The sequence below is a fragment of the Pseudomonas sp. 05N432 genome (assembly GCF_056396945.1).
In genome coordinates, this window is the sequence record NZ_JBFTMM010000018.1 from 113,898 (window position 1) to 171,568 (window position 57,671).

49 protein-coding genes and 1 pseudogene (2 of these 50 cut by a window edge) are annotated in these 57,671 nt (G+C 59.7%); 18 read left to right on the forward strand and 32 right to left on the reverse strand.

The window, feature by feature from the left end:
* Together AC1DHT_RS20420 and ureC are read left to right on the forward strand one after the other, a co-directional pair.
* A protein-coding gene (locus tag AC1DHT_RS20420) for an urease subunit beta (RefSeq protein ID WP_427538197.1) crosses the window boundary here: on the forward strand, positions 1-189 show its 3' portion. The gene continues 117 nt to the left of window position 1, outside the view; only the last 189 of its 306 coding nucleotides appear in the window; its start codon lies beyond the left edge, outside the window; its stop codon occupies positions 187-189.
* Positions 190-337: 148 nt separating this feature from the next.
* Complete coding sequence (gene ureC, locus AC1DHT_RS20425) at positions 338-2,038, forward strand: urease subunit alpha (RefSeq protein WP_103317037.1); 1,701 nt, start codon at positions 338-340, stop codon at positions 2,036-2,038.
* A gap of 72 nt (positions 2,039-2,110) precedes the next feature.
* Here the strand turns inward: ureC and AC1DHT_RS20430 are convergent, their stop codons facing one another.
* Positions 2,111-7,399 (reverse strand): NEL-type E3 ubiquitin ligase domain-containing protein, encoded by a 5,289-nt coding sequence (locus AC1DHT_RS20430; protein ID WP_427538299.1) that lies wholly within the window; start codon positions 7,397-7,399, stop codon positions 2,111-2,113.
* 252 nt (positions 7,400-7,651) lie between these two features.
* Between AC1DHT_RS20430 and AC1DHT_RS20435 the strand changes: the two genes are divergently transcribed.
* Positions 7,652-8,791, forward strand: a complete 1,140-nt coding sequence (locus tag AC1DHT_RS20435) for a sensor histidine kinase (protein WP_427538200.1) — start codon at positions 7,652-7,654, stop codon at positions 8,789-8,791.
* A 16-nt stretch (positions 8,792-8,807) separates the two neighbouring features.
* Here the strand turns inward: AC1DHT_RS20435 and AC1DHT_RS20440 are convergent, their stop codons facing one another.
* Both AC1DHT_RS20440 and AC1DHT_RS20445 read right to left on the reverse strand, forming a co-directional pair.
* Positions 8,808-9,113: a chaperone modulator CbpM gene (locus AC1DHT_RS20440; protein WP_427538203.1), complete on the reverse strand. Its 306-nt coding sequence runs from the start codon at positions 9,111-9,113 to the stop codon at positions 8,808-8,810.
* Positions 9,114-9,136: 23 nt separating this feature from the next.
* Entirely contained in the window at positions 9,137-10,084 is a 948-nt protein-coding gene (locus AC1DHT_RS20445; RefSeq protein ID WP_427538206.1) for a DnaJ C-terminal domain-containing protein, read from the reverse strand.
* A gap of 296 nt (positions 10,085-10,380) precedes the next feature.
* On the opposite strand from AC1DHT_RS20445, the gene AC1DHT_RS20450 reads away from it, so the two are divergent.
* On the forward strand, positions 10,381-11,655 hold the full coding sequence (locus AC1DHT_RS20450) for an Hsp70 family protein (RefSeq protein ID WP_427538209.1): 1,275 nt from the start codon (positions 10,381-10,383) through the stop codon (positions 11,653-11,655).
* A 144-nt stretch (positions 11,656-11,799) separates the two neighbouring features.
* On the opposite strand, the gene AC1DHT_RS20455 is transcribed toward AC1DHT_RS20450, so the two are convergent.
* The 3 genes from AC1DHT_RS20455 to AC1DHT_RS20465 form a co-directional block, all read right to left on the reverse strand.
* Positions 11,800-12,813: an AI-2E family transporter gene (locus AC1DHT_RS20455; protein WP_427529537.1), complete on the reverse strand. Its 1,014-nt coding sequence runs from the start codon at positions 12,811-12,813 to the stop codon at positions 11,800-11,802.
* Positions 12,814-13,020: 207 nt separating this feature from the next.
* Positions 13,021-13,326, reverse strand: a complete 306-nt coding sequence (locus AC1DHT_RS20460) for a PsiF family protein (RefSeq protein ID WP_019693799.1) — start codon at positions 13,324-13,326, stop codon at positions 13,021-13,023.
* Between the two features lie 72 nt (positions 13,327-13,398).
* Complete coding sequence (locus tag AC1DHT_RS20465; RefSeq protein ID WP_427538212.1) at positions 13,399-14,187, reverse strand: AraC family transcriptional regulator; 789 nt, start codon at positions 14,185-14,187, stop codon at positions 13,399-13,401.
* A 97-nt stretch (positions 14,188-14,284) separates the two neighbouring features.
* Between AC1DHT_RS20465 and AC1DHT_RS20470 the strand changes: the two genes are divergently transcribed.
* The gene (locus AC1DHT_RS20470) at positions 14,285-15,172 is read left to right on the forward strand and encodes a DMT family transporter (protein WP_427538215.1); all 888 of its coding nucleotides are present in this window, start codon (positions 14,285-14,287) and stop codon (positions 15,170-15,172) included.
* A 107-nt stretch (positions 15,173-15,279) separates the two neighbouring features.
* Here the strand turns inward: AC1DHT_RS20470 and AC1DHT_RS20475 are convergent, their stop codons facing one another.
* On the reverse strand, positions 15,280-16,170 hold the full coding sequence (locus AC1DHT_RS20475) for an esterase/lipase family protein (protein ID WP_427538218.1): 891 nt from the start codon (positions 16,168-16,170) through the stop codon (positions 15,280-15,282).
* Between the two features lie 164 nt (positions 16,171-16,334).
* Positions 16,335-16,973 carry an FMN-dependent NADH-azoreductase gene (locus AC1DHT_RS20480; RefSeq protein WP_427538221.1) on the reverse strand — a complete coding sequence of 213 codons (639 nt, stop codon included), beginning with the start codon at positions 16,971-16,973 and terminating at the stop codon, positions 16,335-16,337.
* Positions 16,974-17,114: 141 nt separating this feature from the next.
* Here AC1DHT_RS20480 and AC1DHT_RS20485 point away from each other — a divergent pair, with 141 nt between their 5' ends.
* Positions 17,115-18,041, forward strand: coding sequence for a LysR substrate-binding domain-containing protein (locus AC1DHT_RS20485; protein ID WP_427538224.1), 927 nt, complete (start codon positions 17,115-17,117; stop codon positions 18,039-18,041).
* A 58-nt stretch (positions 18,042-18,099) separates the two neighbouring features.
* Here the strand turns inward: AC1DHT_RS20485 and AC1DHT_RS20490 are convergent, their stop codons facing one another.
* Entirely contained in the window at positions 18,100-20,175 is a 2,076-nt protein-coding gene (locus tag AC1DHT_RS20490; protein WP_427538227.1) for an AsmA family protein, read from the reverse strand.
* A 385-nt stretch (positions 20,176-20,560) separates the two neighbouring features.
* Between AC1DHT_RS20490 and AC1DHT_RS20495 the strand changes: the two genes are divergently transcribed.
* The 7 genes from AC1DHT_RS20495 (at position 20,561) to AC1DHT_RS20525 (ending at position 25,880) form a co-directional block, all read left to right on the forward strand.
* A complete protein-coding gene (locus tag AC1DHT_RS20495; RefSeq protein WP_427538230.1) occupies positions 20,561-21,079 on the forward strand; it encodes a WD40 repeat domain-containing protein in 519 nt (172 codons plus the stop codon).
* A 157-nt stretch (positions 21,080-21,236) separates the two neighbouring features.
* On the forward strand, positions 21,237-21,869 hold the full coding sequence (locus tag AC1DHT_RS20500) for a TetR family transcriptional regulator (RefSeq protein WP_427538233.1): 633 nt from the start codon (positions 21,237-21,239) through the stop codon (positions 21,867-21,869).
* Positions 21,870-22,084: 215 nt separating this feature from the next.
* A complete protein-coding gene (ureE, locus tag AC1DHT_RS20505; RefSeq protein WP_427538236.1) occupies positions 22,085-22,585 on the forward strand; it encodes an urease accessory protein UreE in 501 nt (166 codons plus the stop codon).
* Complete coding sequence (locus AC1DHT_RS20510; protein ID WP_103316275.1) at positions 22,582-23,256, forward strand: urease accessory protein UreF; 675 nt, start codon at positions 22,582-22,584, stop codon at positions 23,254-23,256. Before ureE ends, AC1DHT_RS20510 begins: the two co-directional genes overlap by 4 nt.
* A gap of 23 nt (positions 23,257-23,279) precedes the next feature.
* On the forward strand, positions 23,280-23,894 hold the full coding sequence (gene ureG / locus AC1DHT_RS20515) for an urease accessory protein UreG (RefSeq protein ID WP_054595395.1): 615 nt from the start codon (positions 23,280-23,282) through the stop codon (positions 23,892-23,894).
* A 38-nt stretch (positions 23,895-23,932) separates the two neighbouring features.
* Complete coding sequence (locus tag AC1DHT_RS20520) at positions 23,933-24,505, forward strand: HupE/UreJ family protein (RefSeq protein WP_427538239.1); 573 nt, start codon at positions 23,933-23,935, stop codon at positions 24,503-24,505.
* A 241-nt stretch (positions 24,506-24,746) separates the two neighbouring features.
* Positions 24,747-25,880 carry an AGE family epimerase/isomerase gene (locus AC1DHT_RS20525; protein ID WP_427538242.1) on the forward strand — a complete coding sequence of 378 codons (1,134 nt, stop codon included), beginning with the start codon at positions 24,747-24,749 and terminating at the stop codon, positions 25,878-25,880.
* Between the two features lie 107 nt (positions 25,881-25,987).
* Here AC1DHT_RS20525 and AC1DHT_RS20530 read toward each other — a convergent pair whose 3' ends face one another.
* From AC1DHT_RS20530 to amaB, 12 genes are all read right to left on the reverse strand, one after another.
* On the reverse strand, positions 25,988-26,896 hold the full coding sequence (locus AC1DHT_RS20530) for a cation diffusion facilitator family transporter (protein WP_427538245.1): 909 nt from the start codon (positions 26,894-26,896) through the stop codon (positions 25,988-25,990).
* A gap of 173 nt (positions 26,897-27,069) precedes the next feature.
* Positions 27,070-27,837, reverse strand: a complete 768-nt coding sequence (locus AC1DHT_RS20535; protein ID WP_145016416.1) for an SDR family oxidoreductase — start codon at positions 27,835-27,837, stop codon at positions 27,070-27,072.
* Positions 27,838-27,941: 104 nt separating this feature from the next.
* The gene (locus AC1DHT_RS20540; RefSeq protein ID WP_427538248.1) at positions 27,942-29,165 is read right to left on the reverse strand and encodes a YjbE family putative metal transport protein; all 1,224 of its coding nucleotides are present in this window, start codon (positions 29,163-29,165) and stop codon (positions 27,942-27,944) included.
* A gap of 95 nt (positions 29,166-29,260) precedes the next feature.
* On the reverse strand, positions 29,261-30,142 hold the full coding sequence (hflC, locus tag AC1DHT_RS20545) for a protease modulator HflC (protein WP_427529564.1): 882 nt from the start codon (positions 30,140-30,142) through the stop codon (positions 29,261-29,263).
* A complete protein-coding gene (hflK, locus tag AC1DHT_RS20550) occupies positions 30,139-31,173 on the reverse strand; it encodes an FtsH protease activity modulator HflK (RefSeq protein WP_427538251.1) in 1,035 nt (344 codons plus the stop codon). The genes hflC and hflK overlap by 4 nt, the downstream gene beginning before the upstream one ends.
* Positions 31,174-32,020: 847 nt before the next feature.
* The gene (locus AC1DHT_RS20555; RefSeq protein ID WP_054595387.1) at positions 32,021-32,737 is read right to left on the reverse strand and encodes an ABC transporter ATP-binding protein; all 717 of its coding nucleotides are present in this window, start codon (positions 32,735-32,737) and stop codon (positions 32,021-32,023) included.
* A complete protein-coding gene (locus AC1DHT_RS20560; protein ID WP_054595386.1) occupies positions 32,734-33,609 on the reverse strand; it encodes an ABC transporter ATP-binding protein in 876 nt (291 codons plus the stop codon). The genes AC1DHT_RS20555 and AC1DHT_RS20560 overlap by 4 nt, the downstream gene beginning before the upstream one ends.
* The gene (gene livM / locus AC1DHT_RS20565) at positions 33,606-34,904 is read right to left on the reverse strand and encodes a high-affinity branched-chain amino acid ABC transporter permease LivM (protein WP_427538254.1); all 1,299 of its coding nucleotides are present in this window, start codon (positions 34,902-34,904) and stop codon (positions 33,606-33,608) included. Before livM ends, AC1DHT_RS20560 begins: the two co-directional genes overlap by 4 nt.
* Positions 34,905-34,906: 2 nt before the next feature.
* Positions 34,907-35,821, reverse strand: a complete 915-nt coding sequence (locus AC1DHT_RS20570) for an ABC transporter permease subunit (protein ID WP_054598222.1) — start codon at positions 35,819-35,821, stop codon at positions 34,907-34,909.
* Positions 35,822-36,006: 185 nt separating this feature from the next.
* A complete protein-coding gene (locus AC1DHT_RS20575) occupies positions 36,007-37,140 on the reverse strand; it encodes a branched-chain amino acid ABC transporter substrate-binding protein (RefSeq protein ID WP_103316283.1) in 1,134 nt (377 codons plus the stop codon).
* 364 nt (positions 37,141-37,504) lie between these two features.
* Positions 37,505-38,788 carry an L-pipecolate oxidase gene (gene amaA, locus AC1DHT_RS20580; protein ID WP_054595383.1) on the reverse strand — a complete coding sequence of 428 codons (1,284 nt, stop codon included), beginning with the start codon at positions 38,786-38,788 and terminating at the stop codon, positions 37,505-37,507.
* Positions 38,789-38,964: 176 nt separating this feature from the next.
* A complete protein-coding gene (amaB, locus tag AC1DHT_RS20585; RefSeq protein WP_427538257.1) occupies positions 38,965-40,455 on the reverse strand; it encodes an L-piperidine-6-carboxylate dehydrogenase in 1,491 nt (496 codons plus the stop codon).
* 430 nt (positions 40,456-40,885) lie between these two features.
* On the opposite strand from amaB, the gene AC1DHT_RS20590 reads away from it, so the two are divergent.
* From AC1DHT_RS20590 to nadE, 3 genes are all read left to right on the forward strand, one after another.
* Positions 40,886-41,797, forward strand: a complete 912-nt coding sequence (locus AC1DHT_RS20590) for a LysR family transcriptional regulator (RefSeq protein WP_477761444.1) — start codon at positions 40,886-40,888, stop codon at positions 41,795-41,797.
* A gap of 228 nt (positions 41,798-42,025) precedes the next feature.
* Positions 42,026-43,252: a nicotinate phosphoribosyltransferase gene (gene pncB, locus AC1DHT_RS20595; protein WP_427538263.1), complete on the forward strand. Its 1,227-nt coding sequence runs from the start codon at positions 42,026-42,028 to the stop codon at positions 43,250-43,252.
* A gap of 4 nt (positions 43,253-43,256) precedes the next feature.
* The gene (nadE, locus tag AC1DHT_RS20600; RefSeq protein ID WP_427538266.1) at positions 43,257-44,084 is read left to right on the forward strand and encodes an ammonia-dependent NAD(+) synthetase; all 828 of its coding nucleotides are present in this window, start codon (positions 43,257-43,259) and stop codon (positions 44,082-44,084) included.
* Between the two features lie 134 nt (positions 44,085-44,218).
* Here the strand turns inward: nadE and AC1DHT_RS20605 are convergent, their stop codons facing one another.
* From AC1DHT_RS20605 to azu, 3 genes are all read right to left on the reverse strand, one after another.
* Positions 44,219-44,398 (reverse strand): hypothetical protein, encoded by a 180-nt coding sequence (locus AC1DHT_RS20605; RefSeq protein ID WP_427538269.1) that lies wholly within the window; start codon positions 44,396-44,398, stop codon positions 44,219-44,221.
* Between the two features lie 26 nt (positions 44,399-44,424).
* Positions 44,425-46,344, reverse strand: a complete 1,920-nt coding sequence (locus AC1DHT_RS20610) for a hypothetical protein (RefSeq protein ID WP_427538272.1) — start codon at positions 46,342-46,344, stop codon at positions 44,425-44,427.
* A 224-nt stretch (positions 46,345-46,568) separates the two neighbouring features.
* Positions 46,569-47,015, reverse strand: a complete 447-nt coding sequence (gene azu / locus AC1DHT_RS20615) for an azurin (protein WP_427538274.1) — start codon at positions 47,013-47,015, stop codon at positions 46,569-46,571.
* 330 nt (positions 47,016-47,345) lie between these two features.
* On the opposite strand from azu, the gene AC1DHT_RS20620 reads away from it, so the two are divergent.
* Together AC1DHT_RS20620 and AC1DHT_RS20625 are read left to right on the forward strand one after the other, a co-directional pair.
* Positions 47,346-47,933, forward strand: a complete 588-nt coding sequence (locus tag AC1DHT_RS20620) for an LOG family protein (RefSeq protein ID WP_477761445.1) — start codon at positions 47,346-47,348, stop codon at positions 47,931-47,933.
* A 68-nt stretch (positions 47,934-48,001) separates the two neighbouring features.
* Positions 48,002-48,193, forward strand: a complete 192-nt coding sequence (locus AC1DHT_RS20625; RefSeq protein WP_019691520.1) for a hypothetical protein — start codon at positions 48,002-48,004, stop codon at positions 48,191-48,193.
* A gap of 203 nt (positions 48,194-48,396) precedes the next feature.
* On the opposite strand, the gene AC1DHT_RS20630 is transcribed toward AC1DHT_RS20625, so the two are convergent.
* From AC1DHT_RS20630 to AC1DHT_RS20665, 8 genes and pseudogenes are all read right to left on the reverse strand, one after another.
* Entirely contained in the window at positions 48,397-49,287 is an 891-nt protein-coding gene (locus AC1DHT_RS20630; RefSeq protein WP_427538277.1) for a transglutaminase family protein, read from the reverse strand.
* The gene (locus tag AC1DHT_RS20635) at positions 49,287-51,773 is read right to left on the reverse strand and encodes a circularly permuted type 2 ATP-grasp protein (RefSeq protein WP_477761446.1); all 2,487 of its coding nucleotides are present in this window, start codon (positions 51,771-51,773) and stop codon (positions 49,287-49,289) included. Before AC1DHT_RS20635 ends, AC1DHT_RS20630 begins: the two co-directional genes overlap by 1 nt.
* A 177-nt stretch (positions 51,774-51,950) precedes the next feature.
* Positions 51,951-55,241, reverse strand: a complete 3,291-nt coding sequence (locus AC1DHT_RS20640) for a transglutaminase family protein (protein WP_427538283.1) — start codon at positions 55,239-55,241, stop codon at positions 51,951-51,953.
* A 187-nt stretch (positions 55,242-55,428) separates the two neighbouring features.
* A complete protein-coding gene (locus AC1DHT_RS20645; RefSeq protein ID WP_427538286.1) occupies positions 55,429-55,878 on the reverse strand; it encodes a hypothetical protein in 450 nt (149 codons plus the stop codon).
* Entirely contained in the window at positions 55,875-56,216 is a 342-nt protein-coding gene (locus AC1DHT_RS20650; protein WP_427538302.1) for a hypothetical protein, read from the reverse strand. Before AC1DHT_RS20650 ends, AC1DHT_RS20645 begins: the two co-directional genes overlap by 4 nt.
* Positions 56,217-56,335: 119 nt before the next feature.
* Entirely contained in the window at positions 56,336-56,788 is a 453-nt protein-coding gene (locus AC1DHT_RS20655; protein WP_347928749.1) for a hypothetical protein, read from the reverse strand.
* A pseudogene (locus AC1DHT_RS20660) lies at positions 56,785-57,018 on the reverse strand (NAD synthetase); the annotation flags it as partial. The pseudogene AC1DHT_RS20660 and the gene AC1DHT_RS20655, both read right to left, overlap by 4 nt.
* A gap of 424 nt (positions 57,019-57,442) precedes the next feature.
* Positions 57,443-57,671, reverse strand: the 3' portion of a protein-coding gene (locus tag AC1DHT_RS20665) for a hypothetical protein (protein WP_427538289.1). The gene runs 221 nt beyond the window's last position; the window shows 229 of its 450 coding nt (coding positions 222-450); its start codon lies beyond the right edge, outside the window — the gene reads right to left on this strand; it ends in the stop codon at positions 57,443-57,445.

Consider the following 57,671-nt stretch of genomic DNA (forward strand, 5'->3'; position numbering starts at 1 on the left):
TACCACTTTTTCGAAACCAACGACGCCCTGACGTTCGACCGTGCCGCCAGCCGTGGCATGCGCCTGAACATCCCGGCCGGCACCGCCGTGCGCTTCGAGCCAGGGCAGAGCCGCGTGGTCGAGCTGGTGGACCTGGCCGGGCATCGCCGGGTGTTCGGGTTTGCCGGCAGGATCATGGGCGACCTTTAAATCATGCGGCGTCTCCACCGACCCAATCGCGAGCAGGCTCGCTCCCACAGTTGATCGCATTCCCCTGTAGGAGCTGTCGAGCAGCGCGAGGCTGCGATAGCGAGCTACGCGAGCGGTCTCAAAATCAATTGAATCCCAAGGCAAGCACATGAAGATTTCCCGTCAAGCCTACGCCGACATGTTCGGCCCCACCGTCGGTGACAAGGTCCGCCTGGCCGACACCGAGCTGTGGATCGAAGTCGAAAAAGACTTCACCACCTACGGTGAAGAGGTGAAATTCGGCGGCGGCAAAGTGATCCGCGATGGCCAGGGTCAAAGCCAGTTACTGGCTGCGGAAGTGGTCGACACGCTGATCACCAACGCGCTGATCATCGACCATTGGGGCATCGTCAAAGCCGACGTCGGCCTCAAGGATGGACGCATTGCGGCGATCGGCAAGGCCGGCAACCCGGACGTCCAGCCGAACGTGACCATCGCGGTCGGCGCCAGCACCGAAGTGATCGCCGGCGAAGGGATGATCCTCACGGCGGGCGGTGTCGACACGCACATCCACTTCATCTGCCCGCAGCAGATCGAAGAAGCATTGATGAGCGGCGTCACCACCATGATCGGCGGCGGCACGGGGCCGGCGACGGGCACCAACGCCACCACCTGCACCTCCGGGCCTTGGCACCTGGCGCGCATGCTGCAAGCGGCGGACGCGTTCCCGATGAACATCGGCCTCACCGGCAAGGGCAACGCCAGCCTGCCGGAGCCGCTGATCGAGCAGGTCAAGGCCGGGGCTATCGGCCTCAAGCTGCACGAAGACTGGGGCACCACGCCGGCGAGCATCGACAACTGCCTGAACGTCGCCGACCAGTTCGACGTACAGGTGGCGATCCACACCGACACCCTGAACGAATCCGGTTTCGTCGAAACCACCCTCGCCGCGTTCAAGGGGCGGACCATTCACACCTACCACACTGAAGGTGCTGGTGGCGGCCATGCGCCAGACATCATCAAGGCCTGTGGATTTGCCAACGTGCTGCCGAGTTCGACCAACCCGACCCGGCCATTCACTCGCAACACCATCGACGAACACCTCGACATGCTGATGGTCTGCCACCACCTGGACCCGAGTATTGCCGAAGACGTGGCTTTCGCCGAAAGCCGTATTCGCCGCGAGACGATTGCAGCCGAAGACATCCTTCACGACCTCGGCGCGTTCTCGATGATCAGCTCCGACAGCCAGGCCATGGGCCGCGTCGGTGAAGTCATCACCCGCACCTGGCAAACCGCCGACAAGATGAAAAAGCAGCGTGGCGCACTGGCAGGTGATGGCGAGGGCAACGACAACTTCCGCGTCAAACGCTACATCGCCAAATACACCATCAACCCGGCGATCACTCACGGCATCAGCCATGAAGTGGGCTCGATCGAAGTCGGTAAATGGGCCGACCTGGTGCTCTGGCGCCCGGCGTTTTTCGGGGTCAAACCGACGCTGATCCTCAAGGGCGGCGCCATCGCGGCCAGCCTGATGGGCGACGCCAACGCCTCGATCCCAACACCGCAACCGGTGCACTACCGCCCGATGTTCGCCAGCTATGGTGGCTCGCTGCACGCCACCAGCCTGACGTTCATCAGCCAGGCGGCGCAGGACGCGGGCCTTCCCGAAGCGCTGGGGCTGAAAAAGAAAATCGCCGTGGTCAAAGGTTGCCGCGAGGTACAGAAGACCGACCTGATCCACAACGACTATCTGCCGAACATCGATGTCGATCCGCAGACTTATCAGGTCAGGGCCGACGGTGTTTTGCTCTGGTGTGAGCCGGCGGATGTGCTGCCGATGGCGCAGCGCTACTTCTTGTTTTGAGGTTCGCTCACACATAAAAAACCGGCACGAAGATCGTCAGTCTTCGTGCCGGGATGACAGCCTGTGCCGTGATCAGTTTGGTGGTTCGACAGTGAAGGGAATTTCAACCCGTTGCAGTTTTGCCCGATCCATTGCCTGCTGAGTCAATGTCTTGAGCAACGCCTTCATCTCGGCGTCTATCAGACTCAGCTCGGCGGCATACTCCTCTTCAGTCATGATCCGCCCCGGAGCGAACTCGCTTTCCTGTTTGCCCAACTCTGCGGCGAGCACCCGAATGTCCTCCTTCAGCCGGGCTTTCTCCTCAAGTGACAGGGTGGGTTCAGTCGCCCTTCTCTCCAGCGCCGTGTAGAACTCTGTGGTCGCATCGATTCGTCGCCTGAAGGCTTTGAAAGCACTCCGATTGGAACCCTGGACATAAGACTCCCAGAATGGCTGCTCGATGATCGAATCGCGCAGTAGATCCCCCTCCTCCAGACTGAGCACACGCCGATAGGCACTTTCGATCATCTGGGGAGTGACACCGGAGTGCGTTCGAAACTGCAGGTCACGTGACTGCCAGGGTAGATCCAGTCGACCGGCCAGGTCCGTCATGTAGGCCAGATGGGTCTCGACCTCATCAATGGATCCCGTGTACTGGCCAGTTTCCGGATCGAAAACCCTGAATGTCTCATTGTTCTCCAGTCGCTCGGCAATGTGCTTATGGGCGATCCGGCTCAACTCATCGAGCCGCGATTTGCCCCTGGCCAGTTGCAGCAGTTCGGCCTCTACCAGACTCGGGTTGGCAAGCTCATAGGCCTCATGAATCAGCACTTCAACGCCCATCGCATTGAACAGCTGCGCGCCGGCATCGACGCAATGGGTGGTCTCTTTCGCCAGGACAAAAAGATTCTTGCGCAGTTCGCTGTCTTTGGACATGGCCTCCAGCATTCGCCAGAGCTTGCTCGTCATGTCCACCCTGAATGCCGGATCGTTCTGGAAGTGCGCGGACTCGGTGAGTTTCCTGATCTGGTTGAAAAACGGCACCGAGTCGAACTCGTCTTCGACAGCATTCCAGATGGGCTGCCGGGCGACCCATTCAGGTCGCGTCATGCCCTCTTCCCAGTCAAGACTGTCGCGCACGCCGCGAGGCGGATAGGGACGATCAGGGTCCATACCGACGGACCGGATGTAATGCCTGAGTGTCTGGAGATTGAATTCCGGCAACCACTGGGGCTCACGGCTCAAGAGCGTGCGAGCCATCAGCTCCGCCTGGACGGAGCCTGGCGCAACCGCAGGAATGTAGGTGATTTCGTTGTGCCGCATATCCAGGTAAAAATGCCGGAACCGCGGCTGGGAAAACAGGCCGTCGGGCCAGGTGCGAATGCCGGTATCCGCCAGGTACAACGAATGCAGATTGCGCATATGGCCGATATCAGGAACTCGCCCCAAAGGGTTCCCCTGCAAGTCCAGGGTCTGAAGCCGGGTAAGGTTTCCGAGGTCGGCCACCGATTGCCCATCCAGCACGATTCGATTCCCGCGCAGGGTCAACTCCATCAGCCCTCGCATACGCCCGATGACGTGAGGAAGCCGTGTCAGTGGGTTGTTATCGAGGTTCAACGACCGAAGCCGCGGGAAGTGGTCGAGAAAAGAAACCTGTGCATCGATCAACTCGGTTCGGTTCAAGTTGAGTCGGGTGACATGATTGAAGTTGCCTTCCAGGGTCGGCATTGTCCCCAGGTGCCGCCCCAGCGGGACATCTTCAAGGTTGAGTACCACACCATGCAGATTCCCGTATGGATCCACATCCCGCTGGCCGATTCGCTGCCAGGCTTCCCTGATCGCTTTGTACAAAGCGTTTCTGGACTGCCATTCGGCGATGCCGGCAGCGCTGAATCCGAAGGCCTCGGTAGGCGACTTCAACCAGCGTTGAAAATTGGCGTTCAGCCGGTTGAATTCTGCTTCAAGCGCGCTCGCCCGCTCTTCCACGCTACTTTCACTGCCGCCGCCCTCCAGATAGACCTGGGCCTCGGCCTCTGTCCAGCCGGGGCGAACGATCCGGACCCGTTCTTGCGGCGTCAGCCTTCCGGTTACCTGGCGGACACCTTGAGTGATGCCTTGCATGCCACCACGCAGTTTCATCGTGGCCGGGTCATAGACCGGTTTGCGGATCGGGTTATCCGCCAGAAGGGGGTTGAGGGTGTCGCGTGGCAACGGCGCTGTTTGAATGGCCTGTCTCAACTGCGCACCTTGATTGATCTCATACCCCAGCGCGTTTCGTTCAGCGTCAGGCAAGGCATGCAATACGGAAGCGTAAAGGTTGTCGGCCCCATGCAGATGATTATCTTCGGCATCGCGTGCCTGGTATTGGCCATCCTCGTTGACCAGGACTTTGCGTATGGCGGCATCTGCCGAGCCGACACTGTCGCGCAACGGCCCGTCGAATGAGTATTCACGGATTTCGATCCGAACGTTCTCGGGCCAATTCGGCAACGTCTGCAATGAATGCAGCGCCAGCCGTTCAGTATCCACAGTGTCTGCAAAATCGAGGAACAGCCCTTCATAGGCGCGTGCTGTTCGCAACGCCTGCAAGGTCATGCGCACGCGCTCCCTGAGTTGCAAGGGTATGCGCGATGGCTCCGTGATTTTGAGCAGCTCTTCGGCGTCGAGACTGGCCAGCAACTCCCCGGCCACCGAAGTGGGGAGTTCGTCAAAGGCGTCCTGAAGCACCAGCACTTGAGGGTTGCTTGTCTGTTGCTGCCGACGGATAAGCGTATCGAACAGAACTGCGCGCTGCTTGTCGGCGTGCACGGCAAGCCTGCTTTTCAACGCTTCGATGCGGATGAGCTCGTCAGTGGATATACCCTGCCCGAGCATCGCATGGATGTCGCTCTCATCAACGAACTTCACGGCGAGCTCCGGAAGTTTCCCGGCGCGGACCTCGGCGTGGGTTATCTTCAGCGTGGTGGCCGGCGACGCATCGACATTGCCATACTTGATCGAAGGCCCCCGACGCTCGGCCCCTTCAAAAACCTCGATGCCTTTCTGCTCGGGCCATCTTGGCAGCTCTGCCAGTAAACGAGGCACCTGCTCAACGAACGCTTGCGGGACTTCACTGGCCAGAATCTGCTCGGGCAGCTTGCGCACATCAGCCCACGCCTTGAAGCGTTCGATCGTGTCGGTCAGCAGCGCTGGTGGCGGTTCGCTCACGACATGCAGTCTGCGCAGGACGTCTTCCTCCACACCGCTGGCAATACGAATTTGCTCCAGCGTGGCATCAGAGAAACCCTCGACCGCCGGCCCCATGCGGCGCATGAGTGTGGTTTTGTCCCACTCAACGGGGCGGTCCAGCTCGGTTTTCCAGGCCCCGGCACCGTTGTGCGCAAGTTTTGGCTGATAAGCTCCCGGCCTGTTCGGGTGCCGCAGGCGTGGCTGGCCAGTGTGTGGATCCTCACTGACGACGAAATACCTGTTCTCGTGCTTCAGGATGTCTTTTTCGTTGTGCCGATACAGGCCCTGCTCGCTTGGCTTTGCCCCTTGTGGCAACGTCATGTCGTACTCGTAGGACTTCAGGTCCGCATTCCAGAGGCGGATCTTGCCGTCAGGGAGCTCAACCTGTTTCAGCTGGTTGATAAAAGACGATGGTTTGACTGGCGCAGGCGTACCGCCCGGCAACACATGCCCGGCAGCCATGATTGCCAACTGGGCGAAATTGATCATGACGCCGGTGAGATGGGCAGCGGCGTCTTCCTTGTCCCCTTTGCTCCACTCTTCAATCCCTTCCATGGTTTCGAACAGCATCTGCCCGACCATCGCAGCCAGAACCGCCTCCCCAAGGCCCGGGACCAACATGGCACCAAAGTTGAACACGTTCCAGCCGATATTCAGGTAGCTGGTCAGCCGATTCCAGCGGGTGGCACTGTCTTCATCGTCGGTCGGCACGGCGATCTGTCGCGCATCGGCAATCGCTTTGTCCACCCGCCACCGACTAAGCTGCGGCCAGAGATCGCCTGAAATGACATTGGTAATGGGCTCCGCGTCGGGGTTCTCGACCGCGTTCTCTCGCCACCACGGCCCCATGTCCAACGGCTCGCGCTGCGTCCAGGTAAAGGTCGTGAACCGCTCCCGGACTCGGCTGAAGAATCTGCCCTGGTCTTTGTGCGCCACGAACCGACTGAAAAACTGTTGATAGTCCGAGGTGCGCAATTGGCTCGTCAGCGTCTTCATGAAGTCGGTGAACGAGGCATATTCCTTGAGCGGATGATCGGGGTCGTCGGGAACATAAGCGATCAGCCTTCCCTCCAGACGACTTTGTTCATGGATATCGTCGCGGCGAAACACTTCCTCGACCATAGCGCTGGGACCGTTGGCAAAAAACGCCTTGAGCACCTTGAACTGCTCAAACTCCTGCCCCGGTAGAAGCATCAGCCTACGCGACCACTCCATCATCGTTCGCCGATGTTCTGGAACCAGGCTGTCAAAGGTTGTTTTGATGGTCGACGGATCAGCCACGGCACTGAACAGCACAATACCGGTCAGCTTGAACCCCATGAGTGACAGTCGATGACAGTGCAAGGGACGATTACCCAACCGTATGTCCGTCTTGTCATCGCGCACTTGTTGCAACTTCCCATAGACATCGGAAGTGATGTCCTTCTTCAAATAGGCTATGAGCGCCGATTCGTTGAAAGCTGCTTTTTCACTGGCAATGGACTGTAACTCAAGTATTGCCCTGGCCTCGACATCTACAGGCCTCAGCAAAGCCGTGATGTGTCGTTGATACTGCGCTCCGATGTCCAGTGTCCGACACAGGGCTGCAAACTTCTCGACGGTCAGTTCATGGCGCAAGGGAGCGCCTTCGGCGTCCGTCGTAAAGACGCCAGAACCCTCGCGAAATGCCCCCGCCAGGGTTTCAGGTTCTTCGAAGTTATGCAGGGCGGCTTCCAGCAGTGTGGAGTGTCTGAGTCGACTGGCATTCGTATCGACGGCACCAAACCCCAGTTTGGCGGGAACATAAAGCCGCAGTGACGTCGCCTTGACATCCAGTTCCAGATTCAACTGTTCCTTCAACGCCTGAACGAGCAACGGTTCAGCGAACCCTTTAATATCCTTTTGCAAATCCCCCAGTGTTTTGTCCAGCGTGTCCCGCAAACCCCAGTGTTCATTAATGAGCTCTTTCAGGTATTGGCGGTCGATACCACGTGCATTGCTGTACCACTCGGGAAAGGCGGGTTTCAGATCAGTGATCGATGCAAGCCTTGAAACCGGTGCATTTTTCAGCAGCGCTGGAATGTTCCCCACTAAATAATCGAGGTACTTGTTTTCGTTGTCGCCAACCGCCACCGGGGAAGCATCCGGGAGCGGCACTTTTGATAATTCATTCATTTTTCGCAACTGTCCCTGTGCGCGTATAAGAACCACCAGCTTATTCAATACACCCGATAACAAAAGATTAAATAACTGCTGTAAAACCAGAATAAACGCCCAACAACATTCAACTTCAGAACCTGAAAAACAATTAAATACCACCCTGACAACCACCGTGGCTGATCCTGCTCGTCAACGGTAGTTTTGACCCGATCTTAAAGGCGCTAGAATGCGAGACAGTCCAGCGCTTACTGCGTGGAGCCTTCGACCATGCGTCTATCCGAATTCATCGTGACTCACGTCGACCGCATCGTCGACGAATGGGAGCAGTTCGCCCGAACCATAGCCCCCGACCCTGACTCCATGGACCGGACGCTCCTGCGCGACCACGCCACATCGATCCTGTTGGCCGCTTCCCGCGACATGAAGACCGCCCAGACCGCCCGCGAACAAGCGGCCAAGGCCAGGGGCGAAGGCCCGGAAAAAACCCCGGGCCTGGAGAAGGCAGCCGCCAGCCATGGCGAGCTTCGGCATAACGTGGGGTTTGATCTGGTGCAGATGACCTCTGAGTTCCGGCATTTGCGGGCCAGCGTGATTCGCCTGTGGGTCAACAGCCTGGAGTCGCCGGACGTGGCGTATTTGCAGGACATGATCCGTTTCAACGAAGCCATCGACGAAGCCCTGGCCGAGTCCACTGCGGCCTACGCCGAGCAGGTCAATCGTTCAAGGGACATCTTCCTGGCCATTCTGGGCCATGATCTGCGCACCCCCTTGCAGGCGGTGAACATGTCCACCGAGATGCTGCTACGCAAGGCCAAACTGGACACCGACGCCCAGACCTATGTGACAAGCATCAAGACCAGTGCCCGGCACATGGCTGCGATGGTCAGCGACTTGCTGGAGCTGGTACGCAGCCGACTGGGCAGCAGCCTGCCGATCGAACCGGCACCGATGGACCTGGCCGCCACCGCAAAAGCTGCGCTGGACGAAGCCGGCGCCGGTCAGCCCGGCTGTAACTCGCAACTGATTGTCGAGGGCGACACCCATGGCATCTGGGACCGCACGCGCCTCGGCCAACTGCTGCAAAACCTCATCGGTAATGCCTTGCAACACGGTGCCGATCACCGTCCGGTAACCCTGAGCATCATCGGAGAAAAAGATCAGGTGACGCTGGCCATGCACAACCATGGCGAGCCGATTTCCGCCGAGGCACTGCCGACGATTTTCGACCCACTGGTACGCAGCGCCAGCGAAGAACTCGCCGGCCCTTCCACCAGCCTTGGGCTCGGCTTGTTCATCGTCAAACAAGTGGTCGACGCCCACCAGGGCACGATCGAAGTCAGCTCCAGCGAGGCCGAGGGCACGACGTTCAGCGTGGTATTACCAAGGGTGTCGCGGGTGGTTTCCTAGACGCAGGTTTAGTCTGCTATTCGACCAGCAACCGCCCCAGCCGCTGCCTGAGCATCCGGTTTTCGGTGCGCAGTTGCTGCACTTCTTCGAGCAGGTCGAGCGCCAGGGCGACGCCTTCCCATTCCAGCTCAAGGTCTCGGTGCAACTTGGCGGCACGCCTGGCGACCGCCAGTTCATAGTCGTTGAAACGCCAATCCTTAGGCTGCGCGCCCTGAGGTTCGAGGATGCCGTGTTCGACGATTTCGATCACGTAGACGTCCGGTAAATCGGTCGCCTCACAGAATTCTGCCATGTCCAGTTGAACGATCAGGGGGTTGCTCATGATTGGCTACTCCTTCTCTTGGATCAAAAATGCTCCCGCGGATTAAAAGCGGCTTTCTTCGCCAGCTCTTGCCACAGCGCCTTGACGTCATCGTCAGTGTGTTTAGGCATCACCGCCTTGAGTTGCACGAACAGGTAACCGCGATGGCCAGCCTTGTTCAGCAAGCCGTGGCCTTTGGCGCGCATGCGCTGGCCGTTCTGGCTACCGGCTGGAACTTTCAGGTTAATCTTGCCGGTGAGGGTCGGCACCGCGACTTCCGCACCCAGCGCCAGCTCCCACGGGGCCAGCGGCAGGGTGATGATCAGGTTTTCACCTTCAACATCGTATTTCGGGTGCGGCGCAAAACGAATAGTCAGGTACAGGTCGCCATTGGCGCCGCCACCGACACCCGGTGCCCCCTGGCCCTTGAGCCGAATGCGCTCACCATCGGTGACACCCGCCGGAATCTTCACGTTCAGGCTTTTGCTGGTATTGCTGACATGCTGGCCGGCCGCGTTGTACTGCGGCACCTGGAAGCTGACCTTCTTCGATTCGGTCGACAGGGTTTCTTCCAGAAAAACCGGTAATTCCATTTCCACGTCTTGCCCTCGACGACCGGCACTGCGGCCTGACTGTCCACCACCAAAGCCACCACCACGGTTGCCGAAAATCGAACTGAAGAAGTCCGAAAAGTCACCACTGTCCTGACCGCCACCAAAACCACCCGCACCACGCCCCTGCCAACCCGGCGGGCCCTGGAACGGTTGGCCATGCTGGCCGTATTTGCGCAGGTCGTCGTATTCGGCGCGCTTGTCGGCGCTTTTCAGCGCTTCATAGGCTTCCGAGACATCCTTGAACTTGGCCTCGGCGTCCTTTTCCTTGCTGACGTCGGGGTGGTATTTGCGCGCCAGCTTGCGATAGGCGGCCTTGATCGCCTTATCGTCAGCAGTCGGCTCCACACCGAGAATCTTGTAATAGTCTTTGAAGTCCATCGAGGGAATCACCATCCGTTATCGATATCGCGCAGCCAGGCACAGCATGCACTGATTGGCTGCCACAGGCTTGACCGATCTCAAGTATATGATCGGACAGCGCATCAGAAGTTTATCGGCAGCTCGAGCGGATCACTTGATCACCGAGTGGCTGCCACGCCATGTCCGTATGTTTGGGGAACAAGGATAGTCTTTCAAGTGAGCGGTGACCTTGAATTTAGCGGATAGTCGGCCTTCGATTCTGCGCCGCTCTGACATACACTGCGCGGCCGTTTTTTAACCGGAACCTGAAAGACATGAAAAACGCATCTCCGGCCCGTGCCTGTGGTATCGACTTTGGCACGTCCAACTCCACTGTCGGCTGGCTGCGCCCTGGCATGGAAACGCTGATCGCGCTGGAGGACGAGAAAATCACCCTGCCGTCGGTGGTCTTCTTCAACATGGAAGAACGCCGCCCGGTGTACGGCCGGCTGGCGCTGCACGAGTACCTGGAAGGCTACGAAGGCCGCTTGATGCGCTCGCTCAAAAGCCTGCTGGGCTCCAAGCTGATCAAGCACGACACCAGCGTCCTGGGCACGGCAATGCCGTTCAAGGACCTGCTCGGGCTGTTCATCGGCCAATTGAAGAAGCGTGCCGAGACCGCCGCCGGTCGAGAATTCGAAGAAGTGGTGCTGGGGCGTCCGGTATTTTTCGTCGATGACGATGAAATGGCCGACCAGGAAGCCGAAAACACCCTGGTGGACGTAGCCCGCGCCATCGGTTTCAAGGACGTCTCGTTCCAGTACGAACCGATTGCCGCAGCGTTCGACTATGAGTCGACCATCGAAAAGGAAGAGCTGGTGCTGATCGTCGACATCGGCGGGGGTACCTCGGACTTCTCCCTCGTGCGCCTGTCCCCTGAGCGACGCGGCCATGACAACCGTCACGACGACATCCTCGCCACCGGCGGCGTGCACATCGGCGGGACCGATTTCGACAAGCAACTCAGCCTGCAAGGCCTGATGCCGCTGTTCGGCTACGGCAGCCGGATGAAAAGTGGCGCCTACATGCCCACCAGCCACCACATGAACCTGGCGACCTGGCACACCATCAACTCGGTGTACTCGCAGAAGTCGACCCTGGCGTTGGGCAGCATGCGTTACGACATCGAAGACACCGGCGGTATCGATCGCCTGTTCAAGCTGATCGACCAGCGCGCCGGGCACTGGCTGGCAATGGAAGTGGAAGAAACCAAGATCCAGCTGACCCATGCCGACAGTCGCCACGTGCCGCTGGACCGGATCGAACCGGGCTTGAGCGTCGAACTGAGCCGGGCGTTGTTCGAGTCGGCCATCGACAACCTGCTGGAGCGGGTGCGCAACAGCGTGAGCCAATTGCTCAACGACGCCAATGTGCGTGTCGACCAGGTGGATACAGTGTTCTTCACGGGTGGTTCGAGCGGGATTCCGGCGCTGCGTAACAGCGTGTCGGCGATGCTGCCGAACGCGCAGCATGTTGAAGGGAACATCTTCGGCAGCATCGGCAGCGGCCTGGCGATCGAGGCGATGAAGCGTTACGGCACCTTGGCCTGACACAACCCCTGTGGCGCGCCCATCGCGAGCAGGCTCGCTCCCACACTGGATCTCCTGTGCACACACTATTTGTGAACACAGGTGAGCAAATGTGGGAGCGAGCCTGCTCGCGATGAGGTCAGTCCAGGCACTACAAATGCCAGATCAAACCATCCCGATCAGCTTCAACTCGCTCTTCAGGTACGCGTAATAAATCGGCCCCGCCACCACCCCCGGCAGGCCGAATGCGGCTTCGAACACCAGCATTGCCAGCAACAACTCCCAGGACTTGGCACTGATCTGCCCACCGACAATCCGTGCGTTGAGGAAGTATTCCAACTTGTGGATAAAGATCAGGTAGCCCAGCGCCGCCACCGCAACCCAGATCGACAACGACAAGCCGACGATGGTGATCAGCGTGTTGGACATCAGGTTGCCGATCACCGGCAGCAAGCCCAGCAGGAAGGTCAGCACGATCAGGGTCTTGGTCAACGGCAGCTTGATCCCGAACAGCGGCAGGATCACCGCCAGGAAGATCCCGGTAAAGAAGGTGTTGAGCAGGGAAATCTTGATCTGCGCAAAGACGATATTGCGAAACGCTTGAACCAGCAGGTGCAAACGATCGAACAGTGCCGCCGCCAGGGGTTTGCGCTGGGTCAGGTCAGGGATGCGCTGCAAGGCGATGATCGCCCCCAGCACCATGCCGATCAGCAACGTGACGAACATGTGCGCGGCGTCTTTGCCGACCAGTTGCAGGTCGCTCAGGTGTTTGCTCAGCCACTCGCCGATGGCCACGCGAAATTCAGCGGCGCTGGCGGGCAGGTAAGCGTCGATGAATGGCGGTAACTGGCCCCGCGCCTTGTCGACCACCAGCATGAATTTGTCCAGGGAAGCCCCGGGGTTTTCCGCTTCATGCAGCAGAAAACTGATAGCACCGGCAAAAATCAGCGCCAGTACACTGACCACCAGCGTGCCAAGCAAGGCCACGGCCAGCCAGCGTGCGCGCCGCCCTTCGATCAGTCGTTGCAACTGCGGGGTGAGCATGTTGACCAGTTCGAACACCAGTAACCCGGCCAGCAGACTGGGCAACAGTCGCAGCGGTATCACCAGCAGTAGCCCACCAAAAATGATCACCCAACTGACCAACAGCAACATGTGACGCTGAGAAAACGTTGGCATACAGCCTCAAAACAAACGGCGTTAAAGGATTGGCAGTCTGCCAGCCTTCMGACATTGAAGCGAGCAAACACACTCCCGATGGAACAGGAATTCTCCTGTGGGAGCGAGCCTGCTCGCGATGGCATCACCGCGGTCGTCAGTCATACCGAGTAGCCTGAATCGCGAGCAGGCTCGCTCCCACACTCGACCGTGTTTTACTCAAACGGATTATTTTTTCTTCAGGCAATCGCTCATGAAGGTTTTGCGCGCATCACCTTTAAGCGCCTGCGCGGTAGCGGTGGCGTTGCAGGTTTTCATCTTCTCTTGTTGAGGGGTCATCGGCTTGGCTGCTTCTGCCGCCGGTGCGGCTTTCAGGCAGGTACTCATAAAGGCTTTGCGCTCATCACCCTTGAGGGCTTTCGCGGTGGCGTCGGCGTTACAGGTGGCCATTTTGTTCTGCTGAGCCGTGGCGGCAAAGCCCTGGGAGCAGAGCAGCAGACCGATCATCAACAAAGGGATACGCAGCATCTTCATGGAGTTTTCTCCTTGTTACCGCGCCGATGGGCACGGCCTCGAGGGGGAGTGTAGACAAAGCCCGTTACACCTTCACCTACTATCCAGCGTGGTCCGTCGATACTGCTCCGGCGTGCAACCGGCCTGGCGCTGAAACATCGCGATAAACGCCGACGACGTGCTGTAGCCCATATCGAAGGCGATCTCCTGAATGCTGCGCGAGTTGTCCAGTGCTTCGATCGAAGCGAGGAAACGCAGGCGTTGGCGCCACTCACCGAAGCTCATGCCCAGTTCGCGGACAAACTGCCGGGCCAGGGTTCGTTCGCTGACGTGGATTTGCTCGGCCCACTGCGCCAGTGGCCGATTGTCGCCCGGTGATGCCTGCAAGGTTTCGAGCACACCGAGCAATCCGACGCTGCTGGCGTAAGGCAAATAACAGTTATGCACTGGCGCTTGTTGAAGCTGATCGACCAACACCTCGGCCAGGCGCTTGTCTGCCGGGCGCTCGGGGATCTTGACGTCGCGGGCAGCGAAGTCCTTGAGGATCGCCTTGAGAATGTCACTGATCGCCAGCGTGCAGGCCTGTTGCGGCAGGTCGCGACACAGTGGCGGCGAGAGGCACACCGCGCGGTAATTGATCGGCTGGTTGCTGTAGAAACTGTGCTCGGTCTGCGGCGGCACCCACACCGCGTATTGCGGCGGCGACATGAAGCGGCTGCCGCCGATTTCCATGTGCAATACGCCGTGGGCCGAATACTCCAGCGTGCCCCATGGATGGCGGTGAGCCGAGGCAAAGCGGTGAGCATCAAAGTCGGCATAGCGGAAGTACACGGGGGCCGGCAGTTCGCTGAAATCCAGCAGATCGATGTGTTTACTGTTCATGCTGTCTGTCATCAGGGGCAGGTTGTCTGGATCGAAGTATAGACGCGCATCCAGACAGGGGATAATCACCCCCGTCATTAACGTTCTGGTTTTTCCCATGCAATACGCTTATCCCCTGCTGGCCATTTTCATCTGGGCCGGCAATACCGTGATCAACAAACTGGCAGTCGGCGCGATCTTTCCCGCCGAGATCGGTTTTTATCGCTGGCTGCTCGCCGGAATGCTGTTCACGCCATTCATGCTCAGACCGGTGATGCGTCATTGGGCGGTGATTCGCCCGAACCTGGGCAAGGTCTTCGTCCTCGGCGTGCTTGGTATGGCGGTCTATCAAAGCCTGGCCTACTTCGCCGCAACGCTGACCTCGGCCACCAACATGGGCATCATCCTGTCGCTTATGCCGTTAATGTCGCTGGCCATGGCCATTATCAGCCTCGGCCAACGACTGACCGCCGGCGCGCTGGCCGGTGCGGTGCTGTCGTTTGCCGGCGTGCTGGTGGTGGTTTCGTCCGGCAGCCTGGGTGCGCTACTGGAACACGGGGTCAACCTGGGCGATGCGATGATGCTGATCGCGACCCTGGCCTATGCGGTCTACAGCACCTTGCTGAAAAAATGGCAGCTGCGTTTGCCGCCGCTGGTGCTGTTGTATTTGCAGGTGCTGGTGGCAGTGGTGGTGTTGTTTCCACTGTTCATGGCCTCGCCCAAAGTCGGCCCGACTTTGCAGAACATTCCACTGGTGCTTTATGCCTGCCTGCTGGCCTCGATGCTCGCGCCACTGGCGTGGATGCAAGCGGTGGTGCGTCTGGGGCCAAGCCGAACCACGCTGTTCTTCAACTTGCTGCCATTGATTACCGCATTGATTGCGGCGGTGGTGCTGCATGAGCAACTGGCGCTGTATCACTTGGTGGGTGGAGTGCTGACGTTGGGTGGGGTGATTCTTTCGGAGCGTTGGACCTTGGCGTTGGGCCGCAAGACCTGCGTTGCCTGATCTGACCTCATCGCGAGCAGGCTCGCTCCCACATTGGATCTGTGTCGTTCACAAATTCCCTGTGGGAGCGAGCCTGCTCGCGATGAACGATAACCCGATCAAACTCCTTACACTCCCGCCGCCTTCAACCGCTGCGCATGCTCGACAAACAACCGCACCGGATCCGCTCCCTTGCCCACCAGCCCCAGCGACTGGTTGACGATGTCGAAGTGATCCAGCGGGTACTCATCGCCAATCACCGTGCCCAAGTGCGAGCTGTAGCGCCCGACCATACCGTCGCAATGCCCCGCTTCGCGGACGAAGGTGGTGGCGAACAAGCGACAGCTGCGGTTAGTGCCGTCGAACAGGTTGCCGCCACGGTCGGTCTTGCCCGATTGCAAGGTCCCTGACCACGAGTAATAGCGCACGCCGTTGACCAGCTCCGGCCCATGCCCGCCCCAGGTCTCGGGCAATCCCTGTGGATAACACCGGTTGAACAACGCAACCCCTTCGCTGGTCAGCGAATTGTGCGAGGCATGCACATCCACCGGCCATTTGTGCCTGCGATGACCGGTTTCCAGCAGCCCCATCAGCCACGCAACCAGCTGCAACAAGGCGCTCAGCACACGGCCTTTTGCACTGTCGGGCGGACAGTGTCTGTGCAGGTAGTCCGCCAGCTCCGAGCCATGGTTAGGCCCCGCTACGGAGGTCACCGAGGCTACCTGGTCCGGGCGCTTGGCGGCCGCGTAACGGGCGGTCAGCGAACCTTGGCTGTGGCCGATCAGATTGACTTTGCCCGCGCCGGTTTCGCGCAATATTTCATCGATTTGCACCAACAGCTCTTCACCGCGCACTTCGTTGGAGTTGACCGGCGAAACCTGAACCGCGATCACTGTCGCCCCACCCCGGCGCAGCGCCGAAATGATCCCGTACCAGTAGGGGTAGAACAGCAGGCGAATAAAGCCGAGCATTCCCGGGACCAGCACCAAGGGATAACGCGTGGCGGTCTCTTGCGACATGGGCAGACATCCTTGTGATCGAGTAAGAAGGCCCAGGGCGGGATGCAAGTTGTCGCTCACGAGCATCGCCACCGAGGATGACACCTTCACGACCAGTCTATGACATTCCAGCCCCCCTACTTCAAGCCCACGCGGCGGCAATCAGCAGAAACACCCAGGCCATTTCAAAACACCCTGGACAGCGCCAACAAGCGTTGCTCAGCCTCGGCAGATGAAACCGCAAACGTCCGTTCGGCGGATTCTTCGCCTTCGGCCGCGACCACGGTGATGTCGTCGATGCCGATAAAACCCAGTGCGGTGCGCAGCAGCGGATCGGCGTGGTTCATCGCTTCATTCTCGCCACCGGGGCCAAAACCAAAACCGCCACGGCTGGTGATGATCAGGGCTTTTTTCCCCTTCACCAATGGCTCGTACTGGGCGATGCCATTGTCCAGCGAGTGATTGAAGGTCAGGCCCAGGCGCACGATCTGGTCGATCCAGGCCTTGAGGCCGCTGGGCACGCTGAAGTTGTACATGGGCGTGGAGATCACCAGCAAATCGTGGTCGAACAGCTCGCCGACCAGTTCATCGCTGAGCGCCAGGTCGGCCTGCATCGACAGCGGCCGAGACCCGGGCTCAGGATAAAACGCCGCGGCGATGAACGCTTCGTTGACCGGCGGGATCAACGCCCGACCGACTTCACGACGGCTCAACCGCGCGTGCGGATGATGGGTCTGCCACGCGGCAAGAAACACTTCGGCCAACCGCCGTGAGTGCGAACGGTCACCACGAGGACTGGCGTGTATTGCAAGAATCTTACTCATCTGAATTTCCTTGAAATGACTAAACCTGAAAGATCAAACTGTGTTGAAGCAGCTGGCTTTAAGCTTGAAGCGCACAGCCACCTGTCTTCAAATGAGTAAAAGTCAGTCAGGATGAATCCATTTCATCCATGGAGTTTTCGGATGTTTGCCTCGCTGCCCCTGACCGCCCTGCGCGCGTTCGAATCCGCCTCACGGCTGCTGAGCTTCAAGGCGGCTGCCGATGAACTGTCAGTGACGCCGACAGCGATCTCACATCAAATCCGCTCGCTGGAAAACTGGCTCGGTGTGCCGTTGTTCGAACGTTTGCCGCGCCGCGTGAAACTGACCGACTGCGGTGAAAGGCTGTTCCGCAGCCTGCATGGCGCCTTGCTCGAAGTGGCGCATAGCGTCGACACCCTGCGCCCGCAACGCAGCGGCAGCACGCTGATGATTTCCACCACGCCAGCCTTTGCCACGCTGTGGCTGGTGCCGCGCCTGGGGCGCTTCTACGCCAGCCACCCGAACATCAAACTGCGGCTAGACACCCACTGCGAGGTCATCGACCTGCATCAGGACGCGAGTGTCGACCTGGTGATCCGCTACAGCCTCGACGACTACCCGAACCTCTATGGCCAGTGCCTGTTCGATGAGCAATTCGGGGTCTACGGTTCGCCCGAGCAAGTCGCCCTGGGCAGCAGCCGGACACCGACGCTGATCAGCGTGAATTGGCACAATTCCAGGCTCTACGCCCACGGCTGGGAAGCCTGGTGCGCACAAGCCGGGGAAACCTGGCTGAGTCGCCATCCCGTCACGCGTGAATACGACGAAGAGCATTACGCCCTGCAAGCGGCGATTGCCGGCCAGGGGCTGGTGCTGGCGAGCAATATTCTGGTGTCGGAAAGTGTCGCCAGTGGTTTGCTGGTGGGGTATCGCCCTGAGGTTCAGGTGGATGGCGCCGGCTACAGCGCACTGTGTGTGCCCGGTCGCGAACGGCATCCGCCCGTGCGGGCGTTTTTCCAGTGGCTGGATGAAGAGGCAAAGCTTTCGGGGCTTTTGCCAAAATCGCAGCCATCACACGAACGCCCGTAGGTGCCGCCACTGGCTACGATGATCGTTCCCACACGTGGGAACGATCACTGACAGCCGACTATTTGGTCGGCTTGACCGTCGCCGGCGCCTTGCCCGCCTTCATTTGCGCCAACAACGGCACGCACTGATTCGGCTCACCGCCACTCGGCGCCACCAGCGCCAGCAGCCCCGCCGCCGGACCGGCAATCACGCCCAGCGCCACCATCCCCGCGCCCCGCAACATCAGCGGCACGCCCTTCACGCCGGTATCCGGCTTGATGAACTTACCGCGCACATACAGCGGCGAACGCAACGAGATCACCCGCACGCCCTTGGACTCTGGCGTGATGGTCAGGTCGAGCTGCTCAGTGGCCATGTTCGCCGTGCCGTCGATGTAGACGATCGCGTTCTCGGTGTCGAACACAAACAGCCGGGAGGTCGCCAGACCGTTCTTGACGTCGAAGTCGGCCGCCGCGCAATTGATCTTCACGTCCTGGTCGCCAAAAATTTTCCCGACCACATAATTGCCGACATTCAGCCCGGCCAACTCCATCAGTTGGCGACTGATCGCACCGTCGTTCATCAACAGCTTCAGATCACCATTGGAGCTGCCCAGCAACGCGGCCACCGAGTTGCCGTGACCCGCGAGATCGGCGTCACCGTTGAGTTCCCCAAAGCTGGTTTTCATCGTCTCGAAGCTCGGGAACAGTTGCTTGAGCTTGAAGCCGCGCGCGGTCAGTTTCGCCCGTCCTTCCAACGGAACGACAAGGCCGTTCAGACGGACCTGCGCATCGAGCTTGCCGCCCGCGACGCCAAAGCGCAGCGGCTCCAGGCTGATCTGACCATCGTTGAGCACCAGGTGCGTATAGAGATCGGTAAACGGCAGCTTCTCGCTTTGAACAATGCGTTTGCCGGTGAATTCGACATCCGCGTCCATATCGCGCCAGCGCTCGGTATGGAACTCCTCGACCGGCAATACCTTGTCCGCCGGCTGCTTGCTTTCGCCGCCCCGGGCCTTTTGCTTGGCATTGGAGTCGGCGCCGATCAACGGCGCGAGGTCGGCGAACAGCAGTTGATTGGAGACCACCGCGCCACTGAGCTTGGGCCGTGGCTGGCTGGCGACATACGTCAGGTCGCCGTGAATATCGCTGCTGCCGATGGTGCCGTTGAATGCCTCGTAGTGGAACGTCGCACCGTCCGCCTGGCGCAGGTTGGCGATCAAGTGACCGTCGGTGGTGTAAGGCGGCGAAGCCGGCAGGGGTACACCGGTCAAGGGATAAAGATTGCTCAGGCTGGTGCCGGCCAGTTTCAGACGCAGGTCCAGCGCACCGAGGTTCAGCGGGTCGGTCAGGGTGCCGGCCAACTCGACGCTGGTGTCGGCAATCTTCACCTGCGCGTGCAACGGGAACGGCTTGGCCGCGTCCTGTAATGCCAGCAGCCCGCCAACCTTGCCTTCGCCCGCGAGTTTCTGACCGTGGTACTGGCCTTTGACCTTCAGTGCGAATGCATAGTCTTGCGGCGCCGAGCCCTTTTCCAGGGCTTTCTTCGCGGCTTTATCACCGACGATGTCACTGAACGGAATCGGCTTGCCCAACAGGTCGATCAGCAGGTCGAGCTGTGTGTTGAGGCTCTGGTCATCGAGCGTGACGTGGCCCTTGTCGAAGCCGATTGCTCCGATGTCTACCACCCAGCGGGACGGTTCGGCGTTCGGGTCCTTCGGATCAAATTTGAAGGTCCAGTTGGCGCGGCCATCAGCCAGACGCTGCAGATCGGCATTGGGTTCGGTGAGGTCGATGCGTGGAATCACTACCCGTTGCGCCAATAGCGCCAGCGGCGAGACCCGCAGCTCAACGCGTTTGAGGCTGGCCATTTGCGGCTTTTTCGACCAGTCCGGGTTGCCCAGGCTCAAGTCCTCGGCCACCACATGCGGCCACGGCACCCAGGCGCGCCAACCGCCTTCATCAACTTCACGCTTCCAGGTCACCGTCAGGTTGCCATTGATGGCGAAGGGGCGGTGCAGTTCTTCGGAGACTTTGCTGTTGAGCGGCGGTTTGATCCGGTTCCAGTCGAAGAACGCGATGATCACCACCAGCAGCGCCATCAGCAGCACGAGACTGCCAACAACCCAAGCGAGAATTTTACGAGTGCGCGTCATTGCACGGGGCTCCTGATTACGACTCAGCGCCAGAACTGCGACGCACATATGAAACGGTAGGCCAGAATCGGCGGATTATAGAAATTACGACTGGCAAATGGCTCACAGGTTTAACGCCCTTCCATTCGGGTATAAAAAAACCATTTTTCCTGACCGGTCAGCCAGCTTCCGTTACCCATCCTCGCGCTTTTTCGTCGCGCGAGTGAGTCGAAAATACCCACCTCGGTGCAAAAGCGTTCCGCGGAAACGTGTGATCTAGAGGCTTTCGGCCGAACAATCAATTCCGTTGATTATTACCATTGCCTTTATGAACTTTTATATCGACTTATCGAGAGTAGCATTAACTTCGTACCCACTTTATAGCCCTCCCAAGGAGCAGCCCATCATGAAACGCCAATTACTGCTTAGCCTGACCCTTTCGATGTTAGCCAGCACCGCTTTTGCTCTGCCAGCTGCCGATCAGGCAACTCCACAAGTCAAATCCAGCCATACGGCTTATAGCCAAACGGTTGCCGACGGTGCGAATGGTAACGAACGTCTGAAAGAAAAAGGCCTGATTACTCAGGACGGCTACGACAAGACACCACAAGGCCAGATCCTTGCCTCTGATGGTTCCGATCGCACTCCACAAGGGCAGACCCTGGCTTCCGACGGATCCGATCGCACCCCACAAGGTCAGACCCTGGCTTCCGACGGTTCCGATCGCACTCCACAAGGTCAGACCCTGGCTTCCGACGGATCCGATCGCACTCCACAAGGTCAGACCCTGGCTTCTGACGGATCCGATCGCACTCCACAAGGTCAGACCCTGGCTTCCGACGGTTCCGATCGCACCCCACAAGGTCAGACCCTGGCTGAAGGTGGTGGTGACCGTGTGATCGAACGCAACGCTAGCCTGAGCTAAGGCCATGCTGGCCCGGAAAAAAGCCCGATCTCCTGGATCGGGCTTTGACTTTATGTAACTCGCACTCCCCGCCCCACCTTCCTTTACACAAGTTCGACGCCATCAAAGCTGATTTGCTAGAGTGCGCCGCTGTCCTTGATTAGAAGTCAGCCGCCTGATGCTGCCCCGCGCCGAACAGAAACAACAGACCCGCAACGCCTTGATGGACGCTGCCCGCCACCTGATGGAATGCGGCCGAGGATTCGGCAGCCTGAGTCTGCGTGAAGTGGCGAAAACCGCTGGTATTGTCCCGACCGGTTTCTACCGGCACTTTGCCGATATGGATCAGCTGGGGCTGGAACTGGTCAGCGAAGTCGGCCAGACCTTCCGCGAAACCATTCGCCTGGTGCGCCACAATGAATTCGTCATGGGCGGAATCATCGATGCCTCGGTGCGAATTTTCCTTGATGTGGTCGCGGCCAACCGTTCGCAGTTCCTGTTTCTGGCGCGCGAACAATATGGCGGCTCGCTGCCAGTGCGCCTGGCCATCGGCACACTGCGCGAGAACATCAGCTCGGACCTGGCCGCCGACCTGTCCTTGATGCCCAAACTGCAACACCTCGATTTTGCCGGGTTGTCGGTCATGGCCGACCTGATCGTCAAAAGCGTGTTCGCTACCCTCCCCGACATCATCGACCCGCCCGCCGAAGCCTTGCCCGTTCACCTGACGCCACAGGCGAAGATCACTCAGCAACTGCGCTTTATCTTTATCGGTCTCAAACACTGGCAAGGCCTGGGCAGTACCGAGTAATCATTTAAAAAGATCGCAGCCTGCGGCAGCGCTCTTTTTATGCGCTACAAAATGGTGCGCACAAAACCTGCGCGCACCAAACCCACCCGCACTTATTCAAAATCCCGCAACATCCAGAAACATCTTCTACGCTCTGACAGGGTTTTCCTACGTCTCGTCCGATTGGCAAGCCCCTTGCTCTAGCCTGAGCATTGTCCTTTGCTGGAAGCCTTCCAATGCTGGTGATTCATCGCAGAATCGACCCTCAACCCGTCTGGGCCGCCGAGTTGCACCTGAACTTCGAGGCGCGCAGTAAAAGTCGCCTGCGCTGTTTCAGTGCCGAAGGTGAAGACGTCGGGTTGTTTTTGGAGCGCGGGCAGCCACCGCTGTACGACGGCGAATGCCTGGAGGCCGAAGACGGCCGCATCGTCCGCGTCTGTGCCCGCCCCGAACAACTGCTGCACGTCACCTGCGCCAATACGTTCGAACTGACCCGCGCCGCCTATCACCTGGGCAATCGCCACGTAGCCCTGCAAGTCGGTGATGGCTGGCTGCGCCTGCTCGACGATTACGTGCTCAAAGCCATGCTCGAACAGCTGGGTGCGCACACCGCAAACATCGAAGCACCGTTCCAGCCGGAGCACGGCGCCTATGGCGGTGGCCATCATCATTCGCGGCACGGCGACGAGGACTTCAACTATCCGCCGAAACTGCACCAGTTCGGCGTACGCACGTGAACCCGGCCTGGGCGCTGCTGCGTCTGGCCAGCCCGCAATTGCCGATTGGTGGCTACAGCTATTCCCAAGGCCTGGAAATGGCTGTGGATAACGGCCGCGTAAACGACCCGGAATCGGCCAAACGCTGGATCAGCGATCAGTTGCTGCTGAACCTGGCGCGTTTCGAAGCGCCGCTGCTGCTCGCCCATTGCACTGCCGCCGCCAATGAAGACTGGCCGCAGTTGCTGCAACGCTGTGAGGAACACCGCGCCAGCCGGGAAACCCGCGAGCTGCATCAGGAAAGCCGGCAAATGGGCTATTCCCTGCAGCAACTGCTCAACGGTTTGCCGGAACTGGATGACGCCGCCCGCAGCTTTCTCGCACAACGCAGCGAACCGCATCTGGCCCTCGGCTGGGCGCTGGCCGCACGCGCCTGGCAGATCAGCCCGCAAGACGCACTCGCCGCCTGGCTCTGGAGCTGGCTGGAGAATCAATTGGCGGTGTTGATGAAAACCCTGCCACTGGGCCAGCAAGCCGCACAACGGCTCACCAGCGAACTGCTGCCGCTGCTGCAGCAGGCCCAGCAGAACGCCTCAAGCCTTGACCCTCAACATTACGGCAGCGCCGCTTTCGGCCTGTCCCTGGCATGCATGGCCCATGAGCGCCAGTACAGCCGCCTGTTCCGTTCCTAGGGCCTGTTATTTTGGAGAATCACATGAACACACAACCTCTGCGCGTCGGCATCGGCGGCCCGGTCGGTTCCGGCAAAACCGCGCTGACTTTGGCCTTGTGCCTGGCGTTGCGTGATCGCTACAACCTGGCAGTGGTCACCAACGACATCTATACCCGCGAAGACGCCGACTTTCTGGTGCGCAACGAAGCGCTGGCGCCCGAGCGGATCATTGGCGTGGAAACCGGCGGCTGCCCACACACGGCGATCCGCGAAGATGCATCGATCAACCTCGAAGCAGTGGATCAACTGAACCGACGCTTTCCCGGTCTCGATCTGATTCTGGTGGAGTCTGGTGGCGACAACCTGTCGGCGACCTTCAGCCCGGAACTCTCGGACCTGACGATCTACGTGATCGATGTCTCGGCCGGCGACAAACTGCCGCGCAAGGGCGGACCGGGGATCTGTAAATCCGACCTGCTGGTGATCAACAAGATCGACCTGGCGCCGCTGGTGGGCGCATCGCTGTCGATGATGGACAGCGACACCCAACGCATGCGCGGCGGCAAGCCGTTCGTCTTCAGCAATCAGAAAACCGGCCAGGGCCTTGAGGAAATCATCGCCTTCATCGAGCGCCAGGGGCTGCTGACCGCAGCCTGAAACTTATCCACAGGCGTTATCAACAAGGAAGCTTACTCATGACACTCAAACGCATCTTCGCCGCCGCAGCCCTGCTGCTCACGCCCGCACTGGCCTTCGCCCACCCGGGCCATGGCGACAACGGTTTGCTGGCCGGTATCAGCCACCCGATTGGCGGTCTCGACCATTTGCTGGCGATGCTGGCTGTGGGGTTATGGGCCGCGCAACAAAAGGGCGCAGCGCGTTGGGCACTGCCGTGTACCTTTGTCGGCGTCATGCTGATTGGCGGCCTGCTCGGGTTTGAAGGCTTGAACCTGCCGGCGCTGGAAAGCGGGATTGCTGCTTCGGTGCTGGCGCTGGGCCTGGCGGTGGCATTGGCGGTGCGTCCGCCGTTGAGCCTGGCGATTGGCGCGACAGCGCTGTTTGCCTTGTTCCACGGCGTGGCGCATGGTCTGGAGTTGCCGGAGATGTCCAGCCCTTGGGCATATGCCGCTGGCTTCATTGCCGCGACTGCCGCCCTGCATGCTGCCGGTTATGCAATGGTGCGCGTATTGCCTCAGGCCGCTGCGCCGCTGGTTCGGGTGGCGGGTGCTGCGTCGGCGGCGACAGGGTTTTGGTTGCTCGCCGGCTGACGAAACCAAGGCGGCCAAACGTAGCAGCTGGCGAAGCCTGCGTTCGGCCGCGAAGCGGTCGTAAAATAATCAACCGCGGTTTTTCAGGAGGATCCGGATTACCGGATTGCGACCGCTGCGCGGCCGAACGCAGGCTTCGCCAGCTGCTACGGACCCCACTCCTGCACTCCTTTCGCAAGCCTACGACCCGCCTGCCTGCTACCATGTCGCGCAAACACTCCTGCCGTGACGACGCCAGCCAATGCCCGATGCTCCCCGCTCCGCCTCCCAGCCTGAATTGACCGCCCTGTTCGCCACTGTGCAGCAGCACTTCCAGGACGTGATCGTGCCGCTCTGGCAAGGGCCCGGATGGAACGCAGACATGGCGCTGCCGTATGAAGGGCTGGACGCCGGACACCAGCCATTGCCGCCACAACGCTACCGGGCCATGGCCTGCGCGCGGCAGCTGTACCTGTTCGCCAGCCTGATCGGTGACGTGCCGGCCGCCGAAGAGCGCGCCGCTGCGCTGTTTCGCTCCCTGCAACGGCATTTCCACGATGCCGAGCACGGCGGCTGGTTCTACAGCATCGATGCCCATGGCGCGCCGCTGGATCAGCGAAAAGACCTCTACACCCACGCCTTCATTCTGTTTGCCTGCGCCCATTACTGGGCCAAGGTTCGCGAGCCGTTGGTGGAATCGGTGCTCAATGCCGCGCTGGAAGTGGTCGCTCAGCGTTTCGCCACAGACGACGGTCTGTACGAAGCCAGCCTCGACCGCGACTGGTCATCGCTCAAGTCCGGGCCGTTGCAGAACCCGCTGATGCATCTGGCCGAAGCATTCCTCGCCACGCTGTCAGTACGCGACGATGCCCCGGTCGAGGCCGCGCTCAATGCATTGTGCGGGGCGATGCAAAAGCACTTCATCGACCCGCAGCACGGGGTGATGATGGAAAAGCCGCTGGGGGCTGTGGATAACTGGTTTGAGCCGGGGCATCAATTCGAATGGTTCTTCCTGCTGGAGTCATCGGCGTTGCTGCGCGGATCAAAACTGCACGCTTCGCTGACCCGCGCATTCCCGTTCACCGAGCAATTGGGCGTTAATCAGCAAACGGGCGCAGTGCGAGCGATGCTCGACCTTGAACTGGACGGCCGACCTCGGGATGAGACCCAGCGCATCTGGGCCCAGGCAGAATACCTGCGCGCCCTGACCTTGCGCCCGGACAGCGAGGCGTTGCTTGAGCGTCAATTGAACGCCTTGCAACAGCGTTTCCTGCATGCCGGTGGCTGGTACGAGTGCCTGGACAGGGATGGCACGGTCAGCCGCCAGGACATGCCGTCGACCACGCCTTACCATTTGGCGACCTGTTATCGCGGCCTGACCGAGTATCTGCGCTAACTGATAGATCGCTATCGCGAGCAGGCTCGCTCCCACAGGGACACCGTTGAACCTGTGGGAGCGAGCTTGCTCCGGGCGGCGATCCGACGATGGCAACAACGCGGTCTTCAGCCAGCAATCCACTTGCGATCACCGGTAAAGCTGATGGTCAGCCAACGCGCTGCATCAGGCTTGCCGAGCTTCGCCGAAATCCGCTCACGCAGTTCATCCAGCGTAGCCACGCCATCAAGTCGGTAATCCGCCGGCAATACCACGTGAATCTCGATGAACCGCGCCCGCCCGTGCTTTTGCACATACGAGATGTACTCGACAAAACCATGCTCGGCCTTGGCCTCGTCCATCACCTGGCGAACCTTTTCATCCAGCTGATCAGGAACAATTCCCAGCACATCGCGTAACGCCGGCCCAAGGATTTTGAACGCCGGCGCGAGCATGCTCAGGGCCAGCAGGATCAGGATCAACGGGTCAACGTAAGCGGCCCACTGGCCATAGCCCTGCGTCTTGAGCAGCAACGCGATGAGGAAGCTCACCAGCAAGCCGACCGAGAGCATCGCGTCCACCAGCCAACTGATGTTGTCGAACTGGATCAGCGAGGATTTCAACGTGCGATTGCGATAACGGACGTAGAAGAAATAGCCGAAACAGACGACGCTAAGCACCGCCGCAAAAGGAATAACCAGACCCAGTTCGATCTCGCGGCCACCTTGGATGATGCCGAACATACCGCTGAGAAAGGCGTAGATCGCAATCAGCAGCAGGAAGCTGCCTTCGATCAGCAGCACCATCGGTTCGAGGTGCCAGAAGCCGAACTGAAAGCGCTGGTTACTTTCCTTGGCGATCAGCTTGGCGGTGATCAGCATCAGGACCTTGATGAAGGTCGCGATCAGCGAAAAAAACCCATCGAACAAGATCGATTGGGAGCCAGAAAAAAAACCCGTGACGATCGCGGCGACCGCCACGGCGAACATCAGGATGGTCGATTGTTTGAGCAGTACCTGCTCACCTCGGTTACTCACATTTCCTCCTTCTGAAACCCTGAAAACCGCGGTTTGCGGTGGGGGTTTCGAGAGGGAGTGTACCTTATGCCATGTTTTGGCCGATTTACCGCCATCGCGAGCAGGCTCGCTCCCACAGGTTCAACGGTGTCCTTGTGGGAGCGAGCCCGCTCGCGATTGGCCGTTACCCGGTCTTACGCCTTGCTACTGCGGTCAATCGCAAACCCGCCCCAGGTCTGGCTCACCGGCATCAATTCCAGACGGTTGATGTTGATGTGCGCCGGGGCATTGAGGACCCAGAAAATCGTCTCGGCGATGTCCTGCGGCTGGATCGGCTCGGCGCCCGCGTAGGTGGCGTCGTAACGCGCCTGGTCACCGCCAAAACGCACCAGCGAGAACTCGCTTTCACACAGGCCCGGCTCGATGTTACTCACCCGTACGCCAGTGCCTTGCAGATCGCAACGCAGGTTCAGCGAGAACTGTTTGACGAAGGCCTTGGTCGCGCCATACACATGGCTGCCCGGGTACGGGTAGTTGCCGGCGATGGACCCCAGGTTGATGATCCCGGCACCGCGGCCGTGGGCGATCAAGCGTGGCAGCAGCAGGCGAGTGCTGTACATCAGGCCTTTGATGTTGGTGTCGACCATGGTTTCCCAGTCGTCCAGATCGCACTTGGGCGCTGGGTCTACACCCAGGGCCAGGCCTGCGTTATTGATCAGCCCGCGCAGCTTGGCAAACGACGGCGGCAGGTTGGCGATCGCCTCCTCCATGGCCTTGCGGTCACGCACGTCGAGCACCAGGCCATGGACTTCGGTCTGCTTCGACAATTCGGCGCACAGGGCATTCAGACGCTCTTCACGACGGCCTGTCAGTACCAGTTTCCAGCCGGCCTCGGCAAAACGACGGGCACAGGCTTCACCAAAACCGGACGTCGCGCCGGTAATAAACAGGGTGTTGGACATCGTGTTCTCCTGGTTTGGGCTGATACGCAGCCGTTGGAATAAAAACTCAACCAGCAGCATGCCCGGCCCGGAGCGCAGCGGCAACCGGGTCATTGGTGCTCACGTCACAGGCTGCGCGCGCACTGGATCTGCGAGAAGCTGCCGCCATTGAGGGTGACGACCGTGGCGCTGGTTTTCTCGATCTCGCCGGGGAGCGTCAGGTGCAAGTCCTTGAGGGCGCTCTGCGGGGTCTGCCAGAGAATGGTCTTGTACCTCACGTAACCGCTGGCTTCACCGCCGCCCGTGACGAGCCGGATCGTGCTGCCGCCGGGTCGATAGTAAAGGGTGGTGCTCGCCCCGGTGCAGACATACGCATACTCCTTTTGCGGCGTGGGCAGCAGGCCACCGGACAATCCACTCACCAGGCTATACAACGCAGCGCTGATCACGAAAATACCGGCAAGCCCCGCCAACACCGTCACCAGCCCGTTGTAATTGCCAAACAGGCGACGCGGCGGCTGCTCACTGGACGCTTCGATCGCAGGTGCTGGCGATGCAGTCAGGACGACCTCGGGGTTCACCACTGGCAACGTAACCGGTTCGCTGACCAGTTCCTGAAACCTGACCGCCCGCGCAACCGGCTGCATGAGCGCAGGTTTGGGCAACCGCGCACGTTGCCGAAGAATGATCCGGGCCTGAAGAACCACATACACCGCACACAACAGGGGCACCACTTGATTGAGCGCAGGCGACTGGCTATTGACCCAGCCCACGACCACCGGATCAGAGACCGCAATGTCCCCCGCGACATAGCCCAGCAGTGCGGCGCCAATTGACACCAGCACCGGCTGACGCTGTAACAGCCGGGTAATCTGCAGGCTGCCGAACATCAGCAGCGGCACGCTCAACAGCAGTCCCAGCACCAGATAAAAGACACTGCCCTGGGCCACCGCCGCCAGCCCGACCACGTTGTCCATGCTCATGATCAGGTCGGCAGTCAGCACCGTGACCACTGCGCCACCCAGCGTCTGCGGCGAGCCATCTGACGAATCGCCCTCTTCGCCTGCCTCTTCCTCGGTCAGCAGCCGTATGGCGATCACCAGCAACAGCAACGCGCCGATCAGCTTGAGCCACGGCACCAGCAGTAACCAGCCGGCCAGCGTGGTCAATAACGCCCGCAGGACGATGGCGCCGCTGGTGCCGATCAATACGGCCCGACGCAGCTGTTCCGGCGGCAGCCCGCGACAGGCCAGGGCAATCACCAACGCGTTGTCGCCCGACAGGATCAAGTCCAGCAGGAACACCTCAAAGACCATGCTCAGCGCATGCAGCGCACCATCAAATAACATCGAGCGGTTTCCTGGCAAAAGACGGCGTCATCGGAACATCATCCCAGCGAACGGCTCAGACCGGTGCCCTGCACACAGATCACTCATGGCCGTTGCTACTTGCCGCTGGTCGTTGCCGGCCCGTTCCGGAACTGCTTGAGAAATTCCGCGTCGGGCGTGAGTACCAGCATCGGCTGACTGTCAGACAGCGCCTGACGGTAGGTCTGTAACGAGCGGTACAACTTGTAGAATTCCGGGTCTTTGCTGAACGCCGCCGAAAGAATCTGGTTGGCCGCCGCATCGGCCTCGCCATGGGTGATTGCCGACTGGCGCTGGACTGCCGAGAGCAACACCGTGCGATCACGGTCGGCCTTGGCCTGGATTTGCTGGGCCCATTCAAAGCCCTGCGCGCGCAGCTCCTTGGCTTCGCGCTGGCGCTCGGATTTCATCCGGTCGTAAATCGCCTGACTGGCCTCCAGCGGTAAATCGGCGCGGTGCAAACGCACTTCCGTCACCTCGATACCGAGTGCGCGGGCCTTGTCGGCCACGTCTTTCTCAATGATCGCAACTTCCTGCTGACGGGCCGGCGACAACAGCGAGCGCAGCGATACCTCGCCCAACTCACGGCGCAACGAAGAACTGACCATTTGCGTCAGCTGGGCATTGGCTTGGTCCAGGGTCCCGACGGCCTGATAAAACCGCAGCGGGTCGCTAATGCGAAAACGCGTATAGGTCTCGACCTCGATCCGCTTCTGATCGCCGAGAATCACTTGTTCGGCCGGTGATGCCAGGGTTTGCAGACGGCTGTCGTAAAACACGATGGAATCGCTGAACGGCACCTTGAACTTGAGCCCCGGCTCCCCGGCAACGCCCATCGGCGCACCAAAGCGGATGATCAGTGCCTGCTGTGATTCATCGACGACATAGGCCGACGCCGCCAATGCCCAAAGCGCTATCGCGACGCTGGCTGCGGCCAACCCTTTGACGGTGCGGTTCATGGTCGGGCGTCCTTTTGCTGCGGTTTGCCAGGCTCGCTCAGCGGCATGTACGGCACCACCCCGGACATACCCTTGCCGGAAGAATCGATGATGACTTTGGAAGCCTTTTTCAGGACTTCATCCATGCTCTCCATGTACAGGCGCCAGGCGGTGACGTCTTTGGATTGCACGTAGCTGTTGTAAACCGAGAGAAACCGCTTGGCCTCGCCCTCGGCCAGGTTGCCGACTTGCGCCTGATAAGCCTCGGCTTCCTGGGTGATACGCGCCGCGTCGCCACGGGCACGGGGAATCACGTCATTGGCATAGGCTTCGGCTTCGTTGCGGGCGCGCTCCTGGTCGGCGCGGGCCCGCTGCACATCGTTGAACGCATCGATCACCTGTGGCGGCGGATCGACCCGTTGCAATTGCACCTGAGTGACGAGAATCCCGGCCTGTTCGCGGTCCAGCAACTGCTGCAGCAAGTCGCGGGTTTCATCGGCGATCTGCGCACGCTTGTCGGACATCACCGACTGAATCGGCGTACGCCCAATCACTTCGCGCAGCGCGCTTTCGGCCGCGAGCTTCACCGAGCGCTCCGGGTCGCTGATTTTGAACAGGTAGAGTCGCGCGTCCTTGATCCGCCAGAACACCGTGCAATCGGCTTCGACGATATTTTCGTCACCGGTGAGCATCTGCTTGTCGCGCGCGCCATTGCTCGCAGCGCTCTGCACACTGGTACTGGAGCCCAGTTGCAGCTGATTGACCTGAGTGATCTTGGGTAGCAGGACGGTTTCGACAGGATAGGGCAAGTGATAATGCAGCCCGGATTCGGCGGTCTGCTGCCAACGCCCGAAGCGCAGCACAATGCCCTGTTCATCGGGCTGAACCTTGTAGATGCCGGAGCTGATCCAGGCCAGCAAAACCAGCCCGCCGATCAGTGCCAGTCCCCGTCCGCCGAGATCCATCACGGCCAGGTCGTAACCCAATCGCTTGAGCAGCCGACGCATTGGGCTGACGGGCTCGACAGGAGCAAAGACGGGACTATCGGTCATGCAATGGCTCCATGTCGTCAAATGACGAGCGCCCATTCGGGGGCGCCAAGGCGCGCAGAGTACCTGAACCCAAAACCGCGAAAATGAATATCCTGTCATGTTCACTGTACAAAAAACGCTCAACTGCTGCCAAGCCTTGGCCGCTCTGGCCCGCAGCCAACTGCGCGCACCTTATCCACAGCCCCGTCCACAGTCTTTGGGGGCAAGTGCAAATCTTGAGACGCGCGATCTACAAGGCTTTGCGGGTAGATTTGAAAGTTTTTTGCTTGACCTGGGCACTGACAAGTGTAGCCAGCATCGGTCAGTGCGACCGAGCAGTCACCAAGACGATAGCTACACGCCAGTCATTACGGCCCTTTGCCAAGTCTTTCCAGAGTTTAACCACAGACTTATCCACAGGCTGTGCAACGACTTTCCAACCGTTGGGCACCGCTAACAAAAAGGTTGACAAGGCTTACTCAAGACCGCTGAAAAATGCCTGATCAAAAAACAACCACAACCCTGCAAGCCACGCCGCTAAAGGCCTTCAGGCAGTTGCTCCCATGTTACCCACAGCCAGTTCCACAGCAAACGGGGACAAGTCAAAACTGTGGAAAAACAGCTATTTGCAGCGGCTTTATGTCGCGCTTTAACAGGTTGCGAATATTGTTTTCCACAATTCCCGATAGAACACCACCGACACTTGTGGGAGCGAGCCTGCTCGCGATAGCGGTGGCACAGCCGGCATCAAGGTGATTGACCTACCGCTATCGCGAGCAGGCTCGCTCCCACAGGGGATAAGGGGTGTTTGGGGGATATAAAAAACCCCGGCGATTGCGCGCCGGGGTTTGTGCATAACAGCGATAACTCAGTGACCGCCGAGGTAGGCGTTACGCACCTCTTCGTTCACCAGCAGCTCCTTGCCGGTGCCGCTCAGGCGGATTTCACCGTTGACCATCACGTAGGCCCGGTCGGACAGCTTGAGCGCGTGGTTGGCGTTCTGCTCGACCAGGAAGATGGTCATGCCGGTGCCCGCCAGTTCGCGCAGGGTGGCGAAGATCTGTTTCACCACAATCGGTGCCAACCCCAGGCTCGGCTCGTCGAGCAACAGCAATTTGGGCCGGCTCATCAAGGCCCGGGCAATGGCGAGCATTTGCTGCTCGCCACCGGACATGGTCATCGCCCGCTGATTGCGCCGCTCCTTGAGCCGTGGAAACAGCTCGAACATGCGCTGCATGTCCTCGGTAGCGTACTGGTCGCCAATCGGGATCGTGCCCATCAGCAGGTTTTCCTCGACGGTCATGTCAGGGAATACCCGCCGCCCTTCCGGCGACTGTGCAATGCCGTTGGAGGCGATGTAGTGGGACGACTTGTGGGTGATGTCCACGCCGCGATAGACGATCTGCCCACCGGCCGCCCGCGGCTGACCGAAGATCGACATCAGCAATGTCGATTTACCGGCGCCGTTGGAGCCGATCAGGCTGACGGTTTCGCCTTCGTTGATGTGCAGCGAGACCTTTTTCAGGGCCTGGATCGGCCCATAGAACACGTCGATCGCTTTCAGTTCGAGGATCGGTTGAGTCATACCAGCTCCTCTTCATCAGCACCCAGGTAGGCGGCAATCACTTTCGGGTCGTTGCGGATCGCTTGCGGGTTACCCTCGGCGATCACGTTGCCGTGGTCCAGCACCACGATGTGGTCGGAAATGCTCATTACCATGCCCATGTCGTGTTCAATCAGCACCACCGTAATGTCGTGGTCGTCGCGCAGATGCCGGATCATCGCGCTGAGCGCCTCGGTTTCCTGCGGGTTGAGGCCCGCCGCCGGTTCGTCCAGGCAGATGATCTTGGGCCGGGTGCACATGGCCCGGGCAATTTCCAGTCGGCGTTGCTGACCGTAGGACAGCTCACCGGCCAGGCGGTTGGCGCAGTCCACCAGATCGACCACTTCCAGCCAGTAGAAGGCATGGTCCAGGGCATCGCTTTCGGCCTTGCGGTAGCCTTTGGTGTTGAGAATGCCGGACACCAGATTACGGTTGACCCACATGTGCTGGGCCACCAGCAGGTTCTCGATCACCGACATTTCCCTGAACAGGCGAATGTTCTGGAAAGTCCGCGCCAGGCCAGCGCGGTTGATCAGGTGCGTGCCGCCGAACATCTTGTAATGCAGCCGGTTGACGAAGCGTTTGGGCGACACGAAATCGGTCGCTTTGAACGGCTCCCCGAGCATCTTGATGACGTTGGTTTTCACGCCACGGGTGTTCAGTTCGATATGCCCGCCAGAGGCTTTGTAGAAACCGGTCAGGCAGTTGAACACCGTGGTCTTGCCCGCTCCGTTGGGGCCGATCAACGCGAAGATCGAGTTACGCTTGACCTTCAGGCTGACGTCGCTCAGGGCCTTGATGCCGCCGAAGTGCATCATCAGGTTCTCTACCGAGAGAATGAATTCATCGCTCATGACGCGCTCCTCTCAGTCAAGGCACCCTTACGCGGGGTCACGCCGGTACGGCTGATACGAATCAGGCCGCGCGGTTTCCAGATCATCATCAACACCATGAGAATGCCGAACAGCAACACGCGGTATTCAGCGAAGCCGCGCAGCAGTTCCGGGGCGACGGTCAGCACGAACGCGGCGATTACCACGCCGACAGTCGAGCCCATGCCACCGAGAACGACGATGGCGAGGATCAACGCCGACTCGAAAAAGGTGAACGAGGTCGGGTTGACGAAGCCTTGGTAGCTGGCAAAAAACACACCTGCCAGACCGGCTGTGGAAGCCCCCAGGGTAAAGGCCGACAGCTTGACCAGTACGTGGTTGAGGCCCATGGCGCGGCAGGCGATTTCATCTTCGCGCAAGGCCTCCCAGGCACGCCCGACCGGCATTCGGGTCAGGCGATGCTTGATGTACAGCACCAGCATCACCACGAGGAACAACACGGCATAGATGAACATGAACTTGATGTTCGGGTTGTATTCGGTCCCGAAGAACTCATGGAAGGGTATCCCGCCATCCTTCGCCACACGCGTGAACTCGATACCGAAAAACGACGGTGATGGCACCGGCATGCCGTTAGGCCCGCCCGTGAAGGACAGCCAGTTGGTCAGTATCAGGCGAATGATTTCACCGAAGCCCAGGGTCACGATGGCCAGGTAGTCACCGTGCATGCGCAACACCGGAAAGCCGAGTATGCATCCGGCCAGCGCCGCCATGAGTGCCGACAGCGGCAACACGGTCCAGAAGCCCAGGCCAAGGTAGTGATAACCCAGTGCCAGGCCATACGCACCGATGGCGTAGAACGCCACATAACCCAGGTCGAGCAGACCTGCCAGGCCGACCACGATGTTCAGGCCAAGGCCCAGCAACACGTAGATCAAGCCCAGGATCACCACCGTCAGCAGGTACTTGTCGGCGAAGACCGGGAACACGATAGCGATCACGATCAATGCCGGGATGATGAAGCGCAGCCGAGACTTGAAATCAGGTGCCAGCACATGCACGCCGGAGCCGACGATTTCGAAGCGTTGCTGAACCTTCTCACCCTTGGCCGTCTGCATGAACAGGCTCAAGGCAAGACGCCCGATCATCACCGCCCCGACCATCCAGGCCACACGCGTCGGCTGCAGATTGTAGCTATAGCCTTCAAGCACTACGCCCACGATCGGGCCGAAGACAATCAGGGCAATCAACCCGGCCAGAACCGTGTCGATCAGGCTTCTTTTGACATCGATAGGTTTGTTATTAGTGTCGGACATGCTTACACCTTCGCCACAAGTGGGCGACCCAACAGGCCTTGAGGACGGAAAATCAGGATCAGTACCAGCAGCGAGAAGCTGAAGACGTCCTTGTAGTCAGAGTTGATCACGCCGGAAAACAGCGACTCGGAAACGCCGAGGATGATCCCGCCGAGCATGGCGCCAGGCAGCGAGCCAATCCCGCCGAGTACCGCAGCGGTGAACGCCTTGATGCCGATCACGAAGCCTGCGTAGAAATCGAAGGTGCCGTAGTTCACCGTGATCAATACACCCGCCAGCGCAGCCATGGCCGCACCGATAATGAACACGTAGGAGATCACCCGGTCGGTGTTTATCCCCAGGATCGAGGCCATCTTGCGGTCTTGTTGGGTGGCACGGCACATGCGCCCCAACTTGGTGTACTTGATGATGTAGGTCAGCAGGGCCATCCCGATAAACGCGGCGACCAGAATGAAGATCTTGGTGTAGGTGATCTGCACGAAACCGGTACCGATATCGAATCTCAGCCCACCGCTCAGCAGCGTAGGAATACCCTGTTGCCGTGAGCCCTGAGCGATCTGTGCGTAGTTCTGCAGGATCAGGGAAACACCGATAGCACTGATCAGCGGTGCCAGTCGGGTGGAGTTGCGTAGCGGTTTATAAGCGATGCGTTCGATGACCCAGCCATACACACCGGTCACAAAGACCGTGAACAGCAGAGTACCCAGGATCAACAGCGGAAAGGATTCGACACCGAAGTAGGACAACAGAGCCAGGCTGATTGCCGCCAGGTACGCGGAAATCATGTACACCTCGCCGTGGGCGAAGTTGATCATGCCGATGATGCCGTAGACCATTGTGTAGCCGATGGCGATCAGGCCGTAGACCGATCCGAGGGTCAAACCGTTGATAACTTGTTGCAGGAAAATACCGTCCATCATGCACTCTCACTAACTCGAGAGGCCACCGCGAACCCGGTGTCGATGAGCCCTTGTGAGGCGCACCTGACCAGGTTCATGTGGCTCAGAAGAAAAATACCGGGTCGGCATGACTGCAGAACCCATGACTCAAGCCGGGCCCCACGAAGGATATCGAGAGGCCCAGGCCTGGCGGTGCGCTTATCTCACTTCTGTTTGTCCAGCTGGTGGTATTTGCCTGCGGCATCCCACTGGTAAACCACGTAGTCGGAGATTTTCAGGTCGCCCTTGCTATCCCATTCCTTCTTGCCCATCACGGTTTCCACCGGGTGCGCCTTGAGCCATTTGGCGGCTTCTTCACCTTTGTTCGACTTGGCACCGTTGAAGCCGGCAGCCAGGGCTTGCACCGAGGCGTAGGCGTACAGGGTGTAGCCTTCAGGCTCGTAACCGGATTTGCGGAAGGTATCCACGACAGCCTTGCTGTCCGGAATCAGGCGAGGGTCAGCGCCGAAGGTCATGTACACGCCGTCGACGTAAGGAGCACCACCGGCAGTCGTGACCATTTCGTCGGTGACGATGCCGTCATCGGACATGAACTTGACGTCTTTCAGGCCTTGCTCACGCAGTTGATGGACCAGTGGACCGGCTTCAGGGTGCAGGCCGCCGAAGTAAAGGACATCAGCCCCTACCGAACGGACCTTGGTGATCAGGGCACTGAAATCTTTCTCGCCGCGGGTCAGGCCTTCTTCAAGAACAGGTTTCACGCCACGCGCGGTCAACTGCTTGGCCGTTGCGTCCGCCAGGCCTTTACCGTAGGTGTCTTTGTCGTTGATGACGGCAACTTTCTTGCCTTTCAGGACGTCGACGATGTAGTTGCCCGCGACGATACCTTGCTGGTCGTCACGTCCGCACATACGCATCATGGCAGGCAGGCCGCGCTCGGTGACCGTCGGGTTGGTAGAGCCCGGGGTGATTGCGATGATGCCGGCGTCGGAATAGACCTCGGAAGCCGGGATGGTCGACGACGAGCAGAAGTGCCCGACCACGCCGATCACCTTGTCCTGGACCATTTTGTTCGCAACCGCCACAGCCTGTTTCGGTTCGCAGGCGTCATCGCCCTGGACCAGTACGATTTTTTCGCCGTTGATGCCGCCCTTGGCGTTGATTGCATCCGCCGCCGCTTGCGCGCCTTTCATGTATTGCAAGCCGAAGGAAGCGCTAGGGCCGGTCATCGGACCTGCCACACCAAGTTTGACATCCGCCTGAACAAACGAAGAAACACCCAACGCAGCCGCCACTGCGAGAGCTACAAAGCCTTTCTTGTAAAACGTCTGGGACATGAGGTGGTGCTCCAAGGTTTTTTTTAGTTGGCACTGCGACTTCACTGATTGCTCAGAGCAAGGGCCGTGCCATCGGTTTTTTATTCTTCAAAAAGTCGCTGCTTTATTGTTATTTCGACTGTTTCGGGCCCTTTTTCATTGGGCGTGCAACCGTCTAAACCGCGGCAGGTGAAACCATTTTATTTTTGAGGCGCAACCCTGGTGCGCCATCATTGCAACCGCAGCGCCAAACGACGTGCAACCAGCCTGTAACAGCATGCGTCACCGAACTGCACACTGCTGGTGCGCAACTGCTACAAACCCGCACCATTACAGGCTAGTCGCTGCGCCAAAAAGCGCCGCTTCGCGCAACATATTTCCTCGCTCAGATGACAATCCGCAGGCACTGGCCCGCGTGATAGAGCGAAAAACCGGCCTCGTACAGACAACTGCGCAGGCCCACCCCGGCCAGTGGCTGCATGGGTGCGAAGGGAATCGGTAGCGCCTGAGGATTTCCGTTACACAAATAATCGGCGAAGGCTTTACCGACTACCGTGCCCGTGGTCACGCCACGGCCGTTGTAACCGGTCACGGCCACCAGACCGGGTGCCGGCTCGAACAAGCGCATCAAGTGATCGGGGGTAAAAGCGATGCAACCGGTCCAGGTACATTCCCAGTCCACCGGTTTGAGGTAAGGGAAATAATGCTGCTGAACCCGGTCGGCCCAGGCCTTGAGGAACCAGGTGGGTTTCTGATTGCCGTTGCCCAGGCTGCCGAGCAACAACCGGCCGTCTTTGTCGCGACGGATGCTGCTGAGCACCTGACGGGTGTCCCAGGAACCCTGGCCACCGGGCAGGATCAGTTGCGCGGCTTCTTCAGTCAGCGGCGCGGAAGCCACCTGATAGTAATAACCGGGGAAGAAATTGCGCCGCAGTTCCGTCCAGTCGCCTTCGGTGTAGGCGTTGGAGGCGATCACCACCTGCTCGGCCATGACCGAACCGGCGTCGGTTTGCACCGACCAGCGCTGGCCCTGCCGTTCGAGTCGGGTCACTGCTGAATGATCGAACAGCTGACCACCCAGATCCGCGGCAGCCTTGGCCAGACCGCTGGTGTAGGCCATCGGATTGAGCGTGCCGGCGCGACGGTCGAGCAACGCGGCGGCGATTTTTTTGGTGCCGGTGGCCTGCTCGCACGCCGCACCGGTCAACAACTCCACGGGCGCGCCGCGGCGCTTCCATTGTTCTTCACGACTGCGCAGATCGGCTTCGCCACGGGCGTTGTGCGCCATGTGCAGCGTACCTTCGCGACGCAACTGGCAATCGATGTTGTATTTGTCGATCAGGCTGAACACCAAAGCAGGTGCCGCGCCGAGCATGCGATTGAGCTGGCTGCCGATCGCTTCGCCGAACCCGGCTTCAATCTCGTCCGGGGGAATCCACATCCCGGCATTCACCAACCCGACGTTGCGCCCCGAACCGCCCTGCCCGCAGCGCTTGGCCTCGAGCACGCAGACGCTTTTGCCTTGCTCCAGCAAATGCACCGCCGCCGATAAACCAGTAAAACCGGCGCCGATCACGCAGACGTCCGCCGTCACCTCGCCCTTGAGCGCCGCCCGGTCAGGCCGTTGCGGCGTCAGTTTTTCCCATAAGCATTCTTCGCGTAACGGCATCGCCAGACTCCGATCAGAAACCTAACCACCACACACATTCCCAATGTGGGAGCGAGCCGGCTCCGGGCGGCGCTCCGACGATGACGGCCGTACATCCAGCATTGATGTGACTGACAGACCGCTATCGCGAGCAGGCTCGCTCCCACATGGGATTTTCATGAGTTCAAGAGATGTGTTTAGTCGAAGGTAATCCCCTGGGCCAGCGGCAACTCCAGCGAGTAGTTGACGGTGTTGGTCTGGCGACGCATGTAGCCGCGCCATGCATCGGAGCCGGACTCGCGACCGCCGCCGGTTTCTTTCTCACCGCCAAAGGCGCCGCCGATTTCCGCGCCACTCGGGCCGATGTTGACGTTGGCGATGCCGCAGTCGCTGCCCACCGCCGACATGAATTGCTCGGCCTCACGCACGTCAGTGGTAAAGATGCACGACGACAGGCCTTGTGGCACCGCGTTGTTCAGGCGCAGCGCTTCGGCGAAGTCCTTGTAGCCAACCACGTACAGAATCGGCGCGAAGGTTTCGCTGCGCACCACGTCGCTCTGCTCCGGCATTTCGACGATGGCCGGCGAAACGTAGTAGGCATTCGGAAATTTGTCTTCGAGCTGACGCTTGCCGCCAAACACCCGACCGCCTTCGCTCAAGGCTTGCTCCAGCGCGTCCTGCATATTGTCAAAGCTGTGCTTGTCGATCAGCGGGCCAACCAGATTGCCTTCCAGCGGATGGCCGATGCGCACTTTGGAATACGCCGCCTTGAGGCGGGTGACGATCTCTTCCTTGACCGACTCGTGGGCAATCAGGCGACGCAGGGTGGTGCAACGCTGACCGGCGGTGCCGACTGCACTGAACAGGATCGCTCGCACGGCCATGTCGAGGTCCGCGCTTGGGCCGAGGATCATCGCGTTGTTGCCGCCCAGCTCCAGAATGCTGCGAGCAAAGCGTGCGGCGATTTTCGGTGCCACTTCACGGCCCATGCGGGTGCTGCCGGTGGCGCTGATCAAGGCCACACGCGGGTCGTCCACCAGCGCTTCACCGGCATCGCGGCCGCCAATGATCACCTGGCTCAGGTACTCCGGCGCATCGCTGAAATTCTTCAAGACGCGCTCGAACAGCGCCTGGCAGGCCAGTGCGGTGAGCGGGGTTTTCTCCGACGGCTTCCAGATCACCGAGTTGCCGCAGACCAGCGCCAGCGTGGTGTTCCAGGCCCAGACCGCGACCGGGAAGTTGAACGCGCTGATCACCCCGACCACGCCCAACGGATGCCAGGACTCACGCATGTGGTGGCCCGGACGCTCAGAGGCGATGGTCAAACCGTAGAGCTGGCGCGACAGGCCGACGGCGAAGTCGCAGATGTCGATCATTTCCTGAACTTCACCCAGGCCTTCCTGAGTGATCTTGCCGGCTTCCCAGGACACCAGCTCGCCCAGATCAGCCTTGTACTCGCGCAGCACTTCGCCGAACTGGCGCACCAGTTCACCACGACGCGGCGCCGGAACCTTGCGCCACAGGTCGAACGCATGCTCTGCGCGACTGACCTGCTGCTCGACTTCAGCAGCGCCTTCCCAGTTCACCGAGGCAATCTGGCTGCCGTCGATCGGTGAATGCACGGGCTGTTTGCCGTACTGGTACAGGGCCGGGTTCACCCCCAAACGATCAAGCAATGCGGCAACCATGGGTCACTCCTTCAACGTGAAAAGCAGAAAATTCACAGCCCACTGACTAGGGTCTGTTGACGCTTGGTGACGAACCGCGTTGCGATGCCAACGTGTGCGAGGCAAGGCGCGGGATGCCGCCAATGGTTGTTCCCTTGGCTAATCCCGCAACGCAGCCTCGCACACGTTGGCGCGCAACCCGAAGGGACGGGGCCCATTTGGCGCAGGGCTGCGTTACTCGGAACTTATTTGGAACAACCAAACTGCGCTCCTCGCGCCTTGCCCTGCGCCAAATGGGCATCCGTCGCGGTCGTCACCAAGCGTCAACAGACCCTAGGGGCTTCAGGCCTATAGTTGTAGCCGCCCCGAGACTTGCCAACAAACGACGATTAAGCGAGATATCATTCCGTTTATTCATGCAAAGCGTTGCAACAAGAACAAGGGCCCTCCCATGCTGAATAAACGCCACTTGCCGTCGATTACTGCGTTGCAGTGTTTCGAGGCGGTTACTCGTCACCTGAGCTTCACCCGCGCCGCCGAAGAGCTGAACCTGACCCAGAGCGCCGTGAGCAAACAGGTCGCGCAACTCGAAGAGCTGTTGCAGCACCTGCTGTTCCGTCGGGTACGTCGACGCCTGCAAATGACTCCGGCCGGGGATTTGTACCTGGTTGAAGTGCGAAAAATTCTCTCGCAAGTCGAGATGTCGACCCACTACCTGCGTTCCTACGGTGGTGAGACCGAAGTACTGCGCGTGTCCACGCCTTCAACCTTCGGCGCTCGTTGGCTGGTGCCACGCCTGAAAGGCTGGCGCCTGCGGCATCCGCATATTCATCTGGACCTGTGCAACGAACACGAAGCCGACGACTTGCTGCAAGGGCGCAGCGACCTGGCGTTCTATTTCGGCCAGGGTTCGCGGCCCGGCACCGAGTGCCTGAAGCTGTTCGGCGAAGAGCTGGTGCCGGTCTGCGCACCGGGCAGCCTGCCGGAGCAGCCCTTCACTGACCCGACGCAACTCAGCGATCTGGTGCTGCTGCAAAGCGCCTCGCGGCCCCAGGCCTGGCACGACTGGTTCGACAGCCAGGGTTACCAGACCGAGCACAGCTATCACGGGCCGCGCTTCGAAACCTTTTATATGTGCATTCGCGCCGCGCAGGTCGGCTGCGGCGTTGCCCTGTTGCCACGGTTTCTGGTGGAAGAGGAATTGGCCGACGGTAAACTGGTCATCCCCTGRCCACACGCAATGCCCAGCAGCGACGCCTATTACCTGGCCTACCCCGAACATTCGGCGGAAGTGCCCAAGGTGCGCGATTTTGTCGCCTGGATGCTGGAGCAGATCGATAGCTGCGACCAACCAGGGCTCTAAGACGCACGCAACACTTGTGGGAGCGAGCCTGCTCGCGATTACGCCAGCACAGCCAACATGTCAGGTGGCTGACTCATTGCTATCGCGAGCAGGCTCGCTCCCACAAGGATCTGCACAATCCAAAAAATCGCTGGCAATCCTTACCGCCGATATGCGCCACTAGTCCCATTCATTGAAACAGCTGAAACGTCGCTGCCCTCAGCGGCGGCCAGCCTGGAGATTCCCGTTATGAGCGAGAGTGTGTTTGCCGATCGCATCGTGCAGAACTTGCTCGACACCGACTTCTACAAACTGACCATGATGCAGGCGGTGCTGCACAACTACCCCAACGTTGAAGTCGAATGGGAGTTCCGCTGCCGTAACAGCGAGGACCTGCGCCCCTACCTGGCGGAGATTCGTTTTCAGATCGAGCGTCTGGCTGAATTGAGCCTGAGCAACGATCAGTTGAGTTTTCTGGAGCGCATCAGCTTCCTGAAGCCGGACTTCCTGCGTTTTCTCGGCTTGTTCCGCTTCAATCTGCGCTACATCTACACCGGCATCGAGAACGGCGAACTGTTCATCCGCCTGCGCGGGCCATGGCTGCATGTGATTCTGTTCGAAGTCCCGCTGCTGGCGGTGGTCAGCGAAGTGCGCAACCGCTATCGCTACCGTGAGATCGTCATGGAGCAAGCGCGCGAGCAGCTCTATCGCAAGTTCGACTGGCTGAGCGCCAATGCCAGCGCCGATGAGCTCTCGCACCTGCAGGTGGCGGATTTCGGCACTCGCCGGCGCTTCTCCTACCGCGTGCAGGAAGAAGTGGTGAACGTGCTCAAGCACGACTTCCCCGGACGTTTCGTCGGCACCAGCAACGTGCACCTGTCCCGCGAGCTGGACATGAAGCCACTCGGCACCATGGCTCACGAATGGATCATGGCTCACCAGCAACTTGGCCCGCGACTGATCGACAGCCAGAGCGCCGCCCTCGATTGCTGGGTTCGCGAATACCGCGGCCTGTTGGGAATCGCCCTGACCGATTGCATCACCACCGATGCCTTCCTGAGCGATTTCGACCTGTATTTCGCCAAGCTCTTCGATGGCTTGCGCCATGATTCCGGGGACCCGATTGCCTGGGCCGAAAAAGCCATCGCCCACTACCATAAACTTGGTATCGAGCCGATGAGCAAGACGCTGGTGTTCTCCGACAGCCTGACGCTGCCAAAATCGCTGGAGATATTCCGCGCGTTGCATGGTCGAATCAATGTCAGTTTCGGCATCGGCACCAACCTGACGTGCGATATTCCGGGTGTCGAGCCGATGAGCATCGTGCTTAAAATGGCAGCCTGCAATGGTCAACCCGTCGCCAAGATCTCGGACGAGGCTGGCAAGACGCACTGCAAAGACCCGAATTTCGTCGCCTATTTGCGACATGTGTTTCAAGTACCTGCCGCCCTCTCTGGCACATCAAGCAAGGAGTGAATTCATGCAAGCCGTACAGCGTGAGATTGCTGAACAGCTCAAGGTCCAACCGCCCTTCGCAGACCAGGCTGCCCTGGAGGCAGAAGTCGCACGGCGGATTACCTTTATCCAGGATTGCCTGGTCAATTCCGGGCTCAAGACGCTGGTGCTCGGCATCAGCGGCGGCGTCGACTCGTTGACCGCCGGCCTGATGGCCCAGCGGGCCATGCGCGAGTTACGTGAGCGCACCGGTGACGCGGGCTACAAGTTCATCGCCGTACGCTTGCCGTACCAAACCCAGTTCGATGAACACGATGCGCAGGCCTGCGTGGACTTCATCGCCCCGGATGAGCGCCACACCGTGAACATCGGCCCGGCAGTCAAATCCCTGGCCAGTGAAGTCGCCGCCTTCGAAGGTAAGCACGCGGTCTCGGTGGATTTCGTGCTGGGCAACACCAAGGCGCGGATGCGCATGGTTGCGCAATACACCATCGCCGGCGCCGCCCACGGCCTGGTGATCGGCACTGACCACGCAGCAGAAGCGGTGATGGGTTTCTTCACCAAGTTCGGTGACGGCGCCTGCGACCTCGCCCCGCTGAGCGGCCTGGTGAAAAACCAGGTCCGGGCCATCGCCCGCAGCTTCGGCGCACCGGAATCGCTGGTGGAAAAAATCCCGACCGCCGACCTTGAAGACCTGTCGCCCGGCAAACCGGATGAAGCGTCCCACGGCGTGACCTACGCCGAAATCGATGCCTTCCTGCACGGTGAGCCGGTGCGTGAAGAGGCATTCAGGATTATTTGCGATACGTACCGCAAGACCCATCACAAGCGGGTGATGCCGTTCGCGCCATAAGCGGCGCTTGGAATGTAAATAAAAAACCCACTGGGGGAGTGATCCACAGTGGGTTTTTCATTGCATCAGTAGTTATACCGCGCATCCTCTCTCAGGCCTCATCAGGTCGATCAGGAACAGGTGTTTCGTGCAGGTTAAGGTAATGGCTTGTCAGGATCAAAATGGTAGATGGTCCAGGCAGGCGACTTGAACATTGCTTCCTGCACTCCCACTTCAAAGACGTTGGCCCTTGGCGTGAGCGCCGATCCATCACTCCAGTTACCGTCAGGTCCGGCCTTCACGCTTTTCAGGAAGCCACCATCCTTGAAAAGCAATCAGCGCGCACCTGATCAACACTCCGTTACTTCGCTGACGCGACCTTGCGTACTCGATAGAGATTTGACTTCGGTGTGCCCCCGCCCGGCACGGATGTTACGTAGTGATATTCCCTGGACCCTGCTGTGGCGTGTTGCGTGTGCTGCCATTTACCGTATGCGTCGACAGTGACAGGGGTGCTCACGTCGCTGAGTAGCTCATGAAGGGTGAGCCTCCCATTGGCAGGCCCGTCCCCATGCACCGTAAATGCCGCTTCGGAGATCTCGCCGTAAGGCGGGATGAGCGTCGTACCGGTAAGGTTGGCCACCCGGTTGATAATGGGTGTTCCAACAGCGAGTACCGTCATTGCCCAGAGCATCGGTGGCTTTGCGTCGGCAGCACTCAGCGCGAAATGGTAGTAATGCACCCGCAGGTCGGGCAGGAGTATCCTCCAGTATCCGTTTCGATCAGATTCAACGGTTTTAATCGACGTAAAAACATCATGAACCGTGACATTCGTCGCTGGCTTGGCTGTGCCTTGAAGGATGATGGTGTTGGCCGTAGTGGCACCGCCACGGAGAGTTTCCTTGCGTTGAAGGTCTTTGGCTGCAGTGATGGCAAGTGTTCCGTCAGAGGCGGCCATTTTCCTGATAATCGTCCAGCGATCCGATACCAATCCGCTGGCAACACCTTTCACCGTCAGATCCTGTTCTTCCAGACCCAGATGGGTCAGGTCGTACTTCAGATCACCCTGTGCATCCGCAAACTCTGTACCCTTTGGGACGTCATTGACTAAAAACTCGACTTCTTCGTTCTGACCCGCCTTGATGTGTAGCTTCACCGCCGCAGAGAGAGTTGTGGTACCACTGGGAACAGCGGCACCCGACATTTCCGTGACGGCATCGATAACGGGTTTATCCGTCGAAACCGCCCCGACGATAACGGTCCAGGGATCCGATTGCTGCCCGTCGGCCCCCTGCTCTTTGGCCGTAAAATCATACTTTTCATGGGCCAACTCCTCGGTAACGAACGTCCACGTGGTTCCCCTCACCGTGGCCTCATCCAATGGCGTGGCGCCGTTGTAAATGTCGACCTTTTTGCCTTCAGCAACCGTGCCCTCAAGTGTCAACGGCGTCTTGCTGGTCGTACCACCATTAGCGATCGACGTGTCGTCGGCGTCCTTCACTTCGCGGATCGCGGGCTTCTCCACTGCCGCAGCAGTTTTAACCGTATACCTGCGTGGCACAGAGGTATGCGTTTTGACCGCACCTTGATCCATCGCAACCTCGTATATAAGTGTCAACGCCGAGCCATTGGGCAACGCCTTCAGTTCGCTGTAAAGCACCGGCACCTCGAGATAGCCGTCAGTGATCCAACTCTCATCAACGTTGTCCTCATACAGGGTCTTATCGTAGCCCTCGCCCTCCAGAACGATCCGGACAGGTTGCCCCACGGCAATCAGTGGATAGCTGTAAATACGCACCGTCCGATCTTTAGTGTCTGCAGTCAGGTCCAGTTCGTCGCCTTCTCCGTTGTTCTGTGCCTCGAGTATCCGGCCTTTCCCCAGTGCATCCTCGGGCAGGTCCAATACTTTCAACACAAGCTCGCTGGAGGGTTTCGGGTCTTCACCATCGCGTTCAACGGTGTAGATCAGTGTCATCGTTTGACCCAGGAGAAACGCGACGACATCTGCCAGCAAATTCAGAACCCGGGGGCTCGAAGACCCGAAACGCAACGTATTGCTTTTGTACGAACCCCGCGGATCGGTACCGCTCTCGCCCTTGAGTTCAACAAAGAACCTATCGTCATCCCACAGCCCTTTCCCCTCCCGCTCAATGACCGAGGTCAACTGTCGGGCCGCGTCTAGCGGCTTCAGGGTGGCACCGTCCGGCGCCTGCCGGATGCTCAGCGGATCGAGATCCGGAATGGGAACACGTTTTGTGGGAGCAGTAACTTGAGCGGTCATGAGCAATCTCCATCTCGCAAGAGTTGCCGCGACATGAGCGGCAGGGCTGGCGCTCATCTAACACCCGCCCCCGAGGCACTGACCACTGTCAGAAATAACAGGTAGGCCGTGGTTTCCGACCAGCGGTAGGAGTGACATAGCCAGAGCGCTGAGCGGATTTTGTCCGTGCTTAAACAAAAAAACGCCCCAGAGGGGCGTTTTTCATGACGGCTTGGCCTGCTTGATTACTTCAGCACGACAGCGCCTTTCATCATCGAGTTGTGGCCCGGGAACGAGCAGAAGAACTGATAGCTTTCGCCAGCGGTCAGCTTCGATACATCGAAGGTCACCGAGTCTTTCTCGCCGGCACCGATGATTTTGGTGTGGGCGATGACGCGAGTGTCACCTTCTTTCAGGTAGTTCTTGTCGATGCCGGCGGCCATGCCATCGGTAGCGATGCCAGCCATGTCTGCGGTTTTGCTCAGCACCCAGTTATGACCCATGACGTTCTTCGGCAAGCTGCCGGAGTGGGCCAGGTTGACGGTGAAAGTCTTGCAGCTCTTGTCGATGGTGATTTCCTTGGTGTTGAAGGACATCTGATCGGTGGAGTCGACATCGACCTTGCACTCTGCAGCCATCAATTGGCTGCTGGCCAGTGTCAGCAGGGATACCGCTACGAGTTTGGCAAACATGGTGAATCTCCAAGGCAGGGTTAACAAAATCCGTAGGGCATAAAGACTGCCTGAAATTTCTGCAAGTGCCTATGACCTGAATCAAGAATTGTATACAACTTTCGGGCTATGACATCGATCGAAACAATTAACCGGCCAGACCTCTGGCGCGCACCTATGATCGGCGTGTCATCTCATTCTGGAGCGCCTTTCATGTCCTTCAATAGCCTGTTGTGCAGTTTGCTTGCTGCCTACGCCTGTGGTGCCAGCGGCACCTATGAAGCCCCCTACCCCTTGGAACGCCCACGGTGAGCCATTACTCTGGGGTCATCAGCGACCATGGAGTAAGGCATGTCTTTAGCGTCTGTTTGTGTATTTTGCGGCGCCAGCACCGGCACTGACCCGGTGTATTGGGAAGCAGCGATCGCCCTCGGCCAGGAGCTGGCCCGGCGCAAGCTGACGCTGGTGTATGGCGGCGGTGCTGTCGGCTTGATGGGCATCGTGGCCGATGCGGCGTTGGCGGCGGGTGGCGAAGTGATCGGGATCATCCCCGAAAGCCTGAAGAATTCGGAAATCGGCCACACTGGCCTGACGCGCCTGGAAGTGGTCGACGGCATGCACGCACGCAAGGCGCGCATGGCCGAGCTGAGCGACGCGTTTATCGCTCTGCCGGGCGGCCTCGGCACCTTTGAAGAGCTGTTCGAAGTCTGGACCTGGGGCCAGCTCGGTTACCACGGCAAACCGCTGGGGCTGCTGGAAGTGAACGGCTTTTACAGCAAACTCACTGCATTTCTTGATCATGTCGTCGGCGAAGGCTTCGTTCGCGAGCATCACCGTGACATGCTGCAATTGAGCGAATCGCCGCAGGATCTGCTGGATGCGCTGGATGCCTGGCAACCGGTGGTAGCACCAAAATGGGCCGGGCAAAAACCCAGCTAACCCTTGCCCCCGGTTTAAAGGCAGAATACGCGCCGCTCAACCTCACCTTCGACCCCAGAGGATCGCCCATGGCTAAACCTAATTACTCCTTCGCCAAACGTCAAAGAGACTTGGCCAAAGAGCAGAAGAAAGAGGAAAAGTTGCAACGCAAGAAAGCTGCCGCCGATGAAGAAGCCGGCGCACTGAACCCCGATGCAGAAGGTGAAGTGGTTGCTGATGACGCTGTTGAAGCACCGAAAGATCAGGCGCCCGACGCCTGAGACCCACAGGGTTTGATGTTCTGATCAAACCCACCGGATCTGTGTCCAGGGTCGGCAGTCATGCTGCCGACCCTCACAGGCCAGTCTGCAATATCCCAATCCCTGTGGGAGCGAGCCTGCTCTTGATAGCGGTCTGTCAGTTGCATCAATGCTGAATGTGCCGCCGTCATCGCGAGCAGGCTCGCTCCCACACTCGATCTCCATTATTCCAGCGGCATCACGGTCACCTGCACTTCCGGGTCATGGTTGCCGCCGCCCAGAATCACCCCACGCAATGGCGAGACATCGGAGAAATCCCGGCCCCAGGCCAGGGTGATGTGCTCCAGCGCCGGTTGCACGTTGTTGGTCGGGTCGAAATCGACCCAGCCCAGCACTGGGCAGAACACCGAAATCCAGGCGTGGGACGCATCGGCGCCGATCAACCGTGGCTGGCCCGGTGGTGGCTGGGTCAGCAGGTAGCCGCTGACGTAACGCGCCGCCAATCCGCGGGAGCGCAAGCAGGCGAGCATCAAATGCGCAAAGTCCTGACAGACCCCGCGCCGACGTTCCAGCACTTCTACCAGTGGCGTCGCGACCTGGGTCGCCTCGGCGTCGAAGGTGAACTCGCTGAAGATTTTCTCCATCAACGCCTGAACGCCCAGCATCAATGGACGGCCTAGCGGAAAACAGCTTTCAGAGAACTCGACGAAGCTGCTCTTCAAGTGCACATACGGCGACTCAAACCGATAGCGGCACGCATCCAGTAGCTGCGGAGCAATCGGCTGACTGCTGTAGGTCAACGCACTGCGGGTCATGTCCCAGGCCGGCGATTGATTGAAATCGCGCACTGGCCGGCTCAGCACTTCGACGGTCAGCCGGGCATTGACCAACAGTTCATCGTGAGGCCTTTCAAACGCCAGCCGGGTCAGCGGATTACCAAACACATCCAGCTCATCGCGGCGCGAAGTCGGCTCCGGGCTGATCTGCAATTGCTGATCGGTGCAACGCTGCCAGGCGCAGTGCCGAGGCCACAAATGGGCAAGCTGCTGGGCCAGGGACACCGGGCTGTCGTAGTGATAATGGGTGTCGTGGAGAATCTGGTAACGGGCGCTCATCAGACGGACACCGTGCGCTGGCTGACATCATCGACATGGGCGAAGTGCCGCAATGCGAGGCGATCAGACACCTGATTGCTGACATCGGCGATTTCTTGCAGCAGATCGGCCAGACCATCGAGGGCGGCGCGGACGCTGCTTTCACCGAACAATGCGTTCTCCAGGCAACCGAGATCGAATCGCGCCAGGCGCTCGACCAACGAAGGCAACACCGGATCGCGCGGCAGACCAAAGTCGTCGTTCAGACGCTTGACGGTCCGGGTCACCAGTTTCAGCTGGAACAATACGCCGTGAGGGTTCTGCTCATCGAGCAGCAACACATCAAGCACCGGAATCAATTGCGCCACCGCCAGGTAGCGGGAACGGTAGGTGATGCTGCTGTTGCCCAGCTCCAGCAGCCATTCCAGCCCGGCTTGATCGAAAGCCCCGGCGCCACGCAGGAACGCTGCCAGGCTGCTGCCGAGAAACTGCAGTCGCTCGATGCGCCGCCCGATCATCAAAAAGCGCCAGCCTTCGTCGCGGGTCATGTCGTCCAGCGCAAAGCCCGACAGCGCCGCGAGCGACATGACCAGACGGTTGAGGAAATCCAGCAACTCGCCAAAATCCGGCTCTTCGGTTTCCAGCTCCGCGGTATCGCGCTGCAACTCCACCAACGCCTGCCAGTTCTCTCGTGAAAGTTTGYCGCGCACCTGAGACGCCGCCCACTGCAAGCGTTGCAGGTTGGAGCGCAGGCTGAAGGCCCAGTCATCACCGCACAATGCCGTCAGCAAACGCTCGGGCAATTCACCCTCGTCGGGCAATAACAACAGGTTTTCACCGAGATCGACCGCGGCCTGCAAGGCTTGCGGATCGTCGCCGTCGACGTAACGCGTGAGCATGATCCGCAACAACCGCGCACTGTCATCGCAGCGCTCGCAATAGCGACCGAACCAGAACAGGTTTTCGACCACCCTCGACGGCAGGTAAGGATCGCGTCGCACCAGATCGTGCACACCGAGGGTTCGCTGGGCTTTCCATTGCTCGCCTATCGGCGCTCGCTCGCCCAACACCCAGGTGTCCTTGCTCGCACCACCGCGCTGCATCGACACCACTTCGGCATCGGCCTCGGCTGCAACCCGGGTCAAGCCGCCGGGCAGCACCCGATAGCCGTCCTGACTGGCCACCGCGTAAACGCGCATGCCAATGGCCCGCGGCTGCAACTGGCCGTCTTCGGCTTGCCAGATCGGCGCCTGCGACAGCTGCGCCAGTTCTTGCGCCACATAGGCATAAGGTCGTGCCTGCATGCGCTCGGCGAGGTCATGGCGCTGTTTTTCACTCAAGTCACGCCCTAATACCGAGGCAAAACTCTGCGAGGGGAATGCCGGTTTGATCAGCAGCTCAGGCATTTTCTCCAGGGCCTGGGCCAACACCGGAGGCTCGCCACACCACCAGGTGGCAATGGACGGCAGGATCAGCTCTTCGCCGAACAGGAATTGATTGATCTTCGGCAAAAAGCCCAACAGCCCCGGCGACTCCAGTACGCCACTGCCCAGGGCATTGGCCACCAGCACCCGTCCCTGTCGCACCGCGTCAAGCAGGCCCGGTACGCCGAGCGCCGAGTCGGTGCGCAACTCCAGTGGATCGCAGAAGTCGTCGTCGAGCCGGCGCATGATCGCGTGAACCCGACGCAAACCGCTGAGGGTTTTCAGGTAAACCGTGGCATCGCGCACGGTCAGGTCACCGCCTTCAACCAGTGGATAACCCAATTGGCGAGCCAGGTACAGGTGCTCGAAATAGCTCTCGTTGAATCGCCCCGGCGTCAGCAACACCACCAGCGGCACTTCATCGGCACTCGGCGCTTGGCGCGCGAGGGTTTCCTGCAAAGTGCGGAAGAACCCGGCCAAATGCTGCACCTGCAAATCACGGTACAACTCCGGAAAGGCCCGCGACACGATAGTGCGGTTTTCCAGCGCGTAACCGGCACCGGACGGCGCTTGAGTCCGGTCCGCCGTCACCCACCAACGCCCATCCGGCGTGCGCGCCAGATCTACCGCGTACAGATGCAAAAAGACCCCGTCCGGCGGTTGGATGCCCTGACAGGGCCAGAGGAAATTGTTATGACCGAATACCAGTTCTGCCGGCAGCAGGCCTTCGGCAATCAAGCGCTGCGGGCCATACAGGTCCGCCAATACCGCGTTGAGCAAACGTGCGCGCTGGGCGATCCCGGCAGACAACTGCTGCCACTCATCAGCCGCCATCACATGGGGCAGCAGGTCCAGTTCCCATGGACGATCAGCGCCTTTGGGGTCAGCGTAAACATTGTAGGTGACGCCGTTTTCCTGAATCTGCCGTGTCAGCAAGGCTTGCCGTTGCAGCAGTTGCGTCGGCGTACTGCGTTGCAACTGATCGAACAGCCGTCGCCAGTGCGGGCGCACAGCGCCGCTATCGTCGAGCAACTCGTGATAGGTGCCCGGCGTAAGCGGGTAACGGTCAAGCAGGTCAGGCATGGAAAGCTCGGCAGGTGCTCAGGAAAAGTCAGATTAACTCACAAACGCTGCAAATATCATGTGGGAGCGGGCTTGCTCGCGAAGAGGCCGGTACATCCAACATCAACGCTGACTGAACCACCGCTTTCGCGAGCAAGCCCGCTCCCACATTGGTTTTTTGTTGTTGCAGCACCGCATTCACTCATTTCTTTTCGCAAACCGTCGCAAATCGAGCGTCATCGGCAACTCGTCGTTAAGGGTCAGCGTTGGTACCGGCAAGGTTCCCGGGCTATGGCCGAGGCGGAAGAAGCGCGCCATCCGCCGGCTCTCGGCCTCATTGGCGTTTACCGGCAGGCTGTCGTAATTGCGCCCGCCCGGATGCGCGACGTGGTACTGACAACCGCCCAGCGAGCGTTGCATCCAGGTATCGAGCAGATCGAACACCAGCGGCGCGTGCACCGGAATGGTCGGTTGCAGGCAGTTCGCCGGTTGCCAGGCGCGAAACCGCACGCCGGCAACAAACTCGCCGACCCGCCCGGTCGGTTGCAGCGGTACCGGGATACCGTTGCAGGTCAGCATGTAACGCTGCGGCGCCAGGCCTGTGAGCTTGACCTGCAAACGCTCCAGCGACGAGTCGACATAACGCACCGTGCCGCCGGCCGAGCCCTCCTCACCCAGCACATGCCAAGGCTCCAGCGCCTGACGCAGTTCCAGCTCGATGCCGCTGACCGCGTAATCGCCGACTTTGGGAAAGCGGAATTCCAGATGCGCCGCAAACCACTCGGCGCGCAGTGCATAGCCGGCGGCGTTGAGGTCGACGATCACATCGGCGAAGTCCTGCTCGATAAAGTGCGGCAGCAGGAAACGGTCGTGCAACTCGGTGCCCCACCGCGCCAGCTTGGCCGGTGCATACGGCTCGCGCCAGAAACGCGCCACCAGCGCCCGCAACAACAATTGCTGAGCCAGGCTCATGCGCGCATGGGGTGGCATTTCAAAGGCGCGCAGCTCCAGCAGACCGAGGCGCCCGGTCGCACCATCCGGCGAATAGAGTTTGTCGATGCAGAACTCGGCACGGTGGGTGTTGCCCGTGACGTCGATCAGCAGGTTGCGCAGCAAGCGGTCCACCAGCCATGGCGCGCACTCTTCGCCGGGCTTCGGCATCTGCGCGAAGGCGATTTCCAGCTCGTACAACGCATCGTTGCGCGCTTCGTCCACCCGCGGGGCCTGGGAAGTCGGGCCGATGAAAAGACCGGAAAACAGGTAGGACAGCGACGGGTGGTTATGCCAGTAGCTGATCAGACTGCGCAACAGATCCGGACGCCGCAGAAACGGTGAGTCGGCCGGCGTCGCACCACCGAGAACAAAATGGTTACCGCCGCCGGTGCCGGTGTGCCGACCGTCGATCATGAATTTCTCGGTGGTCAGCCGGGTCTGGCGCGCCTCTTCGTAGAGGAATTCGGTGCGCTCCACCAGCTCGTCCCAACTGGCGGACGGCTGCACGTTGACTTCGATGACGCCGGGGTCGGGCGTAATACGGAAGTTGCTCAGGCGTGGATCGCTCGGCGGTTCATAACCTTCCAGCAACACCGGGCAATGCAGTTCCTCGGCGGTGGCTTCGATGGCGCTGACCAGCTCGAGGTAATCCTCGACGCGTTCCAGTGGCGGCATGAACAGGTACAACCGCCCTTCCCGAGCCTCGGCGCAGAGCGCGGTGCGGGTCAGCCAATCGGCGGACTGGTCGACTTTCGGTGTGCGCTCATCGATGGTGGCCGGCTCGCCATGGGCCTGCAAACTGGCGGCGTCGGGCAGCTCCGGCAAATCCTGATTCGGATCGACCGGGTGCACGAATGGATACTCTGCCGCCGTCACCCACGGTTGCGAAGCCAGCGGCAAGCGATAGCCCAGTGGTGAATCTCCCGGCACCAGTCGGCAATGACTGTCACGCAGGTACCAGCGACCGCTCTGCCATTGATCGCCCTTGGCCGTGCGCGCCAGCGGCAGTACCTGGCCAATCACCTTGTCCAGACCTTGGCTGAAGACCTTGTGCAGGCGCGCGCGCTCGAGTTCGTCGCTCAGCCGTGAGTCTTCAGCGCTGACGTTGACCGGCAACGCACCTTCGCGCCAGAGGTAATAGAGGTTGTCTTCGTAGGCCGGAAACACGAAGCGCGTGGGCAGTTTCAATCGCTCGGCGACACTCGCCAGAAAATGCCCGGCCAACTTGCCATCGGCGCCGTAGTCTTGCTGCTCATCGGCAATCAGCGCGCTGTTGTTCCAGATCGGCACGCCATCTCGCCGCCAGTAGCAGTTCAGCGACCAGCGCGGCAGTTGCTCGCCGGGATACCACTTGCCCTGGCCAAAATGCACCAGGCCCTTGGGTCCGTAATGCTTGCGCATGCGCTGGAACAGCTCGGCGGACAGCCGCCGCTTGTCTGGCCCGAGCGCGGCGGTGTTCCACTCGGCAGCGTCCGGGTCGTCGATGGAGACAAACGTCGGCTCGCCGCCCATGGTCAGGCGCACGTCGCCCTCTTGCAGGTCGACGTCGATCTGCCGGCCCAGCGCCTGGATCGCCAGCCACTGGTCTTCAGTGTAGGGTTTGGTAACGCGTGGGGCCTCCCAAATCCGCTCGACCGACATTTCGTGGCTGAATTCACACTCGCACGGTTCGACCAGGCCACTGATCGGCGCCGCCGAGGACGGATCGGGACTACAGGCCAACGGAATATGCCCTTCGCCGGCAAACAGTCCAGAAGTCGCATCCAGGCCGATCCAGCCGGCGCCGGGCAGATAAACCTCACACCAGGCGTGCAAGTCGGTGAAGTCGACCTCGGTGCCAGAAGGGCCGTCGAGGCTTTTGACGTCAGCGGTGAGCTGGATCAGGTAACCGGAAACAAATCGCGCCGCCAGCCCGAGGTTGCGCAGCAGTTGCACCAGTAACCAGGCCGAATCGCGGCAAGAACCCGACGCGTGTTCGAGGGTGTATTCCGGGGTTTGCACGCCCGGTTCCATGCGAATCAGGTAGCCGATGTCTTCACTCAGGCGCTGGTTGAGGGCCACCAGAAAATCCACGGCGGGCAGCGGCGTGCGGTCGATGCCGTCAAGGTAGGCCTTGAACGTCGGTGTCAGCGGCAGGGTTTCCAGGTACGGCGCCAGCTCGCGCTGTTCATCGGCGGCATAGGCGAAGGGAATTTTTTCCGCATAGGGCTCAAGGAAAAAATCGAACGGGTTGAACACCGCCATCTCGGCCAGCAGATCGACTTCGATCCGCAGCTCCGTGGTTTTCTCAGGAAATACCAACCGCGCCAGGTAATTGCCCTGGGGGTCTTGCTGCCAATTGATGAAGTGTTGCTCTGGCGACACTTTCAACGCATAGGAAAGAATCCGCGTACGGCTATGGGCCGCCGGGCGCAAGCGAACGATCTGCGGACCGAGCTCGACAGCGCGGTCGTAGCGGTAATGCGTAACGTGGTGCAACGCGACATGAATCGACACGGCGGCCTCCTGCGAGCCAGGGCATGGAAACAAAGCGCGCAAGACTTATGCCAGAGCGGCGGTCATTGCGCTTTATCGTAAGCCCCCGTGCAGCGCAGCACCAAAGCGGCGCCAAGGTGGGTGCCGTGGTGCGAGGGTTGCACATATTTGTGGCGAGTGTGCGAGGGTGGGTCGTGAATCTATCCAGTCAACGGGCGTCGCGCCTGGCAATCACGGCTTCGCGCAGATGGCGCACTTCAAGCAGCTTCTGGCGCATTTCGCGGTGGCGTTTGCTGTTGAGCAACAACAATCCCAATAACGGGAAGAGCACTGCCGAGCCATAGACCAGCACGTGGAGGTGGTACTGAATCATCGGCAATACGAACAGCAGGCAACATCCCAGGTAACCCGCCACCAGGGCAGTGGCCCACGGGCGTCCGCGCGCAATCATCACGTTGCCAAACACTATCACTGCAACCAGCACCAGTATGGCAAGCCCGGAGTAGCTGGATTTGAGCTCTGGATCAACGCCGCGCAAATATGTCACGCCCGCCAGGGAAACAGCAGACGACCCGGAAAAAATCGCCATGAATATTGTCCCCATGAACACCGGGAAATAGCGGGCGAGATAGCGCGTCAATGGAGGAAAATCGTTCATTTCATTCTCCGGGGCTTGCGGTCGGCAAGGGCAGCCTGGCGCTTTTTGCGAAGCATCACGAGTTGACGGCACATTTCGCGATGGCGCTGACTATTCAGCAACAACATCCCAAGCAAGGGAAACAGCAGGCCAGTTACATAAGCCGCCATATGCGGCCGGTAGCCGTAGATAGACAGGACTGTCAGAAAGCACACAGCGTAGAAAGCGACAATGGCCGCACCGAGAGAATCCCGGACTTGTGTCACAGTGGCGTGGTTGATTTCACTTTCGATGCGCTGGCGCGCCATGAACTGGGAGCGGTTGGAGTCCATGCCGATGCCGAGCAGGGGGCCGCTCATGGGTGTTCGTCCTTGAAGTGGATAGTGGCCATGCCGGCCTTATCGCGGGCAAGCCCGGCTTGTATGTTTAGACCTGAAGGGGTGGGTGGTGAAAGCACCCAGATGACGAGCCGTGGTACCTATCGGTTTTTATGCTGGGCTTTTAATGCCTGCCGAAGATGGCGGATTTCCACGAGCTTAATACGCATATCTCGCTGAACGGCACTGTTGAGTATCAATAGGCCAAACAGCGGAAAAACCAAAGCAAGGCCATAAAGAACGGCGTGGGGTTTGTACTGAATCATTGGAAGCACAAACAAAAAGCACGCGAAGTAAATACCCACCGTTACCCACACCCAAGACGGTCGCCCCCGCAAAATCATGAAATTGCTGTGGACCGTTAACAGGGTCAGAAACGCTCCGGCAAGCATGATTGAAAAGCCCAAACCTCCAGCGAGAGGAGCATCACGAAAATAGGTCGCAAAGGAAAGCGCGGTAGCGAAACCCAAGGAAAAATAGGCCGCAAATACACCACCGATAAAAGTAAGGAAGTAGTGCCTGAAAAAATCACGAAGCGTCATCAGCTCGCTCATTCGCCGACTTCCYCATACAACCCCAATGCGATGGTTTTTACGTTGCCCGTATAAGCACTCCCACCAAAGCCCGCCGTTGCGCCTAAGGCATCTTTAATTTGGGTCTTGGTGCTGTGCTTAAGTTGAGTCGGGGTAAAACGCTTGGGCAGCTCGCCCGTCAATTGCTTGAGCTTGAGCATCTTCGATGTCAGGCGGAGGTCATTGATGGTCAACAGTTCTTTGTTGATTTCATTCTCGATGCGCTGGCGCGCCATGAACTGGGAGCGGTTGGAGTCCATGCCGATGCCAGGCAGGGGGTTGCTCATGGGTGTTCTTCCTTGAAGTAGATAGTGGCCATGCTGGCCTCATCGCGGGCAAGCCCGGCTCCCACATCTGGAATGCATTCCCCTGTGGGAGCTGGCTTGCCTGCGATGGCAATTAATGGGCGCCACCTTAACAAACAAGTTCTCCAGCGCCTATAAAGCAAAACGCCAGCACGAGGCTGGCGTTTTGCTTGCTAGGCTGCGATCAACGCGGCACGACTGGCTTGCGCAGGCTTTGGCCCTTTGCCTTTGGCGGCGCCTGTTGGTTACGGGCAAACGCCGCGGCCTTGGCCTGTTCACGCTTGTCCCACGGGTTACCTCCATCGCTGGCACGCGGCGGCAATCTATCCAGTCAACGGGCGTTGTGCTTGGCAATCACGGCTTCGCGCAGATGGCGCACTTCGAGCAGCTTCTGGCGCATTTCGCGGTGGCGTTTGCTGTTGAGCAACAGTAGCGCCAGCAGCGGAAACAGCAAAGTCACGGCATAAATCAGAGGGTGCGGCCCATATGCGATGGCGGGCAATACTCCGAGAAAACAAATGGCCAATAGCGCCACCAGCGGCCGTACCCAATTCGGATGC

Coding starts and splice junctions, on each gene's coding strand:
- ureC (WP_103317037.1), top strand. CDS start 338: ATGAAGATTTCCCGTCAAGCCTACGCCGACATGTTCGGCCCCACCGTC.
- AC1DHT_RS20430 (WP_427538299.1), bottom strand. CDS start 7,399: ATGAATGAATTATCAAAAGTGCCGCTCCCGGATGCTTCCCCGGTGGCG.
- AC1DHT_RS20435 (WP_427538200.1), top strand. CDS start 7,652: ATGCGTCTATCCGAATTCATCGTGACTCACGTCGACCGCATCGTCGAC.
- AC1DHT_RS20440 (WP_427538203.1), bottom strand. CDS start 9,113: ATGAGCAACCCCCTGATCGTTCAACTGGACATGGCAGAATTCTGTGAG.
- AC1DHT_RS20445 (WP_427538206.1), bottom strand. CDS start 10,084: ATGGACTTCAAAGACTATTACAAGATTCTCGGTGTGGAGCCGACTGCT.
- AC1DHT_RS20450 (WP_427538209.1), top strand. CDS start 10,381: ATGAAAAACGCATCTCCGGCCCGTGCCTGTGGTATCGACTTTGGCACG.
- AC1DHT_RS20455 (WP_427529537.1), bottom strand. CDS start 12,813: ATGCCAACGTTTTCTCAGCGTCACATGTTGCTGTTGGTCAGTTGGGTG.
- AC1DHT_RS20460 (WP_019693799.1), bottom strand. CDS start 13,326: ATGAAGATGCTGCGTATCCCTTTGTTGATGATCGGTCTGCTGCTCTGC.
- AC1DHT_RS20465 (WP_427538212.1), bottom strand. CDS start 14,187: ATGAACAGTAAACACATCGATCTGCTGGATTTCAGCGAACTGCCGGCC.
- AC1DHT_RS20470 (WP_427538215.1), top strand. CDS start 14,285: ATGCAATACGCTTATCCCCTGCTGGCCATTTTCATCTGGGCCGGCAAT.
- AC1DHT_RS20475 (WP_427538218.1), bottom strand. CDS start 16,170: ATGTCGCAAGAGACCGCCACGCGTTATCCCTTGGTGCTGGTCCCGGGA.
- AC1DHT_RS20480 (WP_427538221.1), bottom strand. CDS start 16,973: ATGAGTAAGATTCTTGCAATACACGCCAGTCCTCGTGGTGACCGTTCG.
- AC1DHT_RS20485 (WP_427538224.1), top strand. CDS start 17,115: ATGTTTGCCTCGCTGCCCCTGACCGCCCTGCGCGCGTTCGAATCCGCC.
- AC1DHT_RS20490 (WP_427538227.1), bottom strand. CDS start 20,175: ATGACGCGCACTCGTAAAATTCTCGCTTGGGTTGTTGGCAGTCTCGTG.
- AC1DHT_RS20495 (WP_427538230.1), top strand. CDS start 20,561: ATGAAACGCCAATTACTGCTTAGCCTGACCCTTTCGATGTTAGCCAGC.
- AC1DHT_RS20500 (WP_427538233.1), top strand. CDS start 21,237: ATGCTGCCCCGCGCCGAACAGAAACAACAGACCCGCAACGCCTTGATG.
- ureE (WP_427538236.1), top strand. CDS start 22,085: ATGCTGGTGATTCATCGCAGAATCGACCCTCAACCCGTCTGGGCCGCC.
- ureG (WP_054595395.1), top strand. CDS start 23,280: ATGAACACACAACCTCTGCGCGTCGGCATCGGCGGCCCGGTCGGTTCC.
- AC1DHT_RS20520 (WP_427538239.1), top strand. CDS start 23,933: ATGACACTCAAACGCATCTTCGCCGCCGCAGCCCTGCTGCTCACGCCC.
- AC1DHT_RS20525 (WP_427538242.1), top strand. CDS start 24,747: ATGCCCGATGCTCCCCGCTCCGCCTCCCAGCCTGAATTGACCGCCCTG.
- AC1DHT_RS20535 (WP_145016416.1), bottom strand. CDS start 27,837: ATGTCCAACACCCTGTTTATTACCGGCGCGACGTCCGGTTTTGGTGAA.
- AC1DHT_RS20540 (WP_427538248.1), bottom strand. CDS start 29,165: ATGTTATTTGATGGTGCGCTGCATGCGCTGAGCATGGTCTTTGAGGTG.
- hflC (WP_427529564.1), bottom strand. CDS start 30,142: ATGAACCGCACCGTCAAAGGGTTGGCCGCAGCCAGCGTCGCGATAGCG.
- hflK (WP_427538251.1), bottom strand. CDS start 31,173: ATGACCGATAGTCCCGTCTTTGCTCCTGTCGAGCCCGTCAGCCCAATG.
- AC1DHT_RS20555 (WP_054595387.1), bottom strand. CDS start 32,737: ATGACTCAACCGATCCTCGAACTGAAAGCGATCGACGTGTTCTATGGG.
- AC1DHT_RS20560 (WP_054595386.1), bottom strand. CDS start 33,609: ATGAGCGATGAATTCATTCTCTCGGTAGAGAACCTGATGATGCACTTC.
- livM (WP_427538254.1), bottom strand. CDS start 34,904: ATGTCCGACACTAATAACAAACCTATCGATGTCAAAAGAAGCCTGATC.
- AC1DHT_RS20570 (WP_054598222.1), bottom strand. CDS start 35,821: ATGGACGGTATTTTCCTGCAACAAGTTATCAACGGTTTGACCCTCGGA.
- AC1DHT_RS20575 (WP_103316283.1), bottom strand. CDS start 37,140: ATGTCCCAGACGTTTTACAAGAAAGGCTTTGTAGCTCTCGCAGTGGCG.
- amaA (WP_054595383.1), bottom strand. CDS start 38,788: ATGCCGTTACGCGAAGAATGCTTATGGGAAAAACTGACGCCGCAACGG.
- amaB (WP_427538257.1), bottom strand. CDS start 40,455: ATGGTTGCCGCATTGCTTGATCGTTTGGGGGTGAACCCGGCCCTGTAC.
- pncB (WP_427538263.1), top strand. CDS start 42,026: ATGAGCGAGAGTGTGTTTGCCGATCGCATCGTGCAGAACTTGCTCGAC.
- nadE (WP_427538266.1), top strand. CDS start 43,257: ATGCAAGCCGTACAGCGTGAGATTGCTGAACAGCTCAAGGTCCAACCG.
- AC1DHT_RS20610 (WP_427538272.1), bottom strand. CDS start 46,344: ATGACCGCTCAAGTTACTGCTCCCACAAAACGTGTTCCCATTCCGGAT.
- azu (WP_427538274.1), bottom strand. CDS start 47,015: ATGTTTGCCAAACTCGTAGCGGTATCCCTGCTGACACTGGCCAGCAGC.
- AC1DHT_RS20620 (WP_477761445.1), top strand. CDS start 47,346: ATGTCTTTAGCGTCTGTTTGTGTATTTTGCGGCGCCAGCACCGGCACT.
- AC1DHT_RS20625 (WP_019691520.1), top strand. CDS start 48,002: ATGGCTAAACCTAATTACTCCTTCGCCAAACGTCAAAGAGACTTGGCC.
- AC1DHT_RS20630 (WP_427538277.1), bottom strand. CDS start 49,287: ATGAGCGCCCGTTACCAGATTCTCCACGACACCCATTATCACTACGAC.
- AC1DHT_RS20645 (WP_427538286.1), bottom strand. CDS start 55,878: ATGAACGATTTTCCTCCATTGACGCGCTATCTCGCCCGCTATTTCCCG.
- AC1DHT_RS20650 (WP_427538302.1), bottom strand. CDS start 56,216: ATGAGCGGCCCCCTGCTCGGCATCGGCATGGACTCCAACCGCTCCCAG.
- AC1DHT_RS20655 (WP_347928749.1), bottom strand. CDS start 56,788: ATGAGCGAGCTGATGACGCTTCGTGATTTTTTCAGGCACTACTTCCTT.